The organism is Microbispora corallina, from assembly GCF_016863035.1.
GTDB lineage: Bacteria > Actinomycetota > Actinomycetes > Streptosporangiales > Streptosporangiaceae > Microbispora > Microbispora corallina.
The window spans coordinates 57323-113377 of sequence record NZ_BOOC01000003.1 but is presented as its reverse complement, the minus strand read 5'-3'; the positions used below and the strand labels follow the sequence as shown (position 1 = coordinate 113377).

Below are 56055 nucleotides of genomic sequence, written 5' to 3'. Positions count from 1 at the left end.
AAGGACGGGCCGATCCCCGTGCTCCTCGACCTCGGCGGCTGGGGGCGGACGCGGAGTCTGCTGCCGTTCCTCGACCGCCGGAAGACCGTCGACGACCTGCGCGGGTGGCTGCTCGCCCAGGCGCAGGAGCGGTACGGCATCGGTGCCCGTGTGGGCCGCGAATGGCTGGACGACGGCGAGCTCGCGCTCCTCCTCGACGGACTCGACGAGGTGCCGGAGGAGGCCCGCGGCCGGCTGACCCGCCTCATCGACGAGCTGCACGGCGGGCACCGCGACCTGACGATCGCCGTGAGCAGCCGGAGCGCGGAGTACGCGGCCTCGCCCGCCCTCGCCCTCAACGGCGCGGTCGTGATCCTGCCGCTCGGCCGGGACGACGTGACCGCCTACCTGTCGGCGTCCGGAAGCCGCTTCGCGGACCTGCGCCGCGCCCTCGACGCCGACGGCTCCCTGTGGGACGTCATCGACTCCCCGTTCTGGCTCCACGTCCTGGCGGCCGTTGCCGGCGATCCCGCTTTGGGGGATCCGAAGGAGCCGCTCGACCCGGCCGACCGCAGGAGGCGGATCCTGGACCTCTTCGTCGCCCGGGCCCTGCGTCGGCCGAGGCGGGAGATGGGTCGGTACGCCCCCGAGACGGTCGTGCGATGGCTCGGTCAGCTGGCCACGGTGGCCAGGACGTCGGGATCCACGGTGGTCGCCACCCGCTTCGACCTGATCTCCCGGTACGCGCAGACGGTTCCGCTCCGGCTGGTCTCCCCGGTCCTCCCGCCGCTGAGCATCGCGCTGTTCGTCGCGTCGGCGGTGGTCACGGGGGTCTCCCTGTCCAGGGGAGCGGGCGCGCTCACCGCGATCGCGCTGGGCTGGCTGCCGGCCAGCATGTCGATCATGCTGCCGGCGGAGGCCGTCGCGGCCGGATACATGAGGCTCCCCAGGAGCGCGGGCGTCTGGGTGACCGGCCTCGTGGCGGCGATCCCGGTCACGTTCGGCGAGTTCCAGCTCCAGGACATGCTGCTGTCCGGGCCGGGAGCCTCCTGGGCCGCCGCTGCCGCGTCGGGGAGCACGGTGTTCGTCGCGGCGGCCGCCGTGGGCGTCGTCGCCGTCCTGGTGCCGTTCTTCGACGAGGACGAGGCGCGGGCCGACAGGTCGAGGTCGGTGATGGGCCGCGGGGTCCCGGCCGTGTGGGCCCTCACGTGCGCCGTGTCCCTCCCGCCGGCGGTGCTGGGGGCCGTGGCATGGACGGGCCCGTTCGCGGACGCGGTGGGCGGCGTCCTCCTGGGCACATCTGTCGCCGCGGGCGCGGGGGTCGTGATCGGGATGCTGCTCACGGGATCGTGGCTGCCGCGGCTCGTGCTGGTCGCGGCGGGGCTGCTGCCCGTTCGGCTGACCGACTTCTATCGCTATGCGGCGTCGGCCGGACTTCTCGTGCCGGACGGCGAGAACGCCTACCGGTTCCTGCATCAGATCTTCGTCGACCACTTCGCCGAGCATCCCCATTGCGCCGACTCCAGCAGCCGCTAGGGTGCTACCTACCGGTCGGTATGCCACATGTTTGGGAGCGTTCGATGCTCAACCTGTCCGTCGTGCTGGAGGACAGCGCCCGGGAGAATCCCGAGGGGACCGCCGTGGTGCTCGGCGACCTCCGCCTGCCGTACTCGATGGTGAACACGGTCGCCAACCAGGTGGCGAACCTGCTGGTGTCGCGGGGCATAGGCAGGGGTGACAAGGTGGCCCTGGCCTGCCCCAACCTGCCGTACTTCCCCTTCGTCTACTTCGGCATCCTCAAGGCCGGCGCGACCGTCGTGCCGCTCAACGTCCTGCTGCAGGCACGGGAGATCGCCTACCACCTGGAGGACTCCGGGGCCAAGGCGCTGTTCTGCTTCGAGGGCACCTCGGAGCTCCCGCTGGGCGAGCGCGGCCGGGCGGGCTTCGATGAGGCCGCCGGGACCGAGCACTTCTTCGTCCTGCCAGCGACTCCGGCCGCTACCGAGTCTGCGCTGGGCGAGACGCTGTGGGCGGCCCTCGACGGCATGCCGGGCGAGTTCGAGACCGCGCAGACCTCGGCGGAGGACACCGCCGTGATCCTCTACACCAGCGGCACCACGGGCCGGCCGAAGGGCGCGGAGCTGAGCCACCAGAACATGGTCGTCAACGCCATGATCAGCGATGAGATGTTCCCCCGGCAGCAGGAGGACGCCTACCTGGCCACGCTGCCGCTGTTCCACTCGTTCGGCCAGACGGTGATCATGAACGCCGGGTTCCGGCGGCGGGCGACGCTCGTGCTGATGCCGAGGTTCGAGCCGTCTGAGGCGCTGCGGTTGATGAACCAGGAGAACGTCACGCTGTTCGCCGGGGTGCCCACCATGTACTGGGCGCTGCTCACGGCGGTCCGCACGGGGGCCGGCGAGGTGCCCCGCTCGCTGGTCACCGCCGCCTCCGGCGGCTCGGCGCTGCCGGTCGAGGTGCTCAAGGACTTCTCCGCGACGTTCGGCGTGGACATCCTGGAGGGCTACGGACTGTCGGAGACCTCGCCGGTCGCCTCGTTCAACCAGATCGGCAGGCCGGCCAAGGCGGGCTCGATCGGCACACCGATCTGGGGCGTCGAGATGAAGCTCGTCGACGCCGAGTGGAACGAGGTCGGCGACCTCGGCGAGATCGCCATCCGCGGCCACAACATCATGAAGGGCTACCACAACCGGCCCGAGGCCACGGCCGAGGTCATGCGGGACGGCTGGTTCCGCACCGGCGACGTGGCCCGCCGCGACGAGGACGGCTACTACTTCATCGTCGACCGGGCCAAGGACATGATCATCCGGGGCGGGTTCAACGTCTACCCGCGGGAGATCGAGGAGGTCCTGATGACCCACCCGGCGGTCTCGCTCGCCGCGGTCGTCGGGGTGCCCGACGAGTCCCACGGTGAGGAGGTCAAGGCGTACGTCATCAGGAACCCCGGGGCCGCCACCAGCGAGGAGGAGCTGGTGGCCTGGTGCCGGGAGACCATGGCGGCCTACAAGTACCCGCGGATCGTCGAGTTCCGCGACTCCCTGCCGATGACGGCCACCGGAAAGATCCTCAAGCGCGAGCTGCGCTGACGCGTGCCGGGCGCCGCCGCGGCCCTCCGCGGCGGCGCCGTACGGTCACGGCCAGTCGAGGGACGGGCGCAGCGCGATCTGTGCCGAGGACGAGTCGTCGAGCCTGACGCCGAGGATCTGGTGGAGCTGGACCTTGTTGCGCTCGAAGCCGACCACGCAGCCGGCCATGTAGAGGCGCCACACGCGGGCCGTGCCCTGGCCGACCTCCTCGACCGCCTCGTCCCAATGGGCGTCGAGGTTGGCGCACCACTCGCGCAGCGTCAGCGCGTAGTGCTCGCGGAGATTCTCCTCGTGGCGGATCTCGAAGCCGATGTCCTCCATCTGGCGGACCAGGTAGCCCACCGACTCCAGCTCGCCGTCCGGGAAGACGTAGCGGTTGATGAAGCCGCCCTTGTTGAACGTCTTCTCCTTGCCCGTCGGGCGGGTGATGCAGTGGTTGAGCAGCCGGCCGCCCGGCTTGAGCTTGCCGTACAGGAAGGAGAAGTACGACGGGAGGTTGTCCTTGCCGATGTGCTCGGTCAGGCCGATCGAGCTGACCCGGTCGAACCCGGTCTCGGGCACGTCGCGGTAGTCCATGTAGCGGACCTCGGCCAGCTCCGACAGGCCCGCCTCGGCGATCGCCTTCTGCGCCCACTCGGCCTGCTGCCGGGAGAGCGTGACGCCGAGCCCCTTGACGCCGTAGTGCTTGGCCGCGTGCATCACCATGCCGCCCCAGCCGCAGCCGACGTCGAGCAGCCGCATGCCGGGCTGGAGGTCGAGCTTCTTGGCCACCAGGTCGAACTTGGTGAACTGCGCCTCCTCCAGCGTGGCGTCGGCCCGCGGGAAGACGGCGCAGGTGTAGGCCATCGACGGGCCGAGCACCCACTCGTAGAACTTGTTGGAGACGTCGTAGTGGTGGTGGATCGCCTCGGCGTCCCGCTGCTTGGCGTGGCGGCTGCCGAGTCTCGCCATCGTGCTTCGGCGGACCTCCTGTGGCGGCGGGGGCACCCGCATCATCAGGGGCTTGACGCCGAGCGAGCGGATCGCGGCCACCTTCTCGCCGAGCGGCAGGTCGTTGAGCGTCAGCGACCACATCCGGTCGAGCAGGGTGTACATGTCACCGTGCACGTCGATGTGCCCCGCGATGTACGCCCGGGCGAGCCCGAGCTCGCCGGGCGCCTGCGCGAGGTAGGCGACCGCGGCGGGCGACTTCACCTCGATCCGCACGTCGGAATCCGGCGTTCCCGCCTTGCTCCCGTCGTAGGCGACGAACTCGACACCCGCGTCGGGACCGACGATCTTCCCGAAGATGTTCGCAAGAGTCATGTGCACCTCTCCCGAATACGTGACGCCTACCGGCCCCGGACACACTTGTCGTACAGGTCGAGCATGCGCCCGCCCGGGTCGTACGACCGTTTGACCGGCCAGTAGGCGTCCCCGTTGTAGAGCCGCCAGAACTCCTCGCGCTCGTAGAAAGACGTGGAGTAGAGCGACTTGTGGCCGTCGAGGTCGTGGACCGCGTGCTCGATCAGCCGGTTGTAGTACCCGTCGAACTGGCCGCGCGGCAGCGGGACCATCCCCCAGAAACCGAAGTTCACGTAGAGGCGCCCGGGCTGCAGCGGGTAGAGCGGCCACTCCCCCGTCGCCTTGAGCGGGCACATCCACACCGGGGCCATGCCCACCCGGCGGTGGAACAGGTCGAGGAACTCGGCCCCCCGCTCCACCGGCACCTCGACGTCCTGGATCACCGACTCCTGCGCGGGGTTGTCGCGCCAGCGGTCGATGCGGGCGGTCACGCCGTACCTCTGGTCGAGGCCGACGAGCTTGCGGTACACGTCCGAGCGCAGCCAGCGGCGCGGCAGCAGCGAGCGGACCAGCGGCTGCTGAACCCCGAACGCCCGGGAGCACCAGAACCAGTCGGTGTCCCAGCGCCACAGGTAGTCGCGCACGGTCAGCCAGTCGCGGGCACGGCTGCGGATGGACTGGTAGTAGATCCGCATGCCCGTGTAGTCGGACGTGTAGGGCGCCTGGTCGGAGAAGGTCCCGAGCGTGATGTACAGCTCGTCGGGGGCGAAGAACGTGCCGTCGACGAAGTCGACCGGGTCGCCGTCGTGCTCGCGGCTCTCGCAGATCTCCTGCATGGCCAGCATGCACTTGTCGGCGTCGGTGAAGCGCAGGTGCGTCAGCCGGACGTACGGCTTGACCCTGGCGAGCCTGATCCTGATCCGCAGCGCGTAGCCGAGGGTGCCGTAGGAGTTGGGGAAGGCCCGGAACAGGTCGGCGTGCTCGTTGTCCGCGCGGGCGACGACGATGCGGCCGTCGCCGGTGAGGATCTCCAGCTCCTCCACCGACTCGTGGGGCAGGCCGTCGCGGAAGCTGCTGGACTCGATCCCGAGGCCGGTGACGGCGCCGCCGAGGGTGATGGTCTTGAGCTGCGGCACCACGTACGGCATCAGCCCGTACGGCAGGGTCGCGTCGACCAGGTTCTCGTACGTGGTCATGCCCTGGACCTCGGCCGTCATGGTCTCCGGGTCCACCTGGATCACCTGGTCCAGGTCGCGGGCGGACAGCGTGGCCGTCTTCCCCGGCGTGCGGAAGCGGAACAGGTTCGTCGTGGCCTTCCCCAGCCGCGGAGCGGCGTCGGCGGGGATCGCCGCGTAGGAGTCCCTGATCTGCTCGACAGCCTGATTATGGGCGGTCATACTGGCCGTGCGCTCTGGCATGACACCACCCCCATGGATCGTAGAGATCGCCTCTTGGCACGCTAACCCCGGAACACATCGCGGACCAGACTAGACACGTTACGTGCGCGAAAACTATCCGGAATCCGCTCGGCACCCGGGGAGAGCCGCCCAGCAGCGCTGATCGTATCCTGCGTCTAACGGCGGCGGACGACGGGGTCGACTCCGTTGACCACGTTGGTCACCGGCCGCCCCTCCAGCGCCGCGCCGAGGTTCGCCGTGACGCACTCCAGCAGCCGGGTCGTGGCCTGCGGCGTCACCCCGGCGGCGTGCGGCGACAACAGGACCCGGTCGCAGGAGCGCAGCGGGTCGTCCGCGGCCGGGGGCTCCTGCTCGTAGACGTCGACGGCGGCCCCGGACAGGTGCCCCGACTCCAGCGCCGACAGCAGCGCGGCCTGGTCCACCACCCCGCCGCGCGCGGCGTTCACGAGCACCGACCCGGCCGGCATCCGCGCCAGCCGCTCCGCGCCGATCAGCCCGCGCGTCTCCTCCGCCAGCGGCACGGCCAGGACCAGCACGTCGCTGGTCGCGACCAGCTCGTCCAGGTCCAGGTGGGCGGCGCCGTACGACTCGGGCTTGGGCGAGCGCGACCAGTAGGCCACCCGGCAGCCGAGCGCGCCGAACAGGCGGGCGCAGGCCGCGCCGATCGGCCCGAAGCCGACGACGCCCACGCGCAGGCCGGACAGCTCGCGGCGCTGGAGGGTGAACTGCGGCCACCCGCCCGCCCGCATCTCCCGGTCGCCGTCCGCCAGGTGCCGCAGCAGCGCGAGCGCCGCGGCCAGGCACCACTCGGCCACCGACTGCGCGTTCACGCCCGCGGTGTTGGCGAGGGGGACCCCCGCGGCCGTCAGGGCGTCCAGGTCGTGCCCGTCCACGCCGACCGAGGGCTGCTGGACGAACGCCAGGCGCGGCGCGAGCCGGACGGCCTCGGCGTCCAGCGCGAGCGCGCCGCTCCAGTCCCCCACCACGATCTCGGCGCCGGGCAGCGCCTCCAGCAGGGCGTCCCGGTCGCGGCGGGCCGGGACGGCGACCTCCACCCGGTCGCCCAGCCCGGCGAGCAGGCCGCGCACGGCGTCCTCCGGCAGGGGCGGCAGTGCGAGAAGCTTCCACGTCACGGGCGGAAGTCTGGCACGAGACCGAAACATGTTCTACTAAGCGCGTGACGCGCACGACGCAGGCGGGAGGATCGCATGGATGAGGCGCCGACGGGCCCGCTGACGGGAATACGGGTGCTGGAGCTGGCCGGTCTCGCGCCGGGGCCGTTCGCCGGGATGATGCTGGCGGACCACGGCGCCGAGGTGCTGCGGATCGACCGCGTGGGGGCGGTGCGCGACGAGCCCCGCCGCGACGTGATGGACCGCGGCAAGCGCACCATCGGGCTCGACCTGAAGTCGCCGGACGGCGTGGCCGCGTTCAAACGCCTCGCGGCCGGCGCCGACGTGGTGATCGAGGTCTTCCGCCCGGGCGTCGCGGAACGGCTCGGCATCGGCCCGGACGACCTGCGCGCGGTCAACGACAGGCTCGTCTACGGCCGGATGACCGGGTGGGGCCAGGAGGGGCCGCTCGCGACCGCGGCCGGGCACGACATCGACTACATCGCGATCGCCGGCGTGCTGTCCATGCTGGGCCGGGCGGGCGGCAAACCCACTCCCCCGATCAACATCCTCGGCGACTTCGCCGGGGGCGGCCTCATGCTGGCGTACGGCGTGCTGCTCGCCCTCTTCGAGCGGGAGCGGACCGGCAGGGGCAGGGTCGTCGACGCCGCCATGGTCGACGGGGCGGCGCTGCTGTTCAGCATGTTCTACGAGGGGGTGCGCAGCGGCGCCTGGGGGCCCCGGGGCACCAACCTCCTCGACACCGGCGCGCCCATGTACGACACGTACGAGACCGCGGACGGGCGCCACCTCGCGGTTGGCCCGCTGGAGCCGCAGTTCTGGGCCGAGATGGTGGCGCGCATGGGGCTGGACGACCTGCCGGACCGGGGCGACCGCGCCAACTGGCCGGAGATCCGCGAGCGGCTGACGGCGGCCTTCCGGGAGCGGACCCGGGAGGAGTGGGAGCGGATCTTCGAGGGCTCGGACGCCTGCGTGGCCCCGGTCCTCGACCCGGCGGAGGCGGTGGAGCACCCGCACAACCGGGCCCGGGGGACGTTCGTCGAGGTCGCGGGCCTGATGCAGGCCGCCCCCGCGCCCCGCCTGCTGGGCGCGGGCCGGGGCGGCCTCGCCCCCGCCACCCGCCTGCACGACCTGACCGCCTGGGGACTTCCGGACGACGAGGCCAAGGCCCTGCGCGCCGCCGGAGTCCTGGCCTGATGACCCCCCAACACGAGGAGTGAGCCGGTGACCATGGACGTCTTCGAGGCCCTGTACACGACCAGGGCCATGCGCCGGGTCAAACCCGACCCCGTCCCCGCGGAGGTCCAGGAGCGGATCCTGGACGCGGCCGTCCGCGCCCCGAGCGGCGGCAACGTCCAGGGCTGGCGGTTCCTCCTGGTCGACGACCCCGGGGTCAAGGCCGCGCTCGGGCCGCTCTACCGGCAGGCCCTGGGCGTGCTGTTCGAGGGCCACTACAAGGAGATGCGCGAGCGGGCGGAGGCGGCCGGCGACACCCGGACGCTGAGCGTGCTGCGCTCGGCCCAGCACCTGGCCGACAACTTCGAGGGCTATCCGCTGCTGCTGTTCGCGTTCACCAGGAACGACCCGAGCGGCGGCTCGATCTTCCCCTCGGTCTGGAGCGCCCAGCTCGCGGCCCGGGCCTACGGCGTCGGCAGCGCGCTCACCACCGTGCTGGGGCTCTTCCACTCCGGCGAGACGATGCGCGTCCTCGGCGTCCCCGAGGGCAAGGGCTGGCAGCTCGCCTGCACCGTCACCTTCGGCTACCCGACCGGCCGATGGGGCGTGGCCCCGCGCCGGCCCGCCCACGAGGTCGCCTACCGGAACCGGTGGGGCGAGCCGGTCGGCTTCGAGGTCCCCGAGCCCCTGTGGAGCCCCAGCACGTCCTCCTGATGCAGCAGCTCTTGTCTCAAATGTAGTACACCTACTACATTCGAGAGTAGAGCTATGCCATTTGGAGGGATGCATGGACGACCTCGCGATCGACGTGCGGCAGCTGACCATGGCGTACGGCGGGACCCGGGTGCTCGACGGCGTCGACCTCGACGTGCGGCGGGGGGAGGTGTTCACGCTCCTCGGGCCCAACGGCGCGGGCAAGACCACGCTGGTCGAGATCCTGGAGGGGTTCCGCGCCGGCTGGACGGGCGAGGTGTCCGTCCTCGGCGAGGACCCGGGCCGCGGCGGCGACGCGTGGCGGGCGCGGCTCGGCGTGGTGCTGCAGTCGTGGCGCGACCACGGCCGCTGGCGGGTGCGGGACCTGGTGCGCCACGTGGCCGCCTACTACGACCGGGCCCGGGACGCGGACGGCCTGCTCGACGCGCTCGGGCTGACGGAGCAGGCCGGCACCCGCGCCGTCCTGCTCTCCGGTGGGCAGCGGCGGCGGCTCGACGTGGCGCTCGCCCTCGCCGGACGGCCGGAGGTGCTGTTCCTCGACGAGCCGACCACCGGGTTCGACCCCGAGGCCCGCCGGGAGTTCCACCTGCTCGTGGAGCGGCTGGCCGGCGAGGGGCTCACCGTGCTGCTGACCACGCACGACCTGGCCGAGGCCGAGCGGCTGTCCGGGCGGGTCGCCGTGCTCGTGGCCGGCCGGATCGTCACCTGCGGCAGCCCGGCCCAGCTCGCCCGGGCCGTACGGGCCCCGGCCCGGGTGCGGTGGGACGGCGGCGAGGTGGAGACCGACGACCCCTCGCGGGCGGCCTGGGAGCTGCACCGCCGCTACGACGGCCCGGTCCCGGGCCTGGAGATCCGCCGGCCGACGCTGGAGGAGAGCTACCTCGACCTGGTGGGGGAGGCCCGATGAACGCGACGGCGCTGGGGCTGCGGCGCGGCTGGACCGAGCACCTCAACCAGCTGAGCGACCGCAGGGAGATGGTCACCGCCCTGGCCGGGTCCGTGGGCGTCTACGCGCTGCTGGTCGCCTGGCTCGGGGGGGACACCGTCCCCGGGGCGGACGTGCGGATGGGGACCTACCTCACCGCCGGATTCCTCGCGTTCACCGTCTTCTCGACGGGCCTGACGGGCCTGCCTCTCATGATCGCGACCGACCGGGAGGAGGGCGTGCTGCTGCGGGCGCGGACGCTGCCGCGGGGCACCCGCGTCTACCTGACCGGGCGGGCCACCGGCGTGCTGCTCACGATCGCCACGAACGGCGTCCTCATCCTGCTCGTCTCCCTGCCGCTGACCGGCGGGAGCCTGCCGGCCTCCCCCGGACGCTGGCTCACCCTGGCGTGGGTGCTCACGCTGGGCACGCTGGCCGTGGTCCCCCTGGGCGCGGCGCTCGGGATCCTGCTCCCCGGCCCCAAGACGGGCGCGGCGCTGCTCGCGCTGCCGACGATGGTGCTGCTCACCGCGTCGGGCGTGGTGGTGCCCCTGTCGGCGATGCCGAGCGTGGTCCGCGGGATCGCCCAGGTCTTCCCGCTCTACTGGCAGGCGCTCGGGCTGCGGGCGGCGTTCCTGCCCGACTCCATGCTCGCGGCCGAGATCGGCCACAGCTGGCGGCTGGGCCAGGCGGCGATCGTTCTGGGCGCCTGGGCCGCCGGCGGTATGGTTCTAGCCCCCTGGCTGCTGCGCCGGGTCCGCGGAAGGTGAGCGGACCGGTGGGCCCGACGGAGGTGACGAGTGGCCGAGGAGACGGTGTACAACCGGATCGCGGTGCTGAGGGCCGACCGCGGCGTCTCGCGCCGCGACCTCGCCGCGGCTCTCGGCGTGCACTACCAGACCGTGGGCTACCTGGAGCGGGGCGAGTACAGCCCCAGCCTCCATCTGGCCCTGAGGATCGCGGAGTTCTTCGAGGTGCCGGTGGAGGTCGTCTTCTCCCTCAGGCCGTTCCCCAGACTGGGCAGCCCGTCGTGAGGGCCTGGGAACGGTGGAACCGCCGCGTCGAGCAGTCGGTGCAGGAGGACCGGATGACGGCCCTGTACCGGACCCGCGCGCGGCGGCGCCTGCTGGTCGCCGCCGGCGCGGTCAGCGTCCTGGTTCTGTGGGCCGACGCGACGGTCTCCTGGTTCATCGCGCCGAGCGACACGGCGGTCCTGGTGAACTTCGTGCTGCTGCTGGTCATGCTCGCGTTCTTCGTCCCCGCGGTGACGGCGCTGAACATCGCCACGCGCGGGCTCGCCTCGCTGCCCGAGCGCCGGCTGGACGAGCGTCAGGTGGCCGAGCGGCTGCGGGCCTTCACCCAGGCCAACATCGCGATGCGGCTCATCCTCGGGGCCGTGCTCGTCGCGATCGTCGCGGCCACCTGGGAAGGCGGCCCGGCGGTCCGGGTGCCGGGCGCGGCCGTCTTCCTGGGCGTGATGGCCCTGCTGTGGACCCACTATCTGCTGCCGCTGCTGGTCGCCGGATGGCGCCTGCCCGACCCGCCGCCGGACGACCCGGGCGACGATCAGGAGTCGCCGAACGAGGGCAGCGTGGCCACGTAGAGGTCCGTCCCCCCCGGGTGGTGGACCTCCAGGTCGGTCGTGAACGCCCGGGCGGGAGCGGCGCCCGACTCCGTGTGCTTCCACGCCTGCTGCCAGGCGTCGAGGAGCGCGCCCGGCATCGGGCCGCGGGCCTCGAACAGCAGGCACGGCACGCCGGGCACCCGCACCGCGACCATGCCTTCGGGCAGGCGCGCGGCCGTGTGCACCGCCACGCCCACGACCTGCGTGTAGGCCCCCCGGTGGTCGCTCTCGTAGTCGGTCAGCACGGCGTACAGGTTCTCGTCGACGCGTCCGGGCACGTGCGCGAAGGCTCCCGGCGCCCCCGCCCGCGCCCACAGGCCCGGCAGCTGGGCCCTCGCCGGGTCCGCCTCCGCCGCGTTCGACGTCCGTACGGCGTAGCCGACGACGAGCGCCTCGGGCCGGTCAACGGTGATCACATGTTCTCCTCTCAGGCGAGGTCAATGTATCCGGCGCCGGCGTCTGATCCACCCCCTGCCGGGAATGTCGGATATTGACCAATAACAGCGTAGGCTGGACAAACGTGCGATTCCTTAATGATCTGACCCCGCCCTACGATCTCACGTACAGCGACGTCTTCATGGTGCCGTCCCGGTCCTCGGTGGGGTCGCGGCTCGCCGTCGACCTGTCCACGCGGGACGCGACCGGCACCACGATCCCCATTGTCGTCGCCAACATGACCGCGGTGGCGGGCCGCCGGATGGCCGAGACCGTGGCCCGGCGCGGCGGACTCGCCGTGATCCCCCAGGACATCCCGATCGACGTCGTGACCGACGTGATCGACTGGGTGAAGGGCCGCGACCTGGTCCACGACACGCCGATCACGCTCGGCCCGCACGACACGGTGGGCGATGCGCTGAACCTGCTGCCCAAGCGCGCCCACGGCGCCGTCATCGTGGTCGACTGGGAGAACCGCCCGGTCGGCGTGGTGACCGAGGCCGACTGCCACGGCGTGGACATGTTCACCCAGCTCTCCCAGGTCATGACCGCGTCCCCGCAGACGCTGCCCCGCGGCGCCGACCCGCAGGCCGCCTTCGAGGCGCTGCACGAGGGCCGCCACCGGCTGGCCCCGGTCGTCGACGAGGACGGGCGGCTCGTCGGCATCCTCACGCGGACGGGCGCCCTGCGCTCCACGCTGTACCAACCGGCGGTGGACGACCGGAACCGGCTGCGGGTGGCGGCCGCCGTCGGGGTGAACGGCGACGTCGCGGCCAAGGCCAAGGAGCTTCTGGACGCCGGCGCCGACGTGCTCGTCGTCGACACCGCCCACGGCCACCAGGAGAAGATGATCGCCGCTCTGCGGGCCGTGCGGGCGCTCGGGCCGTCCGTGCCGGTCGCCGCGGGCAACGTGGTCACGGCCGAGGGCGTGCGCGACCTCGTCGAGGCGGGCGCCGACATCGTGAAGGTCGGGGTGGGACCCGGCGCGATGTGCACCACCCGGATGATGACGGGCGTCGGCCGCCCCCAGTTCTCCGCCGTGCTCGAGTGCGCCGCCGAGGCCCGCCGGCTGGGCCGCCACGTGTGGGCCGACGGCGGGGTGCGCCACCCCCGCGACGTGGCGCTGGCGCTGGCCGCCGGGGCGTCCAACGTGATGATCGGCTCGTGGTTCGCCGGGACGTACGAGTCCCCCGGCGACACCCGCACCGCGGCCGACGGCCGCAAGTACAAGGAGAACTTCGGGATGGCCTCGGCCAGGGCCGTCCGGCTGCGCACGGCCGACGACTCCCCGTTCGAGCGGGCCCGTAAGGCGCTGTTCGAGGAGGGCATCTCGACCTCGCGGATGTACCTCGACCCGGTCAGGCCCAGCGTGGAGGACCAGATCGACGCGATCGTGGCCGGCCTGCGCTCCTCCTGCACGTACGCGGGGGCCACCGACCTGGAGGAGTTCCACGAGCGGGCCGTCGTGGGCGTGCAGAGCGCCTCGGGCTACACGGAGGGCATGCCGCTGCACCAGAGCTGGTGATCTCCACGCATTTTCGCCACACCGCGGGTAGGTGCGTCGGGTGACGACCGAACCACACGCGGAGGCGATCATGATAGGTTCCCCTGCCGAGCCGGCCTCGCCGGCGGTCGACAGACGGCTGCTGGTCAGCTACGACAACTACGCGGCGGCGCAGCGCGCCGTCGACACGCTGTCGGACGCCGGGTTCCCCGTGCAGACGGCGGCGATCGTGGGCAGCGACCTCCGGCTGGAGGAGACCGTCACGGGGCGGCTCACCAACGGCAGGGCGGCGCTCACGGGGCTGGTCAGCGGCGCCGTCTTCGGCCTCATCGTCGGACTGTTCCTCGGCCTGTTCACCTCGACCACGACCTCGTTCGTCGGCCTGGTCCTGTGGTCGATCCTCTGGGGCGCGATCGCGGGTGCCGCCTTCGGGTTCACCAGCCACGCGTTCCAGGGCGGGACCCGCGACTTCTCCTCCCGCAGCTCCATCGTCGCCGGCCGCTACGACGTCCTGGTGGCCTCGTCCATGCTGGACCAGGCGCAGGCCCTGCTGCAGGGCGGCCTCCAGCCGGCCGACACCGTCGTCGTGCAGCGGCCGCCGTCGGCGGGCCCGGCCACCGCGCCGGTGACCCCGCCCGCGACGTCGCCGCTGACCCCGCCGGTCACGCCGCCGGTGACGCCGGCCGCCGGCGCGCCCGACGCCGCCGCCGAGGAGCGCCTGGCGGAGGAGCGTCTGGCCGAGGAGCGCGCCGCCGAGGACAGCGTCATCACGGACCGCGCCGCCGAGGACCGAGTCACCGCGGACCGAGCCATCACGGACCACGCCGACGAGGAGCGCGCGGCGGAGGCCCGGGCCGCGGAGGACGCGTCGCGGCGCCGCTGACGCACCTCCTCCCCGTGCCGGACCCCTGGCGGCCGTACGCGACGGAGACGCTCTCCCCAGTCTCGTGGGGAGAGCGTCTCCGTGCGGAAGCTCCCCGGTAAAGTCAGGTCGCCTGCCGGATCATCCGGCGCGGACAGAACAGGAGAGCCACGTGGCATTCGAGAAGCCCGAGATCGACTTTCCGGAGGGCGAGCCGCCCGCGGACCTGGAGATCGTCGACCTCGTCGAGGGGGACGGACCGGAGGCCAAGCCGGGGCAGAACGTCACCGTGCACTACGTCGGCGTGACGTTCTCGACGGGCGAGGAGTTCGACGCCTCGTGGAACCGGGGCCAGCCCTTCCAGTTCCCGCTGGGCGGGGGCCGGGTCATCGCGGGGTGGGACCGCGGCGTCGCCGGCATGAAGGTCGGCGGCCGCCGCCGGCTGACCATCCCGCCGCACCTGGGGTACGGCAACCGCGGCGCCGGCAACATGATCAAGCCGGGCGAGACGCTGATCTTCGTCGTCGACCTGCTCGGCGTCAACTGAGCTGAACTTACGGGTGTCGCGGGCGGGCTCCGGGCCCCATCATGGTCTGGTGACCACGACGATCACGGAGGTCCGCCCGGCCACCCGGCTCCCCCTGTCCCGCGCGGCCCTGATCGCCGCGGCCGCGACCACGGTCGTGCTGCTGGCCGTCAGCCCCTGGTACGGCTACCACCGCGACGAGCTCTACTTCCGGATGCTCGGCGAGCGTCCGCGGCTCGGCTACTTCGACACCCCGCCCCTCACGCCGATGATCGCGCGGGTCTCCACGGCCGTCTTCGGCGACACGGTCGTCGCGCTGCGCGTGGTCCCCGCCCTGTGCGCCGGTGCCGTGGTCCTGCTCGTCGCGCTGGTCGCGCGTGAGCTGGGCGGCGAACGCACGGCGCAGGCCCTGGCCGCGGCGGGCACCGCGACGAGCGTCCTGCCGCTGGTCGGCGGGCACTCCCTGCTGACGCTCACCCCCGACCTCGTCCTGTGGATGGCCGTCGCGCTCCTCGTGATCCGCGTCCTGCTCCGCGGGGACGGCCGCCTCTGGATCTGGATCGGCGTGCTCGCCGGGATCGCCACGTACAACCGCGACCTCATCGCGATGCTGCTGGCCGCGATCGGCGTCGGCATCCTGGCGACCGGTCCGCGCGAGGTGCTGCGCGACAGGCGGCTGTGGATCGGCGCCGCGCTGGCGCTGGTCATCGCCTCACCCAACCTCGTCTACCAGGCGACCCACGCGTGGCCGCAACTGCAGATGGCCGAGGCCCTGAAGATCGACGAGGGCGCGGACAACCGGCTGACCTTCCTGCCCCTCCAGGTGCTGCTGCTCGGGCCGCCGCAGGCCGTCGTGTGCGTCGCCGGGTGGCGGCGCCTGTGGCGCGACCGGCGGCTGCGCGCGCTGGCCGTCGCCTATCCCGTCGCCTGTGCGCTGACCCTCTACTCGGGCGGCCGTCCCGACTACGTGGGGGCGTTCCTGCTGTACCTGTTCGCCGCGGGATGCGTGTCGGCCGCCGCGTGGCGGTGGCGCCCGGTCCTCGTGGCGGCCCTCGCCCTCAACGCGGTCGTCGCCGTCGTGCTCGCCCTGCCCGTCGTCCCGGCCGGGTCGCTGCGCGGCACGCCGGTCGCGGCGGTGAACGAGGTGGCCCGCGAGTCGGTCGGCATGCGGAGCCTGGCCGAGCAGGTCGCCGGGGTCTACCACGCGCTGCCCGAGCAGGACCGCGCCGGAGCGGTGCTGCTCGCGGAGAACTACGGCGAGGCCGGCGCGCTCGACCGCTGGTCGGGCGAGCTCAAGCTGCCGGCACGCGTCTACAGCGGGCACAACGAGCTGTGGTGGTGGGGGCCGCCGCCCGAGGGGACGCGCGTCGTGGTGTCCGTGGGCTTCCCGCCGGATCAGCTGTCCACGGTCTTCACCCGCTGCTCGCTGGCCAGGAAGGTCGACGGCATGCCGGGCGAGGAGCAGGACGCTCCGATCACGGTCTGCTACGACCCCCGGCTGTCCTGGCGGGACCTGTGGCCCCGCGCCCGCCACTACAGCTGAGACTTGTCCGCCCCCGGCGTGGGCGTATGCCGGTCCGGTGAGGCAGGATTACGGTGTGTTGCTGATCGACCTTGCCCGGACCTCGGCGGCGGTGGCCGCCGACTCCGCCCGGCTGGCCAAGATCCGGCATCTGGCCGAGCTGCTGGGCAGGGTGGGCCCGGACGAGGCCGAGATCGCCATCGCGTACCTGTCGGGCGAGCTGCCGCAGCGGCAGATCGGCGTCGGCTGGCGGAGCCTGCGGGACCTGCCCGAGCCGCGCCAGGTCGCCACGGCGACGTTGACCGAGGTCGACGAGCACCTCGGCCGCATCAAGGCGCAGGCGGGCGCCGGCTCGCAGGCGGCCCGCAAGGAGCTGCTGGCCCGGCTCTTCGGCGCCGTCACCCGGCAGGAGCAGTCGTTCCTGCTGCGGCTGCTCACCGGCGAGCTGCGCCAGGGGGCGCTGGACGGCGTCATGATCGAGGCGATCGCCAAGGCGTCCGGCGTGCCGTCGGCGGAGGTCCGGCGGGCGCTGACCCTGCGCGGCTGGCTGCCGGCCGTGGGCGCGGCCGCCCTGCGGGGCGGGGTGGACGCGCTGCGGGAGTTCCACCTGGAGGTGGGCCGTCCGGTCGCGCCGATGCTCGCGCAGAGCGCGCCGAGCGTGGCTGCCGCGCTGGAGAAGGTCGGCGGGCCGGCCGCGATCGAGTGGAAGCTCGACGGGATCCGGGTCCAGGCGCACCGGACCGGCGACGAGGTGTCGGTGTTCACCCGCACGCTCGACGACATCACCGCCCAGGTGCCCGAACTGGTCGAGGCCGTGCGGGCGCTGCCCGAGACCGACCTCGTGCTCGACGGCGAGGTGATCGCCCTGCGCCCCGACGGGCGCCCCGAGCCCTTCCAGGTGACCTCCGGGCGCGTGGCCAGCAAGCTCGACGTCGCGTCGCTGCGCGAGACCGTGCCGCTGAGCGTGTTCTTCTTCGACGCCCTCCGGGTGGCCGGGGCCGACCTGCTCGACCTGCCCGACGAGAAGCGGCACGCCGCGCTCGAGGCCGCGGTCCCCGCCGAGCTGATCACGCCGCGGCTGGTCACGGGCGACGCCCAGGAGGGCGAGGAGTTCTTCACCGACGCGGTGCGGCGGGGCCACGAGGGCGTGGTCGTCAAGGCGCCGCTCACGCCGTACGCCGCAGGCCGGCGCGGGGCGGGATGGATCAAGGTCAAGCCGCGGCACACCCTGGACCTCGTCGTGCTGGCGGCCGAGTGGGGCAACGGCCGGCGCCAGGGGTGGCTGTCCAACCTGCACCTCGGGGCGTACGACCCGGAGACCGCCGGCTTCGTGATGCTGGGCAAGACGTTCAAGGGCCTCACCGACGAGCTGCTGGCCTGGCAGACCGAGCAGTTCCTGCGGCTGGCCGACGGGCCCACGGACGAGTACGTGGTCACCCTCCGGCCCGAACTGGTCGTGGAGATCGCCTTCGACGGCGTGCAGCGGTCGAGCCGCTACCCCGGCGGAATGGCGCTCCGGTTCGCCCGCGTGCTGCGCTACCGGCCCGACAAGCGGGCCGAGGACGCCGACACCGTCGCGTCGGTCCGCGCGCTCCTGTTCTGAGCCGCGGGTTTACTTCACCAGGCGGAGCGTCAGGGGGTAGCGGAAGTCGGTGCCGGTCAGCGCCGTGACTCCGCCGACGACGGACAGCACGAAGCCGAGGATCCAGATCACAGGCAGCAGGATCGCGCCCACCACGGTGAGCAGCAGCAGGATGCTGCCGCCCAGCACGGTGAGGTGGAAGTTGAGCGACTCCACCGCGTGCCTGCGGATGTACGGCGAGGTCCGGCCGGCCGTCGCCATGATCAGCAACGGTCCCACGACGAACAGCCCGGCCAGCGTGAGCAGATGCGCGGCCGCGCCCGCCACCCGGTCGCCCCCGTCAGGGACGCCCGGCGCGCCCGGCCCGTACGCGTACGCCGGGGCCGGCCGGACCGGCGGCCGCGGCACGTAGGCCGGACGGGTGCCGTAGAGGTCCGTCATGATCGGCATGAGGTCGGCGTGCGTCTGCGCCGTCATCGCGAGGTGGAGCCGTTCGTCCATCTCGTCCTTGTCGAGCCTGCCCTCGGCGTACGCCGCCTTGACGTGCTCGACGACCTGGTCCCGGTCATCGTTGGTCACGCGCAAATGGGGATGTGGCATCGGGGCCCGCCCCTGCCACGATGGTGTCGCTGCCGCGGGCATCGCAGAGTCGCCTTCCGTCAACGGTCGTCTCGCCTATGTCGAGTCTGCCTCCATCCTCGGCCCGGCACGCGCGATGGTCCATCCGGGACATCCCCGACTCGGCCCGGAGAAACGGTCTTAACACGTTCGTGATCCCCAGGGCTGTATACAGACACTATGAGATGGCGAGATCGCTACGGAATCCGGCGGCTCCGCGGCAATCGCGTGGCGAGGTTCGACCGCGAGGCGACGGACGCCGACATCGAGGCGCTCATCGAGTTCGCCCGGTCGCGTCGCGGCGTCGAGTTCTACGTCGAGCCGGAGACCTTCGCGACCGACACCACGGCGGTGGCGGTGGCGCATGACGGCGAGTGGACGCGCCGCCGGGTCGGGTCCCCCGCGGTGATCCTAAGAGTCGCCAGAGACCTCGCCCTCCCCGTGTACGACGTCCAGCTGACCGGCTATCCGCCTCGGATGCGCGCCTACAACGAACGCAGGCGCCGGGCCGAGAGCGGCGGCCTCGCCTGAGCCTGGCCCGTCCCGGCACCTCGGCGTGCCCCACCCCTCCCCCGCACCTCCACGCCTCATCTCCCCCCGCACCTCCACGCCTCACCTCTCCCCGATCCCGCGCCCGGCACCGCCCCCAGCTCGCACCCTCACCCCCGCACCACCTCGCTCTTCCCGCGCCGCCCCGCCTCGTCCCGCGCCCGTGCCCACGCGTTCCGGCATGCCCCGGCCGATCGCACCCCTGGCCGACAACGAGCGGTCTCAGGCCGCGCCGGCGCGGGGAGGCTCGGCGAGCAGGGCGCGCAGGGGGTCGAGCCAGGAGCGGCGGGGCGGGCCCATCTCCTCGTCGAGCTCCTCCGGAGCGGGCATGCGGTCGCGGAGCGCGGCGGGTGACATGAGGTGGGCGAGCGCCTGCCGGAGCAGGAGCGCCATCGAGTATCCGGGGTCGGCGGCCAGCGCCCGGTCGAGCGCCATGCCCGCGAGCGCGCACTCTCCCCGCTGCCAGGCGGCCGCCGCCAGGAGAGACGCGGCCGGCGCCACGTAGCGGGGCTCCAGCCTGCGGGTCAGGTCACGCCAGAGGTCCACGTGGACGTCGCGATCGTCGATCAGCGTCCAGGCCTCGTCGCGCACCCGGATGAGCGCGAGGTCGAACCCGAGCCGGGCCGCGTCGTCGTCGCCCAGCCGGCCGCCCGACTCGTATCGGGCGATGGCGGCCCGGACCCGCGCCGTGCCCTCGGAGACGAGCGCGGCCGCGAGAGGGTCGGCACCGGGCCGCCCGCGCGCCTTCTCGCACCGGGCGTCGGGGTCGTTCAGGGCGGCGAACCGGGCGCGGAGGGCGGCGGCCGTGCAGCGCGTGGCCGCCCGCATCGCCGGCCCCGTCTGCGGCTCGACGGACGCGCGGAGCGCCCCCCGGCCCGGCAGCGCCACCAGCCCGTGCAGGACGGCCTCGGCGGCCACGTGGCTGACGGACGGGTCGTACGGCGTGCCCTCGGCCGGGCAGCACGAGGCGCTGCCGCAGGAGTAGGACCAGTAGCGCCCGTCCTCCGACCGGAGCGCCTCGGCCACGGCGATGCCCGCGCCGCCGAGCAGCCGCAACGCCTCGTCGACGGCAGGGGTCACCAGCGCGCCGGAGCCGTACCCCACGACGAAGGTCGTCGTCACCCCCTCGCGCCGCAGCAGCGGGACAAGCCGGTCGAGGTCGCCGGGGTCGGGCGGCAGGTCCCACCGCGTGCTGAGCCGCAGGGACGGCCCGGCGAAGCCGGTCACGACGAGGCTGTCGGCCGGGTGGAACCCGATGAGGTAGGGCACGGCGGCGAGGATGTCCGCCGGGGTGGAGAGCACGAGCGTCGGCGTAGCGGTCATGAGGCGTAAGCCTGGCCCACGCCCGTCCCGTCCCGAGCCGTGATCGCCGCGCCTGTGGAAAACCGGCGATGGACCGTCCGACGTGCCGCATCCGACGCAGGCGCCGGACGGCCCGCCGCCCGGCTCTCCGAGCTCCAGGTCTACGCGGGATGACGCTCGCGCGCGGGTCCGGCCAGCCGGACCCGCACCAGCATGGCGGCGCCGGCCACCGCCGCCGGCATGACGACGATGCTGACGAGCGGCACGAGGAACGCCAGGAACAGCGGCACGCCGAACCCGAGCGCCAGGCCCAGGTCACCCCGCAGGAGCGCGAAGCGCCCCCTCCGCCCGACGCCCCGGCGCTCCAGGGCGAGCCCCGTGAGCTCGGCCGTGAGGAAGAACCCGGACACCAGCGCACCGAGCACCGGCACCACGGTCTGCCCCACCACCGGCACGAACCCGAGCACGAACAGCGGGATCGTGAACATCAGCACGTAGAACAGCGTGACCACGCTGTCGCGCACCGACCGCAGGAACGACCGCCACAGGGAGGTGTCCGCCCCCTCGGGCAGGCCGCCGAGGTCCTCCTCGACCTTCTCCGACAGCTTCTCGTAGAACGGCTCGCCGACGGCCAGGGTGACCGCGGTGAACGTCAGCACGGACAGCACGAGGCCGACCACGAAGATCATGACGCCGACGAGCGTGCGGAACGCATCGCGCCAGCCCCAGTCGTCCGCGAACGGCGTGGCCCAGGCGGCGACGTCGGTCGCGTGCGTCCCGAGCCACACGAGCGCGACGACGTAGAGCACGGTCGACACGAGCGCGGGGACCAGTCCGAACACCCACCACCGGGGGTGCCGGGCGACCCAGCCGAGGCCCTTGAGGCAGAACCCGATCCCCTCGGCGAACCCGCCGACGCCGCGCCGTCCGTTGCTGCTCATGCCGGGCAGGCTAGCGCCAAAGGCGCGTCACGGACACCATGCCCAGGTCGGCGAACAGGCGGCGCAGCAAGGGCAGCGAGATGCCGAGCACGTTGCCGTGGTCGCCCTCGATCCTCTCGACGAACCAGCCGCCGTAGCCGTCCAGCGTGAACGCGCCGGCGACCCGCAACGGCTCCTCCGTCGCCACGTACGCGTCGATCTCGTCGTCCGTGGGCGTGCCGAACCGCACCACCGTGGAGGCGACGTCCGAGACCGCGCGCCCGCCGGTCACGTCGACCACGCAGTGCCCGGTCAGCAGCCGTCCGCTCCTGCCGCGCATCGACCTCCAGCGGCGCACGGCCTCCTCAGGCGAGGACGGCTTGCCGTACGCGACGCCGTCGAGCTCGAGCATCGAGTCGCAGCCGATGACGACGCCGTCGGACAGGGTGCCGGAGACGGCGGCGGCCTTGGCCTCGGCGAGGGCGAGGCAGAGCGCAGCGGGCGAGTCGGCCGTGATCGCGTCCTCGTCCACCCCGCTGACGATGACCTTGGGGTCGAGCCCGGCGGACCGCAGCACGCCGAGGCGGGCCGGGGAAGCGGAGGCCAGCACCAATTCGCTCACACGCGAAGCCTAACGGCTCCCGATCCCGTGCCCGCCGCAGCGCAGGGGCCGCCCGTCCTGCTCAGGCGAGGTTGCGGCGGATCTCCCCGAGGAACCGGACGACCTGCTCGCGCTCGGCGGGGTCGAGCGTGCGCAGCGCCCGCTCCCCGAGCCGGGCCACCTCCTCGGCGATCACGGTCTCCAGGGCGCGCCCGCGGTCGGTGAGGCGCAGCCGTACGAGCCGGGCGTCGGTGGGGTGGGGCTCGCGGCGCAGCAGCCCGGCCGCCTCCATGCGTGTGGCGGCCCGGGTCACGGTCGGCGTGGCGAGCTCCAGACGGCGGGCGACCTCGCCGGGGGTGAGCCCGTCGTCCTCCCACAGGCAGCGCAGGATGAACTGCTGCCCGGAGCCCACGCCGTGCCGGCTGTAGGCGGCCTCCGCCGCCTGCGCCATCGCACGCTTGGCGTTCCAGAAGGCCGTGTGGAAGTCCTCCGCCACGCTCATGCGATCTCCGTCCCGTCCCCTCGTGCGTTCGCACGCTAGCAAAAGCAGGGTTGACGGCATTTCGTTAGCTCGCTAACGTCTTTCGTTGCCGTGCTAACGATATCCCTGGAGACACTCGCATGACGCTGAGCTTCGGCCTGAAGACGGTCCCCGCGCACACGACGTACGACGAGATCCTGCGGGTCTGGGAGGAGGCGGACGCGACCCCGGAGATCGAGCACGCCTGGCTGTGGGACCACATGATCCCCCTGTTCGGCGACCCCGGCGGGCCGATCCTGGAGGGGTGGACACTGCTGGCCGCCCTCGCCGCCCGGACCGAGCGGCTGCGCCTCGGCCTGATGGTGACCAGCAACCGCACCCGGCCGCCGGCCGTGCTCGCGAAGATCGCCGCCACGGTCGACGTCGTCTCGCGCGGGCGCCTGGTGATGGGGATCGGAGTCGGCGGCACCGTCCAGCCGGGGGACACGCTCACGCCGCGGGAGTACGACGCGTACGGCCTGCGCCTGGTGTCTCCCGGAGAGGGCGTCGAGCGGCTGGCGGAGTCGTGCGCCATCCTGCGCCGGATGTGGACCGAGGACGTCTTCGACTTCGAGGGCCGCCACTACACGCTCCGGAGCGCCCGCTGCGCCCCGAAGCCGGTCCAGCGGCCGGGCCCGCCCATCATGATCGGCGGCTGGGGCACCCGGACGCTCCGGGTCGTGGCCGAGCACGCCGACATCTGGAACATCCCGGGGCCACCGCACAACGACCCGGCCTTCATCGCCGAGCGCGGCCGGGTGCTCGACGAGCACTGCCGCGCGATCGGCCGCGACCCCGCCGAGATCGTCCGCTCGGCCCAGATCATCGTGCCCTACGACGACCCGGCCGCGGGCCGCGCCGCGGTGATCGGCGCGGTCCGGGCGGGCGTGACGCACATCGCGCTGAACCTGCGCACGCCGTTCCCGGCCGGCGTCGCCCGCTGGGCCGTCAGGGAGATCGTCGAGCCGGTGCTCGCCGAGGCGGGATCCGGCGAGGCCCTCACAGCGCCTTGACGGACGCGACCACGACGTTGATGTCGTGCCAGCGGTTCCGCTGGCTGTCGGGGATCGTGACGAACACCAGGGCCGGCTTCTTGCCGCGCGCGTCCACCAGGGCCACCACGGCGTTCGACGTGCGCTTCTTGCCCTTCACCACGTAGTGCACGGTGTAGCCGAGCAGCCAGCCGTCCCGCTTGCCCGCCTTGATCTTCTGCGAGGCCGTCCAGGTGACGGTCGCCCCGGAGGGGTGGTGGTTGAGCGTCCAGCGGGCGGCCAGGAAGGCGGTGTCGCGCAGGCTGTCCTGCACCGGGATCGGCACCGGGCAGGAGACCAGCATCCCCTGGTACGACGAGCCCTTGACCTTGGGCAGCACCTGCCGGGAGGCGAACGGGCTCGCCTTGGCCAGCTTCCACAGCTTCGAGAACCTGGCGAAGGCCACGCCCGACCGCTTGTCCTTGATCAGGCCGCGGGTGGGGGCGGCGTGCCCGGAGAACTTCCGCAGCTTCCGATCGCTCGCGGGCAGCGCGGGGACCCGCGGGTCCGTCAGCGCCGCCTCCATGGCGGTCGTGCCGGGGGACGGCGTCGGCCCGGGCGTCGCGGCCGCAGAGGAAGGCGCGCCCGACGCGGACGGGACGGCCGACGCGGCGTCGACGGCGGCGCCGGCCGTCACCGGAGTCGAGGCGGCGACAGTGGGATCCACGGACGCGCCGGCCGACGGCACGCCGGTCGCAGCCGACCCGGCCGGGGCGCTCGCGGCGGGCGGCGGGCCGGCCGCGGTGACGCGGGAGCCGGAGTCCCCCCTGCCGAGCAGTACGGCGGCGCCGATCCCCCCGACGACGGCGACCGCGACGCCCGCCGCGATCACTCGGTAGACCACCCGCATCGGCAGGTCGCCGAGCCCCTTGCCGGAGCCGGAGGGTGGCGGGGGCTCGGGGACCGTGATCTTCGGCAGCGGAGTCGTCTCCGCCTCGGCTGCTACGTACGACGGTACGGCTTTCGTCCCATAGTCCCCAGGTGACACGATCGGGAGCGTACGGCATATCGGGGTAATTCGGGTGCGTTCCCCATCACACTTCGGGAACGCCCGTACGCAGCCACGGCGCGTCGGCGACCACCGTGGCGCTGCCCGGTTCGATCTCCGTGAAGCCGGCGTCCCGCACCACGGGAAGGCCGCCGCCGGCCAGATCGGGCCAGCTCCCGGGCGGGGCCGTGCGGACGCTCACGGCGAGGCCGCGCTCCCGCCAGGCGGCCCGGTCCTCCTCGCCGGCGCCCCACCACGCGAACTGGGCGCCGTGGCCGGCCTGCGCCATGGCCTTGCCTGCCGTCATGTCCAGGTGAGGGTTGACCCAGAGCACGGGGACGTCCGGATCGGGGGCGGGCGGCGGCGCGGAGTCGCCCAGCTCGGTGCCCGAGACCTGGAGCCGGGACAGGTCCTTGGGCCAGTCGTCCAGCGGCACCGGGGGGTGCACCCGCACCTCGGCCGTCCCGACCCTGACCGTGATCCCGGGAAGGGCGAGCACGCGCCGCCACTCCGCGCCGCGCGCCCGGCGCACCACCTTCCTGATCCGGCCGTCCTGCCACTCCTCGATCTCGCCGGGCCAGTCGTCCTGGTCGAGCATCCGCAGGACCGCCGTCGCGGCCGCCTCGAGCGCGTCGGTCCGCTCGGGCGGGGCCGCGCGTTCGATGCGGACGACGAGGGGGAGCACGCGTTCTGTCACCCGACCAGGATCGCAGCCTCCCTGGGCCGCTCCGCACGGGTCACCACGCGGGACGACATGAGGGCGGCGAGCAGGCACAGCAGCCCCGCGCCGTACCAGGCGGCGTCGTAGTTGCCGAGGTGGTCGCGGGTGACGCCGGCGACGGTGGCGGCGATCGCGGCGCCCACCTGGTGTGAGGCGAACACCCAGCCGAACACGACCGCGCCCTCCGTCCCGAAGATCTTCCGGCACAGGGCCACCGTGGGCGGCACCGTCGCCACCCAGTCGAGGCCGTAGAAGACGATGAACACGAGCATGCTGGGATGGGCGGTGGCCGCGAACAGCTGCGGCAGGACCAGCAGGGACAGCCCGCGCAGCGCGTAGTAGACGGTGAGCAGGACGCGCGAGTCCACCCGGTCGCTCAGCCACCCGGAGGCGACCGTGCCGACGATGTCGAAGACCCCGACGAGCGCGAGCAGCGAGGCGGCGGCGGTCTCCCCCATGCCGTGATCGTGGGCGGCCGGGATGAAGTGCGTGCCGACCAGGCCGTTCGTGCTCGCGCCGCAGATGGCGAAGCCCCCCACGAGGAACCAGAACGACCGCTTCCTGGACGCGGACCGCAGGACCCGCAGCGCCCGCGCCGACGCCCCCCTGCTCGGGGTCCGTACGACGGGCTCGGCGGCGCCCAGCGCGGTCAGCCCGAGCTCCTCGGGGGTGTCGCGGATGAGGAACCACACCAGAGGGACGACGGCCAGGGCCGCGCCGGACACGGTGAGAGCGGCGTACCGCCAGCCCTGCATCTCGGCGAGGTGCGCCAGCACCGGGAGGAAGACGAGCTGGCCGGTGGCGCCTCCGGCCGTCAGGATCCCCGTCACGAGCCCGCGGTGCCGGACGAACCACCGGTCGGTCAGCGTCGCGGCGAACACCAGGGCCATCGAGCCGGTGCCGAGCCCGACGAGCACGCCCCACAGCGCGACCAGCTCCCAGCTCGCGGTCATGAACACGGTCAGGCCGCTGCCGGCCGCGACCAGGGCGAGGGCGCACGTGACCACCCGGCGCATGCCGAACCGGTCCATCAGGGCCGCGGCGAACGGCGCGAACAGGCCGTAGAGCATCAGGTTCACCGAGACGGCGAGCGAGATCGTCCCCCTGGACCAGCCGAACTCGTCCTGCAGCGGGGTGATCAGAACGCCCGGCGTGGCGCGGAAGCCCGCGGCTCCGAGGATGGCGACGAAGGCGGCGGCGGCCACGAACCAGGCCCGATGAAGCGATCTCATGCGCCCATCCTGCTGGCGGCGGTCCCGCCCCAGCCAGTGGCCCGAAAGCCAATATGTGAAACAATCGGGCCATGCATCGCGTCGCCGTCCTCGTGCTGGAGGACTTCGCCACCCTCGACCTGGGCGTCCCCGGGCAGGTGTTCTGGGCCGCCGAGGACGGCGGGCCGCTCTACGAAGTGGTCACCTGCACGCCCGGCGGCGGTCCGGTCCGCACGCGCGCCGGATACAGCGTGGTGCCCGACCACGACCTCGGTGTGCTCGCCACGGCCGACACCGTGGTGGTGCCGGGCATCCACGGCGGCCCTCCCATCGAGGACGGCACGCTGGACCCCCGGGTGCGGGACGCGCTGCGCGAGGCCGCCGGGCGCTCCCGGCTGATCTCCATCTGCACCGGCGCCTTCGTGCTGGCCGCGGCCGGGCTGCTCGACGACCGGCCGGCCGCGACGCACTGGCGCAACGCCGACCGGTTCCGCTCGCTGTTCCCCCGGGTGCGCCTCGACCCCGAGGTGCTCTTCATCGACGACGGCGACCTGCTCACCTCGGCCGGCGTCGCGGCCGGCATCGATCTGTGCCTGCACGTCATCCGCCGCGACCACGGCAGCGAGGTGGCCAACCGGACGGCCAGGCGTTGCGTCACCCCGCCGTTCCGGGAGGGCGGCCAGGCGCAGTACATCGAGCGCCCCGTGCCCGACCCCGCGGGGACCACCACCGCGCCCACCCGGGCGTGGATGCTGGAGAACCTGCACGAGCCGCTGGACCTGGCCGCGCTGGCCGCGCACGCCCGGATGAGCGTCCGGACGTTCACCCGCAGGTTCCGCGAGGAGACGGGCCTCAGCCCGGCCAGGTGGCTCACCCGGCAGCGGGTCGAGCACGCCCGCCACCTGCTGGAGACCACCGACCTGCCGGTCGACCTGATCGCCAGGAAGGCGGGGTTCGGCACGGGCGTCTCGCTCCGCCAGCACCTCCACGCCGCCGTCGGCGTGCCGCCGCTGGCCTACCGGCAGACGTTCCGCAGCCCCCTCAGCGAGGCCGGTCGTCCACCGGCCGCAGCCCTTCGATGATGAGGGTGATCAGGCGGTCGGCGTCGCCGGGTGACCGCTCGGTCGCCACCGACACCCCGTGGACCAGCTTGAGCAGCTCGCCCACCTCCAGGTCCTTGCGGACCGCCCCCGCCTCCTGCGCGGGGGTCAGCAGCGCCTCACCGGCGGCGTTGAGCTGCTGCCGGCACGCCGCGAACAGGTCGGACTCCCTGCCGAGCGTCGCCATCAGCGCCCGGTTGAGACCGCGCTTGGCCACCGCGTGCGCCAGCATCGACCGGATCCAGGGCAACAGCGCCTCCTCCGGCCGGCTCCGCTCCGCCAGGTCGTACGCCTCCTGGGCCAGCGCCTCGATCTGGTCCCGGTAGACCGCCTCCTGCAGGGCCTGCCGCGTGGGGAAGTGCCGGTAGAGCGTGCCGATGCCCACCTCGGCCCGCCGCGCGATGTCCTCCAGCGGCGCGTCCGGCCCCTGCTCCTCGAACAGCACCCGCGCCTCGGCGAGCAGGCGGTCGTAGTTGCGGCGCGCGTCGGCGCGCATGGGCCTGTTCATGGCAACACCCTTGCGAAGCGGAGGTTGCCTCCGTATATTCCTTTACCGGAGGCTATCTCCACTTAATCCCTCGGAGGCTCGTTTGTCGACGCTCACGGTATCCCTTCGCGCGCGGACGCACACCCGCCTGGCGCTCGCCGTGGTGGTGACGTGCCAGCTCATGATCGGCCTGGACTCGACCATCGTGACCATCGCCCTGCCCAGGATCCAGCAGGACGTCGGGTTCTCCCCCACCGGCCTGTCCTGGGTGATGAACGCCTACCTGCTCGCCTTCGGCGGCCTGCTGACGCTCGGCGGCCGGGCCGGGGACATCCTCGGCCGGCGCCGGGTCTTCGTCGCGGGCGTCCTCGTCTTCACGCTCGGCTCACTGATGGGCGGGCTCGCCACGGCCGCCTGGGGACTGCTTGCCGCGCGGGCCGCCCAGGGGGTCGGGGCCGCAGTCGCCGGCCCGAGCATCCTCGCCCTGATCGCCACCACGTTTCCCGAGGGCGCGGCCCGCAACCGCGCGATAAGCCTCTACTCCGCCGTCACGGGGGCCGGCGGCTCCATAGGCCTGATTCTGGGCGGTCTGCTCACCGACACGACGTCCTGGCGCTGGGTGTTCTTCGTGAACGTCCCGATCGGGCTGCTCGTGGTCGCGCTGGCGCCGCGCTTCATCAGCGAGCCCGACCGGCACCCCGGCCGCTTCGACGTCGCCGGGGCCGTGACGGTGACCGGCGGGATGGTCTCCCTCGTGTACGCGCTGGTCACGGTCGCCGACGCCGGCTGGCGCGAGGCCGCCCCCGCCTTCGTCGCGGCGGCGGCGCTGCTGGCCGGGTTCGCCGCGGTGGAGACCCGGGCGCGGCAGCCGATCGTGCCGCCGGCGCTGCTGGCCGACCGGACCCGCGCCGCCGCCTACCTGGTCCAGTTGCTGCTCGCGGCCGGCATGTTCGGGTTCTTCTTCCTGATGACCCAGTTCGTCCAGCTCGTCCTGGGCCTGGACCCGCTGCGGGCCGGGTTCGCGTTCCTGCCGATGGCGCTCACGCAGTTCGCCGTCGTACGGGTGGTGCCGCGACTGCTCCCCCGGTTCGGCGCCAGGGCCGTCATCGTAGCCGGGACCACGCTGTCGCTCGCCGGGCTCGTGTGGCTCACCCGGGTCGGGCCCGGAACCGGGTACGCGGACGGCGTGCTCGGGCCGATGCTGCTGCTCGGGATCGGCGGCGGGCTGTCCTTCATGCCGCTGAACGCGACCATCCTCGCGGGGGTGGGCCCCCGAGAGTCGGGGGCGGCGTCAGGGCTGGCGCAGACGATGGTCTGGGCGGGCGGGGCGCTGGGATCGGCCGTCCTGGTGACCGTGTTCGGCACAGCCATGCGTGACGGCACGCTCGTCGGCGGCATGGCCGCCGCGTTCGCCACCGCGGCCGTCTTCGCCGCGCTGGCGCTGGCCGCCGCGGCGCTGGCCATCCCCGGCCGAAGGGGCTGACCGGTCTCCCCCGCGTCGCCGCGGGCCCCCACCGGGTCCCGAGCCGCCACGGGCCGGCTGTCCTCGTTCCCGCGCGGCCACGGGCCGGCCGGGTCCCGCGCCCGCTCCGGGGCGGGCCGGGGTCCGGGGGCGGTCAGCGGCGGCCGCGACCGGACGGGCCGCGCGAGGCGTACGGGGTGCGCGACCTGCGGCCGGGCTCGCGGAACGCCTCGGCCGTGCCGGGCCGCTGGGCGCCGCGCCGCTTGCGCATGACCAGCCAGCCGATGCCCAGCACGACCAGTCCGAGCGGCGTGCGGGCGAGCCATCGGGTGACGACGAGCTGCAGGATCCGTTTCATGGCGTTCGCCCCTACCCCCGCCGGTCACGTTCATGTACGCCGCCTCGGGCCGTCCGGCGGGCGCCCGAATGCCGATGGACCGGATTTCCACTGGAGAACGGCATCGTGATGCGCCCGAATTCCGCCGCACGACAAAGGAGGGGTAATTATCCGCGCCGCCTGCCGTATCGGCCGGGACCGCGGCCCGAAAGCAGGGTATGGAGGTGGACGTCGTTTATGTCCAATCAAACGGACGTCCAGTGTGGAAAGCTAGGCAGGTGCACCGAGATGAGCCGTCGCCGTGCGGGTAAGCCGCTCGCCAGTATCGGAGCGATCGCCCTGCGGTCGGCGTTGACCGCCCTCGTCGTCGCCATCGCGACGGCCGCGCTGTCCACGGAGGCGTCCGCCCGCTCAGGCGGTGGCCACCACGGCCGCCACGGCGACACCGCCAGCTCCGGCAACAGCGGGAAGATCTCCATCAACGCCGGGAACGGCAAGCACAACCAGAACAACTTCGCGATCGACACGCCCACCGTTGTCGACGGCATCCAGGAGGTCTCGACCGGTAACAACGGCAGCACCAACACGCAGAACGTCAACTGCAAGCGGCACAAGCTCTGCAAGGTCAACCAGAGCCAGTGGACGGTGAGCCGAAACTGACAATTGTCCGATCGGTCCGGTCCGAGCAGTTATTGACGCTGCCGTTGGCAATACTCCGGCAATAACCCGCGCCCCGTCCTCCGGTGGCGCGGGTTGCGCCCGGCCCCCGATTATCCTGAGCAAGCAGTACGGACGGAGAACGACGTCCGGACTAATCAGGATTCGGCAGGGGGCGACGAAGAATGACAATTCGGCTCGTTGGCGGCGCGGGGGGCATGAGAACCCTGGCCCTGGTGTCTCTCATCGGCGCGTCCGCCTCGGCCGTGTTCCTCGCGGCCCTGGACCCGCTCCCGGCGGCCGCGGGCACCGACCGCGAGCGGGCCGCCCGGGCACACGGGCGGCTGCGCGCCGACCCACCCGGCGACGACACGGTGACGAGCGGCAACGGCCGGCGCAACCGCAGCGTCCTGTCGGTGAAGAGCCCCACGAACAACCGCGGCTACCAGCACACGTCGACCGAGGCGGCGGACGGCGTGACGAGCGTCCAGAACGCCCTGTGCCGGAGGAGCCGGGTCTGCAACATCACCCAGAACGTGACGGTGATCGCCCCGACGCCGCGGCCCACACCACGGCCCACGCCGCGGCCCACGCCACGGCCCACGCCGACCCCGGCGGCCACTCCGACGCCCAGTCCCACCCCAACGCCGTTCGAGGAACCCGTGCTGGCGGTCGTGGAACCGCAGTGGCGGCCGGTGGCGGTGGTGTGGCCGCTGGTCCGGCTCGACGTCGGGCTCCTGCTGCGGCCCGCGTGCGGGTGCGGGCCGCTGACGGTGATCGGGTGAGCGGACCGGACGGGTCCGCGAAGGGTGGAGCTATGGGGACTCGAACCCCAGACCCCCTCCATGCCATGGAGGTGCGCTACCAGCTGCGCTATAGCCCCTTGGTCACGCCACCGCAGCGGCGCCCGGCCAGTGTATAGGACGTCCGGCGCGAGAGCGTAACCGAGCGGACGACGGGTCAGCAGCCGCAGGAGACGGCGGCGGCGGGGGCCGTCAGCGGGTCCGGCGGGCGCCGCTCGCCGCCGGACGCCGTCACGACGGCGAAGCCCTCCCGGGCCCAGTACTCGAAGCCGCCGATCATCGGCACCAGCCCCGTCCGCTGGGTGATCGCGCAGCGGATCGCGGCCAGCCTGCCCCTGCTGGAGACCACGGCCGTCCCGGTCGAGCAGGTCGCGGCCACGGTCGGCTTCGAGACCCCGGTGACGTTCCGTCACCACTTCACGCGGGCGATGCACACCTCCCCCTCGGCGTACCGCCGGACGTTCGCGCGCCGACCTGCATGTCTGGGAGATTCGTGATTATTGATGGAAGATTGTGCGGTTTGTCCAATGTAGTGGTTAAGGTGGTCAACCACCCGCGGAAGCCGAGGAGCTTTCCCCCTAAACGACCGCAGGGAGTTGTTTCCACATGCAAGGGGACGTCCACCCCCCGACGAGCCGGCCCGATTTCCGCCAGGAGGAGATCCTCGACAGCGGCGCCGGCGCTTCCCGGAGCGGCTCCGGGAACACCACGAAGAAGGCCGTGATCGCGGGAGCCGCGCTGGTGGCGCTGCTCGTCGCCGGCGGCGCCGGGTTCGTGCTCGCCAAGGGTTCCGGCGGTCCCACGCAGGGCGGCCCGGGACCGGCCGCGAGCCAGGACGCCGGAGCCCCCGCCGGCGACGCCGGGCAGGGAGGGGCCGATCAGGCCGGACCCCAGGACGGCGCGGGCGACCAGCCCGGCGACGGCGGGGACGACGCAGGCGCCACGGGCGGCGGAGGCGGCGACGGCACGGGCCAGGACGCCTCCGGCGGCGACACAGGGACGGGTGCGGGCGGGTCCGGCGGCTCGACCGGCTCCGGCTCATCCGGGTCCTCGGGCTCCTCCGGGACCGGCGGCACGAAGAGCGGGACGAAGAGCGGCACGTCGAACGGCGGCGGCGCCGGCAAGCCCCAGGGCGGCGGCTCGTCCGGCGCGCAGGCCCCCGCCGACGGCCCCGGCGGCGTCGTCGAGGGCCAGTGCGCCAAGAGCGGCTGCTGATCGCGTCAGGCGACGTTCACCCTGTGCAGCCGAGGTGCCGGGCGAAGAACCGCAGCGTGCTGTCCAGTTCGTATGCCGGGATCTCCCCGTGCCTGCCGGGGTTGGCGTGCAAGGTCTTCTCGGCTGAGGCGAAGGCGTCGAACAGCGCCAAGCCCTGGGCCCGCGGCACCCGCTCGTCGTCCCACTGCAGGAGGAACTCCACCGGGACGGTGACCCGGGTGGCGGCCTCCGCTGATGCCGTCGCCCCGCCCAACCCCAGCACCGCCGCGCGGACCCGGGGTTCGGCGGCGACGAACGGAACCCCGAGTCCGCACCCCAACGACACACCCCAGTAACCGACCGGACCAGCACCGACGTACTCGAGGTCCTGGACCGCGTCGAGGACGGCCCGCCATTCCGGGACGGTCTGGCGAGCCACGAGCGCCTGGAAGACGGCGATCAGCGGGGCCGGATCCTCCCCGGCGTCCACGCGCGCCCGGATCTCTGTCGCGATCCGGTCGTATTCCTCGTCCTTCGGCCTGTCGCCATGGCCGGGCACGTCCACTGCCGCGACCGCGAAAGCGCACTCGGTCACGAACCGGCGCGCACGGACCACGACGCCGGGGGCCTTCTTGTGCTGGCCGCCGCCGTGTCCCATGACGATGAGGGGACGAGTGCCGGCGGCACCTTCCGGCGTCCACAGCACGCCGGGAATCTCGCCGAGGGTGAAGAGCCTTTCGCGGACGCCGTCCGACAACGTCTCAGAGGTGAAGCGCATAGCGTTTCGAGCCTTTCGGGATGCCTTCTGCGGGCGCTCCCTAGGCCATGCGAGGGAGGGAGCCCCGACCTGTCACAGCGTTGATCGGTCTCACCTCCTCAGTTCGCAGTGGCACACGGCGACGCCGAAGATATCACCAAAGATCCACCCGCGTCCGGCCCCCGGACAGACGTCCGGGCCGGCCTGACGAGGCCGGCCCGGACGGGGTGATCGATCAGACCAGGTCGAACCGGTCGAGGTCCATCACCTTGGACCACGCCGCGACGAAGTCGTTCACGAACTTCTCCCTGGCGTCGTCGCTCGCGTAGACCTCCGCGAGCGCGCGCAGTTCGGAGTTCGCGCCGAAGACGAGGTCGGCGCGGCTGGCGGTCCACCTGGTCTCGCCCGTGCCCGCGTCGCGGCCCTCGAACGTGGTCTGGTCCTCCGACGCCGACGTCCACTCCGTGCCCATGTCGAGCAGGTTGACGAAGAAGTCGTTGGTCAGGGTGCCCGGGGTCGCGGTGAGGACGCCGACCTTCGACTGCTGGTGGTTGGCGCCGAGGACGCGGAGGCCGCCGACGAGGACCGTCATCTCGGGGGCGCTGAGGGTCAGCAGGTTGGCCCGGTCGATCAGCAGGTACTCGGCCGGAAGGCGGTTGCCCTTGCCGTAGTAGTTGCGGAAGCCGTCGGCGGCCGGCTCCAGGGCGGCGAACGACTCCACGTCGGTCTCGTCCTGCGACGCGTCCACACGCCCCGGCGTGAAGGGGACCTCGACGTCGAAGCCGGCGTCCTTGGCCGCCTTCTCGACGGCGGCGGAGCCGCCGAGCACGATCAGGTCGGCGAGCGAGATCTGCTTGCCGCCGGTCTGCGCGGCGTTGAACGACTGCTGGATCCCCTCAAGGGTGCGCAGCACCGCGGCGAGCTGGTCGGGGTCGTTGACCTCCCACCCGCTCTGCGGCTGCAGGCGGATTCGGGCGCCGTTGGCGCCGCCGCGCTTGTCGCTGCCGCGGAAGGACGAGGCCGAGGCCCACGCGGTGGAGACGAGCTCGGACACGGTCAGGCCCGAGGCGAGGATCCGGCCCTTGAGGGCGGCGACGTCGTCGGCGTCCACGAGCTCGTACGTCCGCGCCGGGAGCGGGTCCTGCCACAGCAGCACCTCGCTCGGGACCTCGGGGCCGAGGTAGCGGACGACCGGGCCCATGTCGCGGTGGGTCAGCTTGAACCACGCCCGGGCGAAGGCGTCCGCGAACGCGTCCGGGTTCTCCAGGAAGCGCCGCGAGATCTGCTCGTAGACGGGGTCGAACCGGAGCGCCAGGTCAGTCGTCAGCATCGTCGGGGCGTGGCTCTTCGACGGGTCGTGGGCGTCGGGGACGGTGCCCGCCCCGGCGCCGTCCTTCGGCCGCCACTGGTGGGCGCCGGCGGGGCTCTTGAACAGCTCCCACTCGTAGCCGAACAGGATCTCGAAGAAGGAGTTGTCCCACGTGGTCGGGGTGGGCGTCCAGGTCACCTCGAGACCGCTGGTGATCGCGTGGGCGCCCTTGCCGGTGCCGAAGCTGTTCTTCCAGCCGAAGCCCTGCTGCTCGATCGGGGCAGCCTCGGGGTCGGCGCCGACGTTGTCCGCCGGGCCTGCGCCGTGGGCCTTGCCGAAGGTGTGACCGCCCGCGATGAGGGCGACCGTCTCCTCGTCGTTCATCGCCATCCGGCGGAACGTCTCACGGATGTCGCGGGCCGACGCCAGCGGGTCCGGGTTGCCGTTCGGGCCCTCCGGGTTGACGTAGATGAGGCCCATCTGGACCGCGGCGAGGGGGTTTTCGAGCTCGCGGTCGCCGGTGTAGCGCTCGTCGCCGAGCCAGGTGGTCTCAGGACCCCAGTAGACGTCCTCCTCCGACTCCCAGACGTCCTCACGGCCGCCCGCGTAGCCGAAGGTCGTGAAGCCCATCGACTCCAGCGCGACGTTGCCCGCGAGGATCATGAGGTCGGCCCACGAGATCTTCTGGCCGTACTTCTTCTTGACCGGCCACAGCAGGCGGCGGGCCTTGTCGAGGTTGCCGTTGTCCGGCCAGCTGTTCAGCGGGGCGAAGCGCTGCTGACCGGCCCCGGCGCCGCCGCGGCCGTCGCTGATGCGGTACGTGCCCGCGCTGTGCCACGCCATCCGGATGATCAGCGGGCCGTAGTGGCCGAAGTCGGCCGGCCACCAGTCCTGGGAGGTCGTCAGCACCTCGGCGATGTCACGCTTCACAGCCGCGAGGTCGAGGCTGTTGAACGCCGCGGCGTAGTCGAACTCCTCGCCGAGGGGGTTGGCCACGGCGGGGTTCTTGGCGAGGATCCTCAGGTTGAGCCGCTCCGGCCACCACTGACGGTTCCCGCCGCCCTGAGTCGGGTGCGCGGCGCGCCCGTGCGCGACGGGACAGCCGCCCTCGCCCTCCGTCTTCGGGTCGGTGACGATTGCATCATGGTTCTCAGACATGGGAATCCTTCTGAAAGAGGTGGATCACGCGGCTCGTCAACCGCGGGCGGTGGAACAGCCGGGGCACAGGCCCCAGTAGATGACGTCGGCCTCCTCGATCGAGAAGCCGTGGTCGTCGGACGCCGTCAGGCAGGGGGCGTGACCGACCGCGCAGTCGACGTCGGCGACGGCGCCGCACGACCGGCACACCACATGGTGGTGGTTGTCGCCGACGCGCCCCTCGAACCGGGCCGGGCTGCCGGCCGGCTCGATGCGGCGGACGAGTCCCGCCGCGGAGAGCGCGTGGAGGGCCTCGTACACGGCTTGGAGGGAGACGTGGCCGACGCGGTCGCGCACCCCGGACGCGATCGCGTCGACGTCGAGGTGGTCACCGTGCCGGACGGTCTCGAGCAGTGCGACGCGGGCGGCCGTCACGCGCAGGCCGGCGCCGCGCAGCTCGTCGGCGGTGGTCGGGGTCCTGGGTGCGATCATCGCGCACAACCTACCGTCATAAAGGCGAACCATACAAGAGAACGAACGATTAACGTAAGGTGCCTGATTCGGCAGGGTCCGTCCGTTCCGGATGGGTCGCCGCTGGGCGATCCCGCTCGGCGTCAGGTGAGCGACTCGACGAACCGGGACATGCCGTCCAGCCAGCGGTCCGGGTCGGCCACCTTGCGGGCCAGGAATCCGGCCACCTCGGGGTGCGGCAGGATGTAGAAGCGCTCGTCGGCCAGGCCCTCGACGACGTGGCCGGCCACCTCGGCCGGGTCGAGCACGGCGCCCGACGAGGCGACGGCGCGCGCGGTGACGTGGTCCTCCTCCAGCCCCCGCTCCATCATCCGGGTGCGGACGCCCTGCGGGCAGAGCACGCTCACGCGGATGCCCCTGGCGCGGTAGTGGATGGCCACCCACTCGGCGAAGGAGATCGCCGCCGCCTTGCTCACGGCGTACGGCGCGTCGCCGGGACAGCTCACCAGCCCGGCGGCCGAGCAGGTGTTCAGCAGATATCCGCCGCCGCGCTCGACCATCCGGGGCACGACGGCGCGCGCGGCGTAGACGTGGGCCATCGTGTTGACGGCGAGCGTCGCGCTCCAGTCGAGGTCGGAGGCGTCCAGGCCGTGGCCGGTGATGACGCCGGCGTTGGAGCAGAACAGGTCCACCGGGCCGAGGTCCCGCTCGGCCGCGTCCACGAGCGCGCGGACGTCGTCCTCGACGGTCACGTCGGCCCGTACGGCGAGGGCGCGCTCGCCGATCTCGGCGGCGACCGCCGCGGCGCCGGCCTCGTCGAGGTCGGCCACGAGCACGCCGGCCGCCCCTTCGGCGGCGAAGCGCAGAGCCAGGGCGCGCCCGATGCCGCCCGCGGCGCCCGTCACGACGACGACCTTGTCCTCAACCCGCATGACCCCTCCAAACCGACCAGTCGGTATCGGAACCTACGCGCCTGCCCCTCCGCCGTCAACGCATCAGGACCGGGCGGCCGCGAGCCCCGCCGGGATGGGCATCGAGAACCAGACGGTCTTGCCGCCGGCCACCCGGCTGGTGCCCCAGCGCTCGGCGAGCTGGCTGACCAGGTACATGCCCCGGCCGTCCTCGTCGAGCACGCCGGGCTCGCGCAGGATCGGCAGCCGGTGGTCGTCGTCGCTGACCTCGCACAGCAGCGCGTCGGTGCGCAGCAGCCGGATAGTGATGGGCCGGGAGGTCTGCCGCACCGCGTTCGTGACCAGCTCGGACGCGAGGAGCTGGGCCACGGGGGTCATCGGCTCCAGGCCCCACGAGGTCAGTGTCCGGCGGACGAGGCCCCGCACCCGGCCCGGCGTCGCCGGCTGCGGCTCCATCATCCACTGCGCCACGTGCCCGCTGGGGATGCCCCGGAACCGGATGGCCAGCAGCGTCACGTCGTCCGACCGGCCGGAGGACAGCGCGTCGTCGCACAGGTCCTCGACGTGGGCGCCCCCGGCGAGCCGGCGGCGCAGGGTCTCGACGCTCTGGCCGATGTCCTGCCCGCGCTGCTCCACCAGGCCGTCGGTGTACAGCACGAGCATGCTGCCGTCCTCGGCGGCGATCTCCATCGTCTCGAACGGGGTGCGCCCGAGCCCGATGGGCGGGCAGCGGGGCGGCGACAGCAGGTCGGCCCCGCCGTCCGGCCGTACGAGGACGGGCGGCAGGTGGCCGGCGCTCGCGATCGTGCAGCGCCGCAGCACGGGGTCGTACACGCAGTAGACGCAGGTGGTGAGCGTCTGCGCGGCGAGGCGCTGGGCCATCTCGTCGAGCGAGTGGAGCACCTGCTCGGCCGGCAGGTCGAGCGAGGCGAGCGTCTGGACGGCGGTGCGGAGCTGGCCCATGACGGCGGCGGCGGGCAGGCCGTGGCCCATGACGTCGCCCACCACCAGCGCGACCCGGCTCCCGGGCAGCGGGATCACGTCGAACCAGTCGCCGCCGACCCGCTCGGCCGCCGGCTCGTACCGGAACGAGATCTCCAGCCCGGGCAGCACGGGCGGGGCGCCCGGCCTGATCCCCCGCTGGAGGATTTCCACGGCCTCGACCTGCTGCCGGTGCCGGTGGCCGTGGAAGATCGTCAGCGCGGCCGGGACGCCGAGCTGGGCGGCCGCCAGCAGGTCGGCGTCCGCGAAGGCAGGACGCCGCCGGTCCCTGGCCAGCACCACGCAGCCGACCGGCTTGCCGTACGCGCGCAGGGGAACGGCGATGAGGTGGTCGTCGAGCCGGGCGGGGCCGCGCCGCCGGTCGTCGTGCCAGCGCGGAGGCAGGCGCCCGGCGCGGTCCACCCGGTGCCGCACGCCGCCGTCCACGTACACGGCCGCCGCGTCGGCCAGCCGGGGTACGGCGGCCTCGCACAGCACCCGGGCCGCCTCCTCCGGGCTCGGGCTGTCACCGATGGCCTGGGCCGCCTCGCTCAGGTACCCCAGCAGGTCGAGCGTTTCCCCGTCCCACGACACGGGTGGGCAACCTCTCAGAATTGATCGCGACGGCAATTGAAGAAGAGCTGGATTTCGGGTGGCGCCTGGGTCGTCGCGGGGGCGTACGAAATGTGATTCTCCGACAGCACGCTGAAACCGGCGGCCTCGACGACCTCCCGCAACTCGTCGCGCAGATATCCGGTCACCCGCACCGGCGCGCCCAGAAACTGGAATGGCACGTCGTCGAGGTCGATTTCCACCATGCTCAGCGAGAACAGGGCGCCCGGCGCGAGCACCGAGTGCAGCCTGCCGAGCGCCGCCGCGATGTCGGCGCGCGGCAGCATGAGCAGGCTGAAGAACGCGGTGGCGGCGTCGAACACGCCCAGGGACGCGTCGACGTCGAGCACGTCGAACTCAAGGAAGGTGCCGACCGGGACGTTCTTCCTGGCCAGGTCGAGCATGACCGGGGAGATGTCGATGCCCGTCACCTCGCAGCCCGCGTCGGCGAACTGCTGGGCCGTGGGCGACCCGGTGCCGCAGCCGACATCGAGCACGCGGGCACCGGGCTTGAGCTGCTTGATCATCCACTCACCGGCGGCGATTTGTCCTTCCTTGTGCGGAAACGCCTCGTCATATCGGGCGCCGATGCGATTGAACGCCTCGGCCTGCATCGTTCGGTACTCGTGACGAGGATTGTCCGCGCCGGAGTCGGTTGTCATGTGTGCCGCCATTGTGATCAGCCGTCTATGCCTCCTCTTAGATAGGGGTCCGCGCCCATTCAAGTCAAGACATTCCAGGATTAATTTGTCATTTCACCAGTTCATGGAGTCAGAGATCACTGTCAATCGACGGGCGTCTCTTTGACCTGCGCCACGATCTGCGTCGGGTTGACGAACATGAGGGCCACCGCCAGCAACGCCGCCGACAGCATCGTGTAGACCACGGCCATCGCGTCGATCGCCTGGGCGGCCCGGATGCCGGGGGTGAACGCCGCGCTGAACAGCGCGACGACGAGCGTCTGACTGTCCGGTCCGGCCACGAGGAACGTCAGCTCGAACATCGCGACCGTGCGCACCAGCACCAGGATCCCCGCCGCGAGGATGCCCGGCACCAGCAGCGGAACCAGCACGCGGAGGAAGACCTGCCGGGTGCCCGCCCCGCACATCCGGGCCGCCGACTCGATCGTCGTGTCGATCTGCTCGATGAACGGCGTCATGACGAGCACCACGAACGGCAGCGCCGGCACCAGGTTGGCCGCGATCACCCCGGCCATGCTCCCCGCGAGCTGGAACTTGTAGAGCACGGTCGCCAGCGGGATGCCGTACGTGATGGGCGGCAGCAGCACCGGCAGCAGCAGGAGCAGCAGGACGAGCCGCTTGCCGGGGAAGGTCCGCCGCGCCAGCGCGTACGCCGCGGGGACGCCGAGCGCCAGCGCGACGAGCACCACGGCCAGCGCGACGACGAGCGTCACCCGGAGCACGTCGCCGAGGCCGAACTCGTCCCAGGCCTCGGCGTACCAGCGCATGGTGAAGCCGCGCGGCAGCCAGTCGCCGAACCAGCTGGTCGCGAACGAGTCGACGACCACCGACAGGATCAGCGCCAGCAGGTTGACCAGGAAGAAGGCGACGCCGCCCCAGACGATCCAGGCGTACGGCCCGCCCCGGCGCCGTGGCCTTCTGATCGGCACGCTCATGCGCCCTTGCCTCCCGTCGAGCCGGTGTAGAGCCGCCCGCGCCAGAGCAGGACGAGCGCGATGACGACCAGTTCGAAGACGCCCATCAGGACGGCGACGGTCGAGGCCATCGAGTAGTCGTACTTCTCGAACGCCGCGTCGTAGGCCGCGATCGCCATCACCCGGGTCTCGTTGGCCGGCTCGCCCACGAGGTTCGCCGAGGGGAAGACCGAGAACGCCAGCACGAAGGCGAGCACGAACGTGGTGGCCAGCCCCGGCGCGAGCAGCGGCAGCGTGATCCGCCTGACCCGCTCCCACGGCCCCGCCCCCAGGGTCGCCGCCGCCCGTTCGAGCGTCGGGTCGATGCCCGACATGTACGACAGGACGAGCAGGAAGGCGAACGGGAAGCCGGTGATGACCAGGGAGAACAGCACGCCCCAGTAGTTGTAGATGAGCCGGACCGGCTCGTCCACCAGGCCGATCGCCATGAGCACGCGGTTGAACCAGCCCTTGGGGCCGAGGTAGCGCAGCAGGCCGTCGGCCACGAGCACGGTCCCGAGCGTCACCGGGAGCACCAGGATGGCCGTCAGCAGCCGTCTGCCGCGGAACCTGCCCCGCAGCCGGTACGCGATCGGCACCGACGCCCCGACGTTGATCAGCGCGGCCGGCAGCGCGAGCCGCATCGTCTTGCCGATCGTGCCGCTCTGGTAGGGGTCGGCGAAGAACGCCCGGTAGTTGTCGAGCAGCCCGCCGGTCCTGGGCTGGAGCGACAGGCCCACGCCGTAGAGCATGGGATAGAGGAACAGCAGCACCAGCGTGAGCACGGCGGGGACCAGGAGCAGCAGCACCCGGTCCACCCCGCGCTCGGCCAGCCGGTGCCGCAGGCCGGTCGTCACTCGGGCACCTCCCCCAGGTCCGCGGCCGGGCCGTCGACGGGGTAGACCAGCACGCGCTCCACGGGCACGGTGAGGTCGATCCGGTCGCCCGGGGCGACGCGCTCGGGCAGACGGACGTGCACCACCCGGCCCGTCTCCGTGACGCCCTCGGCGGCCACCTCCCGCCCGTGGAACTCCACCACCTCCACCCGCACCTGTAGGGCGTTGTCGCGGCCGGAGCCGAGCCGGAAGTCGTGCGGCCGGACGGCGGCCACGGCCCTCGCCCCGCCTGCCCGGCCGCCGCGCTGGGCCAGGCCGGTCAGCCGCATGCCGGGCTCGGCGAGGATCACCCGGGCGCCGTCGTGCGCCGCCACGGGCAGGTCGAGCAGGTTGCGGTAGCCCATGAAGCCCGCGACGTAGGTGTTCGCCGGGTAGGTGTACACCTCCTCGGGCGAGCCGACCTGCTCGACGAGCCCGCCGCGCAGCACCACGATCCGGTCGGCCAGCGCGAGCGCCTCCTCCTGGTCGTGGGTCACGTAGACCGTCGTCAGGCCGAGGGACTGGTGCAGCCGCCGGATCTCGGTGCGCATCTGCAGGCGCAGCTTGGCGTCGAGGTTCGACAGCGGCTCGTCCATCAGCACGAGCCGGGGCCGCAGCACCACGGCCCGCGCGATGGCCACCCGCTGCTGCTGACCGCCGGACAGCTGGCCCGGCAGCTTGCCGGCGTGCTCCGACAGCTCCACCAGCGCCAGCGCCTCGTCGACTCGGCGGGCGATCTCCGCCTTCGGCAGCCGCCGCACGGCCAGGCCGAAGCCGACGTTGCGGCGCACCGACAGGTGCGGGAACAACGCGTAGTTCTGGAACACCATCCCGAACCCGCGCCGCTCCGGCGGGAGCCCGTCGATCCGCTCGTCGTCGAGCCAGATGCCGCCGTCCGACAGGGGCAGCAGCCCGGCCAGGCAGTTCAGGGCGGTGGACTTGCCGCAGCCCGAGGGGCCGAGGAGGGCGAGGAACTCGCCCCCCTCGATCGTCAGGTCGAGCCGGTCGAGCGCGACCGCCTGGCCGAACCGCCGGGTCACCCCCTCCATCCGCAGCTCGCGGAAGCCTCCGCGCAGCTTGCCGGGAAGGACGCCCGAGTGGCTCACGACGTCTTCACCTTGTCGCCCCCGATCTCCTTGTCCCACGTGTCGAACGCCGTGACCATGAGCTTCGCGTCGAGCGGGACGGCCTTGGGGTTGTCCTCGATGAGCCGGTCGTACTCGGGCCGGCCGTACTCCCTGATCGCCTGCTGACTGTCCGGCGGGGCCATGCCGAGCGTCACACCCTGCACCGCTGGGCCCGGGTAGAAGTAGCCCTTGTCGTACGTGATCGCCTGCTGCTGGGGGGTGAGGGCGAACTTCAGCAGGTCGAGGATCACGGCGAGCTTGGCGCCCGAGACGCCCTTGGGCACGACCGCGTAGTGCGCGTCGGTCACCCAGGTGAAGCCCTCCAGGCTCTGGACCCTGTAGTCCTTGGGCACCTGGCCGAGGACCCGGGGGTTGATGTCCCAGCCGGTCGTCGTGATGACGATGTCACGGGTGCCGTCGCCGAGCTCGCTCATCGTCTGGGACGTCTTGCTCGGGTAGTACTCGATGGTCTGGCCCAGGTCCTTGAGGTACCGCCAGGTCTTCGACCAGCCGTTGACCGGGTCCTTCGGGTCGGAGTCCTTGAGGATGTACGGCAGGCCCATCAGGAACGTGCGGCCGGGCCCTGAGTTGGCCGGCCGGGCGTACTCCAGCTTCTTGGGGTGGGCCTTCGCCCAGGCCAGCAGCTCCTCGGCGGTCTTCGGCGGGTTGGGCACGGTCGCCGGGTTGTACTCGATGAGCGGCCCGGACGGGTAGTAGGTGACGACGACTCCCCGGCCCTGGGCCAGCTCGGCCATCTTGGCCGCCGGCTCCAGGTAGTCGGGCTTGGGTGTCTTGTCGGCGTACCTGCCCTGGAGGTCGACCCACAGGTTCTGCTCCAGGCCGGCCGACAGGCCGTCGGTGCCGGTGAGGACGAGGTCGATGTCGAGGCGGCCCGCGTCCTGCTGGGCCTTCACCTTGCCGGCCAGCTCCGGCGCCGTGACCTTGGTGTAGGTGATCTTGCTCACGGCCTTCGGGTGCTGGGCCTTGTAGTTCTCGAATATCTGCTGCGTGAGCTGCAGGTTGCCGGCGACGTCCACGATGTTGAGCGTCACCGGCTCGGACGGCATCACGACGTCGGCGGCCGGGGGCTCGGGTACGAAGGCCTTGCCCTGGTCCGGCGCGCCGCAGGCGGCGAGCAGCCCGGCGAGCGCCAGTACGGCGAGGCGGGAGTGTCTCATGGGGGTGCGGTCCTCCTCGTGCCCGCTGAGCGGGCCTTCCGTGGGGTGAGAACACGTGTCCCGCCGGGGACCTGGATCCCCCGGCGCCGTGGCGGCGGGGGCGGCGGGGACGACGATGGGCGGGGACGCCGCCCGCGGGCGGGCGACCGGACGGCCGGGCCGGGTCGGCACCCGGTCCGCCCGGCGCCCCACGGGCCGGCGCGGCCGGGTGCGGCGCGCGCGGGCCCTGGAAGGGCGGGCACGGGAGACGGTGGTTGGCGAGACACCGGCGAAGGCGGCCACGGCGTGGATTCGTGACCGCTCGCGTGACCTCCCGCGCGCCCTTCCATAGTGGACCCATGGTGGAAACCTTTGAGAAACATGTCAATAGGTCAAGATGACGGCATGCTGATATACCAGATACCACAGCCCTGAGGAGGTTCCCCATGATCGATGCAGTCCGGCAGGCCCTGCGATCCGTCGTCGCGGTGACGGTCACCCCGTTCGGGCCCGGCGGCCGGATCGACGAGCCGGCCTTCGCCGCCGCGGTCGGCCGCCTCGTGCGCGGCGGCGTGACCGCCCTCACGCCGAACGGGAACACGGGCGAGTTCTACGCGCTCGGCGACGACGAGATCGCCCGCGCCGTGGCCCTCACCCGGGAGGCCGCCCCGGACGCCGTGCTCGTCGCGGGCGTCGGGCACGACACGGGACGCGCCGTGCGGCTGGCCCGGGACGCGGCCCGGCTGGGATGCGAGGGCGTGATGGTGCACCAGCCGGTCCACCCGTACCAGTCGGAGGAGGGCTGGACGGCCTACCACCGGGAGGTCGCCGAGGCCGTGCCCGACCGTGGCGTGGTCTGTTACGTGCGCTCCCCCGCGGTCACCGCCGCGGCGGTCGGCGAGCTGGTCCGCGCCTGCCCGAACGTCGTGGGGATCAAGTACGCCGTACCCGACCCGGTGGGGTTCGCCGCCCTCGCCGCCGAGGTCGAGGGCCCGGTGTGGGTGTGCGGGCTGGCGGAGGCCTGGGCGCCGTTCTTCTGGGCCGGGGGCGCGGAGGGCTTCACCTCGGGCCTGGCCGTCATCGCGCCCCGGCTGTCGCTCGAACTGCTCGACCTGCTCCGGTCGGGCGACCGGGCCAAGGCGCTGGAGCTGTGGCGGCGGCTCAAGCCGATCGAGGACATGCGGGCCAGGAACGGCGGCGAGCACAACGTGTCGGTCATCAAGGAGGCGCTCGCGCAGCTCGGCGTCTGCGACCGGGCCGTCCGCCCCCCGATCTCGGAGCTGCCCGAGCGGGGCCGCGAGGAGGTGGCCGCTATCCTGCGCACGCTCGCCGCCGACCTGTAGGAGCGCCGGCTCGGCCCTGCGGCGGCGACGGCGGCCCGCAGCCGCCGGGCCGAGCCGCCGCCGCTGGTGCGCGGCGACCGGAAGCCGGAGGATTTCTCGCGGTCTGACTTTCTTGTCCAGCCCGATGCAAACCTGTGACGCTTTGACCCCTCGATCTCCGGCGGATGTAACGGATTAATCGGATCGATACCCCCGCACCACTGGGGGTCGGAGCAAAGCCCGGAGGGCTGTCACGTGTTCGCATTAAGAACCGCACGTTCCCGATGGCTGGCGGCCGCTACCGCGGTCCTGGTCCTCGGGGCGGGCGGGACTCTGGTGGCCGGCGGCGATGAGCTGCTGGAGGAGCTCGGACTGAGGAAGGAGCCCGGCGCGGGTCTGCCGATGCAGGCCAGGGAGCGCATGGAGATGATGGCCGGGGAAGACCCGTCCGAGGCCGGCGAGGAGGCGTTCGAGGCCTCCACGATCGCGGCGCAATGGGCTCAGGCGCGCACGGCGCCGGGCGTCGTCGCCCCCGGCGCGTACGGCGCGGCCTACACCCAGCTTCAGGGCCTGCCCGCGACGAAGGGTTCCTGGGCGGAGGTCACGAAGATCAAGTACGACTCCGACGACCCCCGCTACCGCGACTTCGCCTCGAACTCCTCGGGCGGCTCGGGGCTGGTGACCGGGCGCGTGACCGGTCTCGCCGCCGACGACAAGGGGCACGTCTACGCGGCCGGGGCGGACGGCGGCGTGTGGCGGTCGTCCACGGGCGGCGGCAACTGGACCCCGATCGCCGACGGGCTGCCGAGCCTGTCGTCCGCGAACCTCACGCTCGCGGCCGACGGGTCCCTCTGGTACGCCACCGGCGAGGGCAACACCGGCGCCACCTCGTTCGTGGGCTCGGGCGTGTACCGCCTCGCCGACCCCGTCACCGGAACCTTCACGCCGAGCAGCCGCGTGGGCGGCAGCGAGCTGGAGAGCACCACCATCCGGGGCATGCGCTTCGGCGGCGGCAAGGTCTGGGTCGCCACGAGCTCGGGGGTGTGGAGCCACGACGCCGCCACCGCGTCCGGCGCCTGGCACCAGGAGTTCACCCCGAACCCCGACTACCTCGCGGGCGGCGCCAAGGCGAGCGACCCGAACGCCCCCTACAAGAACATCGCCAACGACATCGCGATCGACCCGCGCGACCCCAGGCACGTGATCGCGGCGATCGGCTGGCGCAGCGGCGACACCTACAACGGGTTCTACGAGACCTCCGACTACACCCAGGGCCCGTCGAGCTGGCACAAGGTCAACCCGGGCGGGGCGCTGCCCGCCGACGACGTCGGCTACGTGACCTTCGCCTACAGCTCCGACGGGCAGACGCTGTACGCGATCAACCAGTCGCCGAAACTGCTGAACAAGGCCGTCGGCACGGTCAACAGCTACCTCGACGGCATCTACGTCTCCCGGAACGGGTCGCCGTCCGGGCCGTGGAACAAGATCGCGGACACCACGAAGCTGGGCAACTCCGGCTCCGCGCTGAAGCAGGCCGAGAGCGGCAAGGGGTACGGCCCCGGCATCCAGGCCTGGTACAACCAGTTCCTCATCGTCGACCCGGCCGACTCCCAGCACGTCTACGCGGGCCTGGAGGAGGTCTACGAGACCACCAACGGCGGCTCGACCTGGAAGACGGTCGGCCCCTACTGGAACTTCGGCTTCGACTGCTGGTCCGTCAGTGACGCGTCCAACACCTGCCCGAAGACCTCGCACTCCGACCAGCACTCCGTCGCCATCGGATCCTTCCAGGGCAAGACCTACGTCTACGTCGGCAACGACGGCGGCGTCTACCGCCGTCCCCTGCGCGGCACCCTGAACGCGCACGGCAACGCCACCGACTGGCAGAGCCTGTCCGACGGCACCATGGACGCCCTGCAGTACTACGCCGTCGCGGTCGGCAGGGACGGCAACGGTGTGGCCGTCTCGGGCGGCCTGCAGGACAACGGCGTGTCCGTGCTCCGCCCCGGGGACACCGTGATGGGCTCCAACTTCGGGGGCGACGGCGGCGACTCGATGGCCGACCCCGCCAACGGCTGCCGTCAGGTGCAGGAGTACACCAACCTGGCGATGCGGGTGACCCTCAACTGCAACGTCAACCCCGGCGCCGTCGACGAGGAGCACGCGACGTCGAAGAACATCCAGCCGTACACCAACGCTCCCGGAGACGAGCCCGCGCGGTTCATCGCCCCCTTCGGCAAGGACGTCACCGACGTCGGGCGGTGGATCGCCGGCGGTCAGCACGTGTGGATCAACACGCTCGGCTTCGGCATCACCGACGGCAAGCAGTGGAAGAACCTCTTCGACCTCGGCGCCGGCCGCACCGCCACCGCGGTGGCCATGTCGCAGGGCACGGCCTATGTCGGGTGGTGCGGCCCCTGCAACAACGCCGGCTTCGCCCGCGGCATCTCCGTCGGCCGGTACGACGACCCGGCGAGCTGGCACCAGCTCGCGCTGCCGGCCGACGGGTCGGTGCTGCCCAACCGGTTCATCTCCGGCTTCGCCGCCGACCCCTCCGACGCCCGGCACGTGTACGTCGCGATCAACGGCTTCTCCCGCCGGTTCACCGAGGGTCCCGGAGCCGGCGTCGGCCACGTCTACGAGTCGACGGACGCCGGGGCCTCCTGGAAGGACGTCTCGGCGAACCTGCCCGACGTGCCGGCGAACGCGCTGACCATCCTGCCCGGAGGGGGGCTGGTCCTCGGCACCGACCTCGGGACGGTCTACCGCCCCGCCGGCACCACTACGTGGTCCCGGCTCGGCGCGGGCCTGCCCACGACCGCGGTGACGGACGTCGAGTACTCGGCCGCCGACGGCAGGGTCTACGCGGCCACCCACGGGCGCGGGATCTGGTCGTTCTCGCCGGCCCAACTCTAGGTCTGTGACCCCCGCCCCGGGCGGGGCGGGGGTCACAGACGCTTGGAGAGGTGCACGACGGAGCGCCTGATGTGCCTGCGGGTCAGGCGCTCCGCGAGCGCGCCGTCACCGCTCTCCACCGCGGACAGGACGGCCTCGTGCTCCTGGTACTCCTCCCGCCACGTCGGCCAGTGCCGCCACAGCACGGTGACCGTGCCGAGCGCGGCCAGGTCCTGCAGGTTGTCGAGCTGGGTGACGACCAGGTCGTTGCCGCAGCGCGCGTACAGCTCCCGGTGGAAGCGCCGGTTGGCGAGGCTGAGGGCGGTCATGTCCGAGCCCTCCAGCAGCGCCTTCGCCTCCTCCAGGGCGGCCCTCGCGTGCCGGCCCGCCTCCGGCCCGCCGGTCCTCGCCGCGCGCCCGATCGCCCAGGGCTCGAGCAGCAGCCGGACCTCGTACGCCTTGCGGAGGTCGTCGGGACCGACCACGCGCACGGTCACGCCCCGGTTCGGGCTGATCACGACGAGCCCGGTGGCCGCGAGCCCGATCAGGGCCTCCCTGACCGGCGTCTTGGAGACCCCGAGCTGCTCGGCCAGGCGGCGCTCGACCAGCGTCTCCCCCTGCCGGATCCGCCCGGACAGGATGGCGGCCCGGATGGAGTCGGCGACGAGGTCGGTACGGGTGGTGGACCGTGCCACCGGCTGCAGGATGTGCTCAGCGGTCATGCGTACTGATATACCAAGTCCGCGGCGCGGCCAGGTATCGCGGCCTCAGTCGACCTCGGGCTCAGGCCCGCCGGCGCCCTCCAGGAAGTCGAAGTCGCATCCCTGGTCGGCCTGCAGGATGTGGGCGTCGAAGAGCGCGCCGTACCCCCGCCTGTGGTGCGGGGGCGGCGGCGTCCAGCCGCGCCGTCGCCGGTCGAGCTCCTCATCGGACACCTCCAGTGTCAGCCGGCGCGCCCCGACGTCGAGGGTGATCGGGTCGCCGTCCCTGACCAGCGCGAGCGGGCCGCCCACGTGGGACTCGGGCGCCACGTGCAGCACGCAGGCGCCGTAGCTGGTGCCGCTCATCCGGGCGTCGGAGATCCGCACCATGTCGCGCACCCCCTGCTTGAGCAGCCGGTCGGGGATCGGCAGCATCCCGTGCTCGGGCATGCCGGGGCCGCCCTTCGGGCCCGCCCCGCGCAGCACGAGCACGCTGCCGGGGGTGGCGGGCACGTCGTCGATCCGGGCCAGCAGGTCGCGGTGGCCGTCGAAGACGATCGCCGGGCCCGTGTGCCGCAGCAGGCGCGGCTCCGCGGCCGCGTGCTTGATCACCGCGCCGTCCGGCGCGAGGTTGCCACGCAGCACGGCGAGGCCGCCCTCGGGCGACAGCGGGTCGTCCCTGCGCCTGATCACCGTGTCGTCGTACGGCTCCCTGGTGGCGACCCCGTGCCCGGCGACCGTGGGCCGGTCGAGGTGCAGCAGGTCGGCGACGCGGTGGAGCAGCGCGGGCACCCCGCCGGCCCGGTGGAAGTCCTCCATCAGGAACGCGCCGGTGGGCCGGACGTCGGCGAGGACGGGCACCCGGCGGGACGCCTCGTCGAAGTCGTCGAGCGTGAGCGCGACCCCGCTGCGCCGCGCCATGGCGATCAGGTGGATGACCGCGTTCGTCGAGCCGCCGAGGGCCAGCACCGCGGTCAGCGCGTCACGGTAGGCCCGCTCGTCGAGCAGCCGGGACGGCCGCACGTCCTCCCAGGCCAGCCGGACGGCGGTGCGCCCGCTCTCGGCCGCCATCCGGTTGTGCGCGGACAGGACGGCCGGGATCGAGGCGGCGCCCGGCACCGTCATGCCGAGGACCTCGGCCACCGACGTCATCGTGGACGCCGTCCCCATTGTCATGCAGTGGCCGGGCGAGCGGGCGATGCCCTCCTCGATCTCCCGCCACTCCTCGTCGGTCACGAGTCCGGCGCGCCGGTCGGCCCAGTACTTCCACATGTCGCTGCCGCTGCCGAGCCGCCGGCCGCGCCAGTCGCCCGGCAGCATGGGCCCGCACGGCACGAAGATCGAGGGTAGGTCGGCGCTGATCGCGCCCATGAGCAGCGCGGGCGTCGTCTTGTCGCACCCGCCCATCAGGACGGCGGCGTCGACCGGATAGGACCGCAGGACCTCCTCGGTCTCCATGGCGAGCAGGTTGCGGTACAGCATCGCGGTGGGCTTCTGGAACGTCTCCCCCACGGCCATGACCGGCAGCTCCACCGGGTGGCCGCCCGCCTGCCACACGCCGCGCCGCACGTCCTCGGCCCGCTCCCGCAGGTGGATGTGGCAGGGGTTGAGCTCGCTCCACGTGTTGAGGATGCCGATCACCGGCTTACCCAGATGCTCCTCGGCCGACAGGCCCAGCTGCCGGGTCCGGGCCCGATGGCTGAACGACCTCAGGCTGTCGGTGCCGTACCAGCGATGACTGCGCAGCTCTTCCGGTCTCATCTGCTCGAAGGTATCCACGGAACGCTGATATATCAAGATATTTCCTTCCTCTCACCTTTGCCCCCTCTTGACCACATCGCTGACTGGGCCTAGCGTTACCGCCAATTGTTAAGAAGGCTTCCTAACTTTCAGGGAGGTGAGCGATGCGAAGAGCCCCCCGCTTCGCATCCGTGCTCGTGAGCCTGGCCGTCGCGGTCGCAGGGCTGGCCATGGCCGGTCCCGTGAGCGCCGCCACGACCGAGTACCAGGCCGAGAGCGCGACGCTGTCCCAGGCGAACGTGGCCACCAATCACACCGGCTACACGGGCTCCGGCTTCGTCGACTACGTCAACACGGCCGGCGGGTACATCCAGTGGACCGTCACCGCCTCGGCCGCCGGGAGCGCCACGATCACGTTCCGGTACGCCAACGGCACCACGGCCAACCGGCCGATGAACGTCGCCGTGAACGGCACGGTCGTCAGCAGCGGCAAGGCGTTCAACCCCACGACGAACTGGGACACCTGGACGACCACCTCGGTCACCGCGAACCTCAACGCCGGGTCCAACACGATCCGCGCCACCGCGACCGGCTCCGAGGGCGGCCCCAACGTCGACAAGATCGACGTGGTGACCGGCGGCGGGGGCGGCACCGTCACCGCCGACCAGCTCCTGGCCAAGGTGACGAGCTGCTCGCAGATCTCCAGCGGGAAGTACAAGACCGACGAGGACGTCAGCACGGCCACGGTCCCGGTCTGCGGCAAGACCGGCGCGGTCTTCTGGAAGGCCGACATGGACATCGACTGCGACGGCGTCCGGACCACGCAGTGCAACGAGAACACCGACTGCTGCTTCCAGGCGGACACCGCGTGCCACACGAGCGGCGACTCCCCGCTGAACGCCGCCGGCCTGCCGTACGTGGTGGTGCCGAGCACCAGCAGCATCTGGAAGTACACGAGTGTGGGCATCGGCTGCGGATCGGTGGTGGCCGTCATCTACAACGGCAAGATCGAGTACGCGGTCGTGGGAGACACCGGGCCCACCCAGATCATCGGTGAGGCCTCCTACAAGACGGCCTCCGACCTCGGGATCGACCCCGACCCGAGCACCGGCGGCACCGACAGCGGTGTGACGTACATCGTCTTCACCGGCTCGGGCACCAAGGTCTCCACCATCGAGAACCACAGCCAGGCCGTCACCCTCGGCAACCAGCTCGCCCAGCAGTTCCTCTCCAGCAACTGACCGGCCGGTCGTGCCCGCCTCCACGCTCCGGAGGCGGGCACGAGCGCGTCCCGGGGCTTCCCACCCGTACGGAAGATCCCTACCCTGGACAGCCGTGACGGTCGTCCGGACGGGATTGCTCCGCTCGCGCGCGGAGGGCCAGCGCGTCACGTTCACCGAGCTGTTCTTCGACCTGGTGTACGTGTTCGCGGTCACCCAGCTGTCGCACCTGCTGCTGGGCCATCTGTCCTGGCACGGCGCGGCACAGACGCTCCTGCTGCTGCTCGCCGTGTGGTGGGCGTGGGTCTACACCGCGTGGCACACCAACTGGTTCGACCCCGACCGGCCGTCGGTGCGGCTGGTGCTGGTCGGCGTCATGCTCGCGAGCCTGCTCATGTCCGCGGCGATCCCCGACGCGTTCGGCGCGCAGGGCCCGATGTTCGCGACGGCCTACGTGGTCATCCAGGTCGGCCGCACGCTGCACTCGGTCGTCGGCGCCCCCGCGGGCACGCCGCTGCGGCGCAACCTGCTGCGGGTGCTCGCCTGGGCCGTGCTGTCGGGCGTCTTCTGGATCGCCGGCTGCCTCGCCCACGGGCCCTCGCGGGAGCTCCTGTGGGCGGTCGCCGTGGGCGCGGACCTGCTCGCGCCGTGGCTGGGGTTCGTGACGCCGGGGCTCGGCAGGTCGGCGACGACGGACTGGTCGGTCGACGGCGCCCACATGGCCGAGCGGTGCCAGCTGTTCCTCATCATCGCGTTCGGCGAGTCGATCCTGGTGACCGGCGCGACGTTCGGCGGCCACCCGTCGCCGGCGTCGGCCGCCGCGTTCGTGACGGCGTTCCTGGGCAGCGTCGGTCTGTGGTGGACCTACTTCGGCCGCAGCGCCGAGGCGGGCAGCCGGGTGATCGCCTCCTCCGCCGACCCTGGCCGGCTGGCCCGCTCGGCGTACACCTTCCTCCACCTGCCGATGGTCGCGGGGATCGTGGTGTGTGCCGTCGCCGACGAGCTCGTGATCGCGCACCCGGGCGGGCGGGTGGCCGCGGCGGCGGCGCTGACGACGCTGGGCGGCCCCGCGCTGTTCCTCGCGGGGCACGCCCTGTTCAAGCGGGCGGTGTGGGGGCGGCTGCCGGTCCCGCACACGGCCGGGGTGCTGCTGCTGGCCGCGCTCGCGCCTGCGGCCGTCATGCTGCCGCCGCTCGGGCTCGCCGCGTGCGCGACGGCCGTCGTGGCCGGGGTGGCCGTCTGGGACGGCGCCGCCCGCCACCGAGCCGCGGCGGCCGCCGCGGCCGCGTCGCCGTGAGCGGGCCGCCGGAACAGGACGGAGCGGGCGGCAGGGGCGACACGCCCGATCAGACGGCCAGGGACGCGCGGCCGTGGGGGGCGTCCCAGTCGGCGTCGACCGGCTCGACCTCGATGCGCTTGGGCCCGCCCGGAATCGCGGGCGGCGCGCCCAGCCCGAAGACCGTGAAATCCGTCGTCTCCCGGAAGGCGGGCCGCTGGTAGAGGTCGCGCGCGTACGCCCAGAGGTTGGGGAACGCGGTGAGCGGGCGCTCGCTGATCCCGCCGTGCGGGTTGTAGCCGAGGTCGAACCGGGCGAGTGTCACCCACAGGCGCACGTCCGACTCGGTGACGCGGTCGCCGAACAGGAACCGGCTCCCGGCCAGGCGCTCGTCGAGCCTCTCCAGCGCGGTCACCACCCGCTCCCGCAGGTCCTCGTACTCCTCCTGCGTCGCGGCGCGGGCCACGGCCAGGACGCCGGAGTTGACGTCCCGGAGGATCTCCTCGTTGAGCGCGTCGATCTCGGTTCGCAGGTACTCCGGGTAGAGACGGACGGCGGGGTCGGCCCACCGCTCGAATTGGGTGCCGAGGTCGATGGTGATGTCCGGGAAGTGGTTGCTGACGATCCGCCGCTCCACCCGGTCCCACAGCACCGGGACCGACAGGTGGCCGGGGTAGCCGGGCTCGGTCGCGTCGTACGCCTCCTGGAGGAAGCGGAAGCCGTTCACGGGGTCGGCGCCGCGCCGCTCGCGGAACGCCCAGCCGCGGGCGTCGCGCTCATCGTCCACGTATGACAGCGACACCACGTCGTCGAGCCCCGCGAGCGTGCGGACGACGGCGGCGCGCTGCGCCCACGGGCAACTCCAGGCGACGTAAAGGTGGTAGCGGCCCGGCTCCGCGGGGTGGCCGCTCGACCCGTCGGCGGTCACGCGCCCCTGGAAGGGGTAGAGCGGGCGGCCGGCCGAGGCGTCCAGACGGCCGGGGCCGTACGGCCCGTGGGCGGCCACGTCGACGGGCGGCGCGTAGGCGGGGGTCTGTGTGCTCATGGGATCGGCTCTCCTTGCTCGTGACGGGTCACGGTACGGGTCCGGCCTCCGGGCGGGGCCGGGCGGCCGGCGGGGGATGGGGGCGGCCGGCCGGGGTCGGGTGCCCGGCCGGGGTTGGGCGGCCGACCGGGGTTGGGCGGCCGGCAAAGGGAATGGGAGCATCCCGCCGGGGTCGGGGTCAGCCGAGGATGCGGGCGGGGCCGAAACCCGCCGCGAGGCCTTCGCCTGCCGCGAACCTCTCCGGCCCGAAGGCGGCCAGCCGCGGGTCGGGGTCGTCGCCGAGGATCAGCCGGGCCACGTGCTCCCCCCAGGCGGGGGCGAGCTTGAAGCCGTGCCCGCTCGTGCCGGCGTCCACGAATACGTGCTCGGTCACCTGCCCCGTGACCGGCTGCCAGTCGGGACTCACGTCGTACAGGGAGGCCCAGCCGCCGATGAGCGCCGCACGCCGCCGCGCCGGGGAGCGCCGGGCGGCCGCGGCGGCCAGGTCCTTCAGCTCCCCCTCGCCCGCGGGCTCCGGGTCGCGCCCAGGGTCGGCGGGCAGGGCGGGGACGACGCCGCCGACGAGGTACTGGGTGCGCGGCTGGGGCGTGGAGTAGTAGCCGCCGGCGACGTCGATGAGCACGTGCGGCACGAGGCCCGCGGCGTCGGCCGGATCGTGCTCCAGCACCGCGACGACGTGCCGCTCGACGGTCAGCGGCAGGTCGGCGCCGAGGGGCCGCAGGAGCCCGGCGGTCCACGGCCCTGCGGCGACGAGCAGTCGTCCGGCCTCGTGGACGGTCCCGTCCTCTGTCGTCACCCTCACGCCGCGGACGCCCTCGTCCACCCGGACGACGGGGCGTTCGAGGTGGAGGTCCGCGCCGTGCGCGCGAGCGGCCCGGGCCAGGCCCAGGGTGGTGCTGTAGGGGTCGGCGTAGCCGGCGTCCCTCTCCCACACGCCCACCGCCACGCCGCCGAGGTCCAGGTGCGGCAGGCGGCCCGGCAGGTCACGCGCGGCGACCGCCTCGCTCGCGATCCCGGCCTCCGCGAGGCGGCGCGCCGTCCGCTCCGCCGCCTCCGTGTCGTCCGGGCCGTGCAGGTAGAAGGCGCCCGTACGGCGGAAGCCCGAGTCGCCGCCTCCCGTCCGATCGGCGAAGTCGGCCAGGAACGCGATGCCGTCCCTCGCGTTCTCGGCGAGGAAGGGGTCGGTGTAGTAGGCCCGGCAGATGCCGCCGGAACGGCCCGTCGGCCCGGCGGCCGGGGACCGCCGCTCGAACACGGCCGTCGCGACCCCGCGCCGGGCGAGGTGGAAGGCCGCGCTCACCCCGTGCACGCCGGCTCCGATGATTCCCACGTCGTACGGCACGGGCCGCCTCCTCGTCCATCTCCTCCAACACGTATAACCTACATAGAAGATAGGGAATAGGCCATCGGTCCGGCGTGTGAGATCCGTTGCGGGGAGGAACTTCTCGGGGAGGAACTTCTCGGGGAACGCCTGAGGGCCGCCTGCTGATCGGAGACGGCCCTCGGACGGCTTGTGGACCTTCTGGGACGTTGCTCGAAACGCGTTGACGTGCTCGAACAGCTCACAGAGGCCCTCGATCGGGCAAGGTCTGCCCAAGCTGCCGACACCGACCCCTCCTTATGCGGTAAGTAACCGATTTCCTGGTTGAAGGCCGCTTGTTTATCCATGACAATAGCCACCCATGATACGCTGGCATTATGCACCAATGGACATGGCAACAAACATTGTCACGACGTTTGGAGAAGAATTATCTTACGCACCTCGCACCGCAGGCGGTGCAAGTGGTGAGCGGAGTTTGCGGTGTTCAGGCCCAAGCGATTCCGGCGGCCGAGCTTGGCGTAGGAATCAGAACCGCCCTCACTCGCGCCGACCTACAAGAACTGATTAATGGTAGGCAATTAACGCGCACCTGTGCCATGCGTGGCACCGCTTACTTGCTTACGGCAGACGAACTACCACTCTATATGGCCGCCATGCGCCATGTGTATGGCGGGAAAGACGCGTGGTTCACACGGTTCGACCTTACCCGAAAACAGGCTGGTCGACTGTTCGCCGCCACCCGTGAGATTTTGGATGGGCAAACACTTGAGCGCTCGGAACTGATTACGGCACTGAAACAACAGGTTGGCGACTGGGTGTTCACCGTATTCGACGAAACATTGGCTTTCTTTGTAGTGGCCGCGGCATATGCCGGTGTTCTAGCTTACGGCCCGGCGCGGGGCAGTAAGGCCACTTTCATGTTGCCTCAAACCACAACAAGCCCCTGGTTTGGAATTCCGGAAGAAGAAGCGGCAACAGAGCTGACGCGGCGATATTTTGCCACCTACGGCCCAGCGACCCACGCCGATTTAGCGCGGTGGCTGGGCATAAAATCGGCCGAAGCGGGCGAACTCATTGCCAATCTTAAAGGTGAGTTACAAGCAGTTGGCGTAGAAGACAGAGAAGCCTGGTTGCCGTACAACGCAGAAGAGCCCTCTGCACATGACAGGACACACTGCATAAGGCTGCTCCCACAATACGACAGCTATATTTTGGGCGCGGGGCCGCTGGAGCGTATCGTGCCGCCAGAGGC

The 56055-nt window shown here is 72.4% G+C and carries 55 protein-coding genes and 1 tRNA gene (2 of these 56 only partly in view); 26 read left to right on the top strand and 30 right to left on the bottom strand.

Annotation, left to right across the window (positions count from 1 at the left end):
• On the top strand, positions 1 to 1515 hold the 3' portion of the coding sequence (locus Mco01_RS04650) for an NACHT domain-containing protein (RefSeq protein ID WP_204055651.1). 519 nt of this gene lie to the left of the window's left edge; only the last 1515 of its 2034 coding nucleotides appear in the window; its start codon lies beyond the left edge, outside the window; its stop codon occupies positions 1513 to 1515.
• Positions 1516 to 1559: 44 nt separating this feature from the next.
• Positions 1560 to 3086 (top strand): long-chain-fatty-acid--CoA ligase, encoded by a 1527-nt coding sequence (locus tag Mco01_RS04645; protein ID WP_204055650.1) that lies wholly within the window; start codon positions 1560 to 1562, stop codon positions 3084 to 3086.
• A 45-nt stretch (positions 3087 to 3131) separates the two neighbouring features.
• Here the strand turns inward: Mco01_RS04645 and Mco01_RS04640 are convergent, their stop codons facing one another.
• The 3 genes from Mco01_RS04640 to Mco01_RS04630 all read right to left on the bottom strand — a co-directional run bounded on the left by Mco01_RS04640 (position 3132) and on the right by Mco01_RS04630 (position 6921).
• Positions 3132 to 4391, bottom strand: coding sequence for an SAM-dependent methyltransferase (locus tag Mco01_RS04640; RefSeq protein WP_204055649.1), 1260 nt, complete (start codon positions 4389 to 4391; stop codon positions 3132 to 3134).
• A 26-nt stretch (positions 4392 to 4417) separates the two neighbouring features.
• Positions 4418 to 5788 carry an FAD-binding oxidoreductase gene (locus Mco01_RS04635; RefSeq protein ID WP_239103337.1) on the bottom strand — a complete coding sequence of 457 codons (1371 nt, stop codon included), beginning with the start codon at positions 5786 to 5788 and terminating at the stop codon, positions 4418 to 4420.
• 155 nt (positions 5789 to 5943) lie between these two features.
• Positions 5944 to 6921 (bottom strand): 2-hydroxyacid dehydrogenase, encoded by a 978-nt coding sequence (locus Mco01_RS04630; protein WP_239103336.1) that lies wholly within the window; start codon positions 6919 to 6921, stop codon positions 5944 to 5946.
• A 75-nt stretch (positions 6922 to 6996) separates the two neighbouring features.
• Between Mco01_RS04630 and Mco01_RS04625 the strand changes: the two genes are divergently transcribed.
• The 6 genes from Mco01_RS04625 (at position 6997) to Mco01_RS04600 (ending at position 11339) form a co-directional block, all read left to right on the top strand.
• Entirely contained in the window at positions 6997 to 8118 is a 1122-nt protein-coding gene (locus Mco01_RS04625) for a CaiB/BaiF CoA transferase family protein (protein ID WP_204055647.1), read from the top strand.
• A 33-nt stretch (positions 8119 to 8151) separates the two neighbouring features.
• Positions 8152 to 8811, top strand: coding sequence for a nitroreductase family protein (locus tag Mco01_RS04620; protein WP_239103404.1), 660 nt, complete (start codon positions 8152 to 8154; stop codon positions 8809 to 8811).
• Between the two features lie 73 nt (positions 8812 to 8884).
• Positions 8885 to 9718 carry an ABC transporter ATP-binding protein gene (locus Mco01_RS04615; RefSeq protein WP_204055645.1) on the top strand — a complete coding sequence of 278 codons (834 nt, stop codon included), beginning with the start codon at positions 8885 to 8887 and terminating at the stop codon, positions 9716 to 9718.
• The gene (locus tag Mco01_RS04610) at positions 9715 to 10506 is read left to right on the top strand and encodes an ABC transporter permease (protein ID WP_204055644.1); all 792 of its coding nucleotides are present in this window, start codon (positions 9715 to 9717) and stop codon (positions 10504 to 10506) included. The genes Mco01_RS04615 and Mco01_RS04610 overlap by 4 nt, the downstream gene beginning before the upstream one ends.
• 30 nt (positions 10507 to 10536) lie before the next feature.
• Positions 10537 to 10770 carry a helix-turn-helix transcriptional regulator gene (locus tag Mco01_RS04605; protein ID WP_204055643.1) on the top strand — a complete coding sequence of 78 codons (234 nt, stop codon included), beginning with the start codon at positions 10537 to 10539 and terminating at the stop codon, positions 10768 to 10770.
• Complete coding sequence (locus Mco01_RS04600; RefSeq protein WP_204055642.1) at positions 10767 to 11339, top strand: hypothetical protein; 573 nt, start codon at positions 10767 to 10769, stop codon at positions 11337 to 11339. Before Mco01_RS04605 ends, Mco01_RS04600 begins: the two co-directional genes overlap by 4 nt.
• Here Mco01_RS04600 and Mco01_RS04595 read toward each other — a convergent pair.
• Positions 11303 to 11776 (bottom strand): GyrI-like domain-containing protein, encoded by a 474-nt coding sequence (locus tag Mco01_RS04595; RefSeq protein WP_204055641.1) that lies wholly within the window; start codon positions 11774 to 11776, stop codon positions 11303 to 11305. The genes Mco01_RS04600 and Mco01_RS04595 overlap by 37 nt on opposite strands.
• 104 nt (positions 11777 to 11880) lie before the next feature.
• On the opposite strand from Mco01_RS04595, the gene Mco01_RS04590 reads away from it, so the two are divergent.
• The 5 genes from Mco01_RS04590 to Mco01_RS04570 all read left to right on the top strand — a co-directional run bounded on the left by Mco01_RS04590 (position 11881) and on the right by Mco01_RS04570 (position 17812).
• Complete coding sequence (locus tag Mco01_RS04590) at positions 11881 to 13320, top strand: GuaB1 family IMP dehydrogenase-related protein (RefSeq protein WP_204055640.1); 1440 nt, start codon at positions 11881 to 11883, stop codon at positions 13318 to 13320.
• A gap of 70 nt (positions 13321 to 13390) precedes the next feature.
• Complete coding sequence (locus tag Mco01_RS04585) at positions 13391 to 14182, top strand: YflT domain-containing protein (protein ID WP_204055639.1); 792 nt, start codon at positions 13391 to 13393, stop codon at positions 14180 to 14182.
• Between the two features lie 151 nt (positions 14183 to 14333).
• Positions 14334 to 14708: an FKBP-type peptidyl-prolyl cis-trans isomerase gene (locus tag Mco01_RS04580; protein WP_036330642.1), complete on the top strand. Its 375-nt coding sequence runs from the start codon at positions 14334 to 14336 to the stop codon at positions 14706 to 14708.
• 49 nt (positions 14709 to 14757) lie between these two features.
• Entirely contained in the window at positions 14758 to 16230 is a 1473-nt protein-coding gene (locus tag Mco01_RS04575; protein WP_204055638.1) for a glycosyltransferase family 39 protein, read from the top strand.
• Positions 16231 to 16285: 55 nt separating this feature from the next.
• Complete coding sequence (locus Mco01_RS04570; protein WP_204055637.1) at positions 16286 to 17812, top strand: ATP-dependent DNA ligase; 1527 nt, start codon at positions 16286 to 16288, stop codon at positions 17810 to 17812.
• A 9-nt stretch (positions 17813 to 17821) separates the two neighbouring features.
• Here Mco01_RS04570 and Mco01_RS04565 read toward each other — a convergent pair whose 3' ends face one another.
• On the bottom strand, positions 17822 to 18370 hold the full coding sequence (locus Mco01_RS04565) for a DUF1707 and DUF4870 domain-containing protein (RefSeq protein ID WP_239103335.1): 549 nt from the start codon (positions 18368 to 18370) through the stop codon (positions 17822 to 17824).
• Positions 18371 to 18589: 219 nt separating this feature from the next.
• Between Mco01_RS04565 and Mco01_RS04560 the strand changes: the two genes are divergently transcribed.
• A complete protein-coding gene (locus Mco01_RS04560; protein ID WP_204055635.1) occupies positions 18590 to 18940 on the top strand; it encodes a hypothetical protein in 351 nt (116 codons plus the stop codon).
• Positions 18941 to 19180: 240 nt separating this feature from the next.
• On the opposite strand, the gene Mco01_RS04555 is transcribed toward Mco01_RS04560, so the two are convergent.
• From Mco01_RS04555 to Mco01_RS04540, 4 genes are all read right to left on the bottom strand, one after another.
• A complete protein-coding gene (locus Mco01_RS04555) occupies positions 19181 to 20281 on the bottom strand; it encodes a DUF4192 domain-containing protein (RefSeq protein ID WP_204055634.1) in 1101 nt (366 codons plus the stop codon).
• A 140-nt stretch (positions 20282 to 20421) separates the two neighbouring features.
• Positions 20422 to 21201: an EI24 domain-containing protein gene (locus Mco01_RS04550; protein ID WP_204055633.1), complete on the bottom strand. Its 780-nt coding sequence runs from the start codon at positions 21199 to 21201 to the stop codon at positions 20422 to 20424.
• A 10-nt stretch (positions 21202 to 21211) separates the two neighbouring features.
• A complete protein-coding gene (locus tag Mco01_RS04545) occupies positions 21212 to 21802 on the bottom strand; it encodes a Maf family protein (protein WP_204055632.1) in 591 nt (196 codons plus the stop codon).
• Between the two features lie 61 nt (positions 21803 to 21863).
• Complete coding sequence (locus Mco01_RS04540; RefSeq protein WP_204055631.1) at positions 21864 to 22283, bottom strand: MarR family winged helix-turn-helix transcriptional regulator; 420 nt, start codon at positions 22281 to 22283, stop codon at positions 21864 to 21866.
• A 119-nt stretch (positions 22284 to 22402) separates the two neighbouring features.
• Here Mco01_RS04540 and Mco01_RS04535 point away from each other — a divergent pair, with 119 nt between their 5' ends.
• Positions 22403 to 23314: an LLM class flavin-dependent oxidoreductase gene (locus tag Mco01_RS04535; protein WP_204055630.1), complete on the top strand. Its 912-nt coding sequence runs from the start codon at positions 22403 to 22405 to the stop codon at positions 23312 to 23314.
• On the opposite strand, the gene Mco01_RS04530 is transcribed toward Mco01_RS04535, so the two are convergent.
• From Mco01_RS04530 to Mco01_RS04520, 3 genes are read right to left on the bottom strand one after another with little or no spacing between them, the layout of a single operon-like run.
• On the bottom strand, positions 23301 to 24320 hold the full coding sequence (locus Mco01_RS04530) for a hypothetical protein (RefSeq protein ID WP_204055629.1): 1020 nt from the start codon (positions 24318 to 24320) through the stop codon (positions 23301 to 23303). The genes Mco01_RS04535 and Mco01_RS04530 overlap by 14 nt on opposite strands.
• 46 nt (positions 24321 to 24366) lie before the next feature.
• A complete protein-coding gene (locus Mco01_RS04525; RefSeq protein ID WP_204055628.1) occupies positions 24367 to 25017 on the bottom strand; it encodes an aminoacyl-tRNA hydrolase in 651 nt (216 codons plus the stop codon).
• Positions 25014 to 26273, bottom strand: a complete 1260-nt coding sequence (locus Mco01_RS04520) for an MFS transporter (protein ID WP_204055627.1) — start codon at positions 26271 to 26273, stop codon at positions 25014 to 25016. Before Mco01_RS04520 ends, Mco01_RS04525 begins: the two co-directional genes overlap by 4 nt.
• 71 nt (positions 26274 to 26344) lie before the next feature.
• Here Mco01_RS04520 and Mco01_RS04515 point away from each other — a divergent pair, with 71 nt between their 5' ends.
• Complete coding sequence (locus tag Mco01_RS04515; protein ID WP_204055626.1) at positions 26345 to 27334, top strand: GlxA family transcriptional regulator; 990 nt, start codon at positions 26345 to 26347, stop codon at positions 27332 to 27334.
• On the opposite strand, the gene Mco01_RS04510 is transcribed toward Mco01_RS04515, so the two are convergent.
• The gene (locus Mco01_RS04510) at positions 27294 to 27860 is read right to left on the bottom strand and encodes a TetR/AcrR family transcriptional regulator (RefSeq protein ID WP_204055625.1); all 567 of its coding nucleotides are present in this window, start codon (positions 27858 to 27860) and stop codon (positions 27294 to 27296) included. The genes Mco01_RS04515 and Mco01_RS04510 overlap by 41 nt on opposite strands.
• A gap of 82 nt (positions 27861 to 27942) precedes the next feature.
• Between Mco01_RS04510 and Mco01_RS04505 the strand changes: the two genes are divergently transcribed.
• On the top strand, positions 27943 to 29322 hold the full coding sequence (locus Mco01_RS04505; RefSeq protein ID WP_204055624.1) for an MFS transporter: 1380 nt from the start codon (positions 27943 to 27945) through the stop codon (positions 29320 to 29322).
• Between the two features lie 133 nt (positions 29323 to 29455).
• On the opposite strand, the gene Mco01_RS04500 is transcribed toward Mco01_RS04505, so the two are convergent.
• Positions 29456 to 29659, bottom strand: a complete 204-nt coding sequence (locus Mco01_RS04500) for a DUF6203 family protein (RefSeq protein WP_204055623.1) — start codon at positions 29657 to 29659, stop codon at positions 29456 to 29458.
• Positions 29660 to 29926: 267 nt separating this feature from the next.
• On the opposite strand from Mco01_RS04500, the gene Mco01_RS04495 reads away from it, so the two are divergent.
• Together Mco01_RS04495 and Mco01_RS04490 are read left to right on the top strand one after the other, a co-directional pair.
• Positions 29927 to 30298, top strand: coding sequence for a hypothetical protein (locus tag Mco01_RS04495; protein ID WP_204055622.1), 372 nt, complete (start codon positions 29927 to 29929; stop codon positions 30296 to 30298).
• Between the two features lie 215 nt (positions 30299 to 30513).
• Positions 30514 to 31080, top strand: a complete 567-nt coding sequence (locus Mco01_RS04490) for a hypothetical protein (RefSeq protein WP_204055621.1) — start codon at positions 30514 to 30516, stop codon at positions 31078 to 31080.
• Positions 31081 to 31105: 25 nt separating this feature from the next.
• Here the strand turns inward: Mco01_RS04490 and Mco01_RS04485 are convergent.
• A tRNA-Ala gene (locus Mco01_RS04485) sits at positions 31106 to 31178 on the bottom strand.
• 77 nt (positions 31179 to 31255) lie between these two features.
• Positions 31256 to 31477, bottom strand: a complete 222-nt coding sequence (locus Mco01_RS40060; protein WP_307825562.1) for a hypothetical protein — start codon at positions 31475 to 31477, stop codon at positions 31256 to 31258.
• On the opposite strand from Mco01_RS40060, the gene Mco01_RS04475 reads away from it, so the two are divergent.
• Together Mco01_RS04475 and Mco01_RS04470 are read left to right on the top strand one after the other, a co-directional pair.
• A complete protein-coding gene (locus Mco01_RS04475; RefSeq protein ID WP_239103334.1) occupies positions 31401 to 31595 on the top strand; it encodes a helix-turn-helix domain-containing protein in 195 nt (64 codons plus the stop codon). The two genes, Mco01_RS40060 and Mco01_RS04475, sit on opposite strands and share 77 nt — an antisense overlap.
• 109 nt (positions 31596 to 31704) lie before the next feature.
• A complete protein-coding gene (locus tag Mco01_RS04470; RefSeq protein WP_204055620.1) occupies positions 31705 to 32313 on the top strand; it encodes a hypothetical protein in 609 nt (202 codons plus the stop codon).
• A 16-nt stretch (positions 32314 to 32329) separates the two neighbouring features.
• Here Mco01_RS04470 and Mco01_RS04465 read toward each other — a convergent pair whose 3' ends face one another.
• From Mco01_RS04465 to Mco01_RS04420, 10 genes are all read right to left on the bottom strand, one after another.
• Positions 32330 to 33070: a dienelactone hydrolase family protein gene (locus Mco01_RS04465; protein WP_204055619.1), complete on the bottom strand. Its 741-nt coding sequence runs from the start codon at positions 33068 to 33070 to the stop codon at positions 32330 to 32332.
• A gap of 214 nt (positions 33071 to 33284) precedes the next feature.
• Positions 33285 to 35516, bottom strand: coding sequence for a catalase/peroxidase HPI (gene katG / locus Mco01_RS04460; protein WP_204055618.1), 2232 nt, complete (start codon positions 35514 to 35516; stop codon positions 33285 to 33287).
• A gap of 36 nt (positions 35517 to 35552) precedes the next feature.
• Positions 35553 to 35987 carry a Fur family transcriptional regulator gene (locus tag Mco01_RS04455; protein WP_204055617.1) on the bottom strand — a complete coding sequence of 145 codons (435 nt, stop codon included), beginning with the start codon at positions 35985 to 35987 and terminating at the stop codon, positions 35553 to 35555.
• A 122-nt stretch (positions 35988 to 36109) separates the two neighbouring features.
• Positions 36110 to 36898: an SDR family oxidoreductase gene (locus Mco01_RS04450; protein WP_204055616.1), complete on the bottom strand. Its 789-nt coding sequence runs from the start codon at positions 36896 to 36898 to the stop codon at positions 36110 to 36112.
• Positions 36899 to 36961: 63 nt separating this feature from the next.
• Positions 36962 to 38452, bottom strand: a complete 1491-nt coding sequence (locus Mco01_RS04445) for an ATP-binding SpoIIE family protein phosphatase (RefSeq protein WP_204055615.1) — start codon at positions 38450 to 38452, stop codon at positions 36962 to 36964.
• A 14-nt stretch (positions 38453 to 38466) separates the two neighbouring features.
• Positions 38467 to 39132: a class I SAM-dependent methyltransferase gene (locus Mco01_RS04440; protein WP_239103333.1), complete on the bottom strand. Its 666-nt coding sequence runs from the start codon at positions 39130 to 39132 to the stop codon at positions 38467 to 38469.
• Positions 39133 to 39254: 122 nt separating this feature from the next.
• Complete coding sequence (locus Mco01_RS04435) at positions 39255 to 40106, bottom strand: ABC transporter permease (RefSeq protein WP_204055613.1); 852 nt, start codon at positions 40104 to 40106, stop codon at positions 39255 to 39257.
• Positions 40103 to 40981 carry an ABC transporter permease gene (locus Mco01_RS04430; RefSeq protein ID WP_204055612.1) on the bottom strand — a complete coding sequence of 293 codons (879 nt, stop codon included), beginning with the start codon at positions 40979 to 40981 and terminating at the stop codon, positions 40103 to 40105. The genes Mco01_RS04435 and Mco01_RS04430 overlap by 4 nt, the downstream gene beginning before the upstream one ends.
• Positions 40978 to 42105 (bottom strand): ABC transporter ATP-binding protein, encoded by a 1128-nt coding sequence (locus Mco01_RS04425; RefSeq protein ID WP_204055611.1) that lies wholly within the window; start codon positions 42103 to 42105, stop codon positions 40978 to 40980. The genes Mco01_RS04430 and Mco01_RS04425 overlap by 4 nt, the downstream gene beginning before the upstream one ends.
• The gene (locus tag Mco01_RS04420; protein ID WP_204055610.1) at positions 42102 to 43304 is read right to left on the bottom strand and encodes an extracellular solute-binding protein; all 1203 of its coding nucleotides are present in this window, start codon (positions 43302 to 43304) and stop codon (positions 42102 to 42104) included. The genes Mco01_RS04425 and Mco01_RS04420 overlap by 4 nt, the downstream gene beginning before the upstream one ends.
• A gap of 425 nt (positions 43305 to 43729) precedes the next feature.
• Here Mco01_RS04420 and Mco01_RS04415 point away from each other — a divergent pair, with 425 nt between their 5' ends.
• Positions 43730 to 44626, top strand: a complete 897-nt coding sequence (locus tag Mco01_RS04415; protein ID WP_204055609.1) for a dihydrodipicolinate synthase family protein — start codon at positions 43730 to 43732, stop codon at positions 44624 to 44626.
• A gap of 234 nt (positions 44627 to 44860) precedes the next feature.
• Positions 44861 to 47521: a WD40/YVTN/BNR-like repeat-containing protein gene (locus tag Mco01_RS04410; RefSeq protein WP_204055608.1), complete on the top strand. Its 2661-nt coding sequence runs from the start codon at positions 44861 to 44863 to the stop codon at positions 47519 to 47521.
• A 32-nt stretch (positions 47522 to 47553) separates the two neighbouring features.
• On the opposite strand, the gene Mco01_RS04405 is transcribed toward Mco01_RS04410, so the two are convergent.
• Both Mco01_RS04405 and araD read right to left on the bottom strand, forming a co-directional pair.
• A complete protein-coding gene (locus tag Mco01_RS04405; RefSeq protein ID WP_204055607.1) occupies positions 47554 to 48222 on the bottom strand; it encodes a GntR family transcriptional regulator in 669 nt (222 codons plus the stop codon).
• A 45-nt stretch (positions 48223 to 48267) separates the two neighbouring features.
• Positions 48268 to 49962, bottom strand: a complete 1695-nt coding sequence (gene araD, locus Mco01_RS04400; RefSeq protein ID WP_204055606.1) for an L-arabinonate dehydratase — start codon at positions 49960 to 49962, stop codon at positions 48268 to 48270.
• A gap of 143 nt (positions 49963 to 50105) precedes the next feature.
• On the opposite strand from araD, the gene Mco01_RS38905 reads away from it, so the two are divergent.
• Complete coding sequence (locus Mco01_RS38905; RefSeq protein ID WP_239103332.1) at positions 50106 to 51182, top strand: glycoside hydrolase family 75 protein; 1077 nt, start codon at positions 50106 to 50108, stop codon at positions 51180 to 51182.
• Positions 51183 to 51276: 94 nt separating this feature from the next.
• Positions 51277 to 52458 (top strand): low temperature requirement protein A, encoded by a 1182-nt coding sequence (locus tag Mco01_RS04390; RefSeq protein ID WP_204055605.1) that lies wholly within the window; start codon positions 51277 to 51279, stop codon positions 52456 to 52458.
• A 49-nt stretch (positions 52459 to 52507) separates the two neighbouring features.
• On the opposite strand, the gene Mco01_RS04385 is transcribed toward Mco01_RS04390, so the two are convergent.
• The gene (locus Mco01_RS04385; RefSeq protein WP_204055604.1) at positions 52508 to 53482 is read right to left on the bottom strand and encodes a glutathione S-transferase C-terminal domain-containing protein; all 975 of its coding nucleotides are present in this window, start codon (positions 53480 to 53482) and stop codon (positions 52508 to 52510) included.
• A 178-nt stretch (positions 53483 to 53660) separates the two neighbouring features.
• Positions 53661 to 54824: an NAD(P)/FAD-dependent oxidoreductase gene (locus Mco01_RS04380; protein WP_204055603.1), complete on the bottom strand. Its 1164-nt coding sequence runs from the start codon at positions 54822 to 54824 to the stop codon at positions 53661 to 53663.
• A 356-nt stretch (positions 54825 to 55180) separates the two neighbouring features.
• On the opposite strand from Mco01_RS04380, the gene Mco01_RS04375 reads away from it, so the two are divergent.
• Positions 55181 to 56055: the 5' portion of a winged helix DNA-binding domain-containing protein gene (locus Mco01_RS04375; RefSeq protein WP_204055602.1), read on the top strand. Its footprint extends 241 nt past the window's final position; only the first 875 of its 1116 coding nucleotides appear in the window; its start codon is at positions 55181 to 55183; the stop codon falls past the right edge of the window.

Bases quoted from the DNA above. Each gene is read 5' to 3' on its own strand.
- Mco01_RS04645 (WP_204055650.1), top strand. From the start codon at position 1,560: ATGCTCAACCTGTCCGTCGTGCTGGAGGACAGCGCCCGGGAGAATCCC.
- Mco01_RS04640 (WP_204055649.1), bottom strand. From the start codon at position 4,391: ATGACTCTTGCGAACATCTTCGGGAAGATCGTCGGTCCCGACGCGGGT.
- Mco01_RS04635 (WP_239103337.1), bottom strand. From the start codon at position 5,788: ATGCCAGAGCGCACGGCCAGTATGACCGCCCATAATCAGGCTGTCGAG.
- Mco01_RS04625 (WP_204055647.1), top strand. From the start codon at position 6,997: ATGGATGAGGCGCCGACGGGCCCGCTGACGGGAATACGGGTGCTGGAG.
- Mco01_RS04620 (WP_239103404.1), top strand. From the start codon at position 8,152: ATGGACGTCTTCGAGGCCCTGTACACGACCAGGGCCATGCGCCGGGTC.
- Mco01_RS04615 (WP_204055645.1), top strand. From the start codon at position 8,885: ATGGACGACCTCGCGATCGACGTGCGGCAGCTGACCATGGCGTACGGC.
- Mco01_RS04610 (WP_204055644.1), top strand. From the start codon at position 9,715: ATGAACGCGACGGCGCTGGGGCTGCGGCGCGGCTGGACCGAGCACCTC.
- Mco01_RS04585 (WP_204055639.1), top strand. From the start codon at position 13,391: ATGATAGGTTCCCCTGCCGAGCCGGCCTCGCCGGCGGTCGACAGACGG.
- Mco01_RS04560 (WP_204055635.1), top strand. From the start codon at position 18,590: ATGAGATGGCGAGATCGCTACGGAATCCGGCGGCTCCGCGGCAATCGC.
- Mco01_RS04555 (WP_204055634.1), bottom strand. From the start codon at position 20,281: ATGACCGCTACGCCGACGCTCGTGCTCTCCACCCCGGCGGACATCCTC.
- Mco01_RS04550 (WP_204055633.1), bottom strand. From the start codon at position 21,201: ATGAGCAGCAACGGACGGCGCGGCGTCGGCGGGTTCGCCGAGGGGATC.
- Mco01_RS04540 (WP_204055631.1), bottom strand. From the start codon at position 22,283: ATGAGCGTGGCGGAGGACTTCCACACGGCCTTCTGGAACGCCAAGCGT.
- Mco01_RS04535 (WP_204055630.1), top strand. From the start codon at position 22,403: ATGACGCTGAGCTTCGGCCTGAAGACGGTCCCCGCGCACACGACGTAC.
- Mco01_RS04520 (WP_204055627.1), bottom strand. From the start codon at position 26,273: ATGAGATCGCTTCATCGGGCCTGGTTCGTGGCCGCCGCCGCCTTCGTC.
- Mco01_RS04515 (WP_204055626.1), top strand. From the start codon at position 26,345: ATGCATCGCGTCGCCGTCCTCGTGCTGGAGGACTTCGCCACCCTCGAC.
- Mco01_RS04510 (WP_204055625.1), bottom strand. From the start codon at position 27,860: ATGAACAGGCCCATGCGCGCCGACGCGCGCCGCAACTACGACCGCCTG.
- Mco01_RS04500 (WP_204055623.1), bottom strand. From the start codon at position 29,659: ATGAAACGGATCCTGCAGCTCGTCGTCACCCGATGGCTCGCCCGCACG.
- Mco01_RS04495 (WP_204055622.1), top strand. From the start codon at position 29,927: ATGAGCCGTCGCCGTGCGGGTAAGCCGCTCGCCAGTATCGGAGCGATC.
- Mco01_RS04490 (WP_204055621.1), top strand. From the start codon at position 30,514: ATGAGAACCCTGGCCCTGGTGTCTCTCATCGGCGCGTCCGCCTCGGCC.
- Mco01_RS04470 (WP_204055620.1), top strand. From the start codon at position 31,705: ATGCAAGGGGACGTCCACCCCCCGACGAGCCGGCCCGATTTCCGCCAG.
- Mco01_RS04465 (WP_204055619.1), bottom strand. From the start codon at position 33,070: ATGCGCTTCACCTCTGAGACGTTGTCGGACGGCGTCCGCGAAAGGCTC.
- katG (WP_204055618.1), bottom strand. From the start codon at position 35,516: ATGTCTGAGAACCATGATGCAATCGTCACCGACCCGAAGACGGAGGGC.
- Mco01_RS04455 (WP_204055617.1), bottom strand. From the start codon at position 35,987: ATGATCGCACCCAGGACCCCGACCACCGCCGACGAGCTGCGCGGCGCC.
- Mco01_RS04450 (WP_204055616.1), bottom strand. From the start codon at position 36,898: ATGCGGGTTGAGGACAAGGTCGTCGTCGTGACGGGCGCCGCGGGCGGC.
- Mco01_RS04440 (WP_239103333.1), bottom strand. From the start codon at position 39,132: ATGACAACCGACTCCGGCGCGGACAATCCTCGTCACGAGTACCGAACG.
- Mco01_RS04435 (WP_204055613.1), bottom strand. From the start codon at position 40,106: ATGAGCGTGCCGATCAGAAGGCCACGGCGCCGGGGCGGGCCGTACGCC.
- Mco01_RS04420 (WP_204055610.1), bottom strand. From the start codon at position 43,304: ATGAGACACTCCCGCCTCGCCGTACTGGCGCTCGCCGGGCTGCTCGCC.
- Mco01_RS04415 (WP_204055609.1), top strand. From the start codon at position 43,730: ATGATCGATGCAGTCCGGCAGGCCCTGCGATCCGTCGTCGCGGTGACG.
- Mco01_RS04405 (WP_204055607.1), bottom strand. From the start codon at position 48,222: ATGACCGCTGAGCACATCCTGCAGCCGGTGGCACGGTCCACCACCCGT.
- araD (WP_204055606.1), bottom strand. From the start codon at position 49,962: ATGAGACCGGAAGAGCTGCGCAGTCATCGCTGGTACGGCACCGACAGC.
- Mco01_RS38905 (WP_239103332.1), top strand. From the start codon at position 50,106: ATGCGAAGAGCCCCCCGCTTCGCATCCGTGCTCGTGAGCCTGGCCGTC.
- Mco01_RS04385 (WP_204055604.1), bottom strand. From the start codon at position 53,482: ATGAGCACACAGACCCCCGCCTACGCGCCGCCCGTCGACGTGGCCGCC.